Genomic DNA, 52,274 nt, shown 5'->3' with positions numbered 1-52,274 from the left:
TTTGTGTATTGTTTCTTATGTTACATACACGCAGTTTAATAAACATATCTATTTACACACTACAGTGCTCAGTTAAAAAGCCATAGTAATATTTCCGATTTTATAAAACTGTTTAGATTAAATGGCGTTGTCTCTTCTCAACGTTCATAGATGAAATCAACAAGGAGATAAAAAAACTATCGAAAGCAGTTTGATACTCTTTGTCGCAGGAAAGAGGTCAACGCATTGAACGAAGCATGGCATCACGTAAAATGGCGTTAATCCGCATTTGATATCCTTTCCCTTGACTTTTAAAGTCACGCTAGCACGTCTGAATCCACACGCACTGTTGTAACAGTTTTGGGTGATTTATAGAATGGATTGAAAACGGCGTTTTTCCAGAACACATCATTGAGTGACGGAATATCTCTATGATCAATTGCACTATCCGACATTACAGCCAATTTATCAATTTCAACTCTCTGTTCATCTGTCAAGGCTGATAAGTTACCTACCTCAATTTCATAACGAACTTTCTTCTTTATAACGTTTCCTTTCTTTCAAATTGGCTCGCCGTGCTGAAATAATACGGATTACCTCTATGCCATCTTTATCGTCATGGACAGTATGCGCTACGAATAGTAATAAAAAACCTCCACAAGCACTAAAGCTTGCTAACCATACTCTCCATTTTCAATACGGTCTTGTTTAGCCATGGAGAATAGATCAGAAAAAACATATGCAGCTATTTCAAAACTTTACACGGTGCTTTCTAAGATTACCTTTTGTTTTAGCTTCATCCCGTTCAAATCTTATTTTTATACCTTATATTAATACATTTATAAGGGTATTATATACATCAAGAGTTTTAGATGAACACTTAATTATCCATGTTTTTGTACAATTAATATAATTTAATACTTTAAAAATTAGTGATTAATTAACTAAAAATATTAAAAAATAATAAATTATTCTAAGGCTTTATGCATATAATATGCAAATCGAATAAAACTTACAAGCCTGTTAAATAAAATAATATTAATTGGCTATTTAGGGGCTGCTCCTGAAAGCAAAAATGAATTTTGGTGCCGAAACATTCAATTTTCGTATGGCTACCTCTGAAAGCTATGCAGAAAAATACCAATAAAAAAGTAGACAAAACAAAATGGTATTCCGTGATGCTTTTTAATCTACATACATTTGGAAAACTTGTTCTTCAGTACAGAACTGCCCCTTTTTCCGAATGAATGAGAGGAACGGTTTTTTTAATAGTCAACGCAACAAAGGATGCAATCAGCACTTTCAAGAAACCACTAACCAAAAAACCTAATGAACTTATTAAAACTGTCAGCAAAGGAACCTGTGTCATATACGCTACCCATGGTATTCCAAAAGAATAGACTATCCCAATGCCACCCACAGTATTTATCACAAATAATATTATAAAATTTAACCGCTGCCAAAATAATTCTACCATAAAGCCAATAAAAAATGCAGCAAATGGAAAACTAATCAGATAACCACTCGTAACTCCTGAAAAAACACTAATTCCACCACGACCACTAGGCAATAGAGGTAACCCAATCGCAATAAGAGCAAGGAAAAGAAGTGATGCTAAAGCTCCCCTTTTCGCTCCAAGTATAGAGCCTGCTAACATCGGAGCCATAGACTGAGCTGTAATAGGGACACCCAGCAAAAAAGGAAGATAAATAGGAGGAAAAAGACTCAAAACAGCGTAAATAGCGGCGAATAAAGCAATATAAACTAAATCTTTTGTATTCACTGAATTATTCCTTCACTAGGGAAAAGCTTTCGTTATTGTTGTACAATTAATAAAAAGTAGCAGATTTATAAAAGTACACTTTAAATGCCTTAGATATAGAGAAAAATACTATAATAATTTATTTTAATAATATCACTTATATGAATCATATTAGATTATGTTTAAATACATCATAAATTACTATAGTTAAATTCAATAATAGTGATATACGAATATTATATAACAACAGCATAACAAAATAATGCATTTATTTTAGTTATTATGCTTTGAATGAATGAGAGGAACAGATCTTTTAATCGCGAGTGCAATAAAGGATGCAATCAACGCTTTTAAACAATCGCCTATCAAAAAAACTGATGAAGCCATTAAAACATTCAGTAAAGAAACTTTGGTCATATAAGCTGTCCATGGAACACCAAAAGAATAAACTATCCCAATGCCACCGACAGTATTTATCACAAATAATATTATAAAATTTAACCGCTGCCAAAACAATTCTACCATTAAACCAATAAAAAATGCGGCAAATGGAAAACCTATTAAATAACCACTTGCAATCCCTGAAAAGACACTGATCCCACCGCGACCACCAGGCAACAGAGGTAATCCAATCGCAACAAGAACAAGAAAAAGGAGTGACGCTAAAGCACCCCTTTTTGCCCCAAGAATAGACCCTGCTAGCATCGGTCCCATCGATTGAGCTGTAATAGGTATCCCTAGAAGAAAAGGAAGATAAATAGAAGGGAAAAGGCCCAAAATAGCATAAACAGCGGCAAATAAGGCAATATAAACTAAATCTTTTGTATTCATTTGATTCTTCTTTCACTATAAAAAACTTTGATTATTATGAGATGCTGTATCAATGGTATCAGCATCATAAGAACGCGCTTCCAATGCTTCAGCCACTTCTGAAGCCATTCTTATGGTTCGTATAATTAAAGGTATCGCAAGAGCGACAATGTTAGTGTTAAGTCCCCGTGCTTGCTGTGCTTCATGTACCTCATTAAACTTTTCACTCAAAAGAGGAATAAACCTGATCGCCATAGAGATAACCATACTCACTTTTGATGGATTTATACCAAAACAACGAAAGGGCTGGAGGCCTGCTTCAATTGCATCCACCATATCTGAAACTTTTGTTGTGAATGAAATAAGTGATGATAAAGAAAAGAGGATAACAAGACGTAATATGACCTCAACCCCCGTAAACCAACCGCTAAAAATAGTTTGAAATACAAATAGAAGAACTAAAAGCAATCCCATCGATTTAAATTGCTTTATCGCAGTTTTGAAAGGGACCTTGGCGACTCTATAGAATAAGATGACCAACAACAAAAATAACCCAAGAAGCGCTATGGAAGAAACCATTATTATAAAAGTTCCACACGCCGTAAGAAATAATAACTTAACTCCAGGACTTAACCTATGAATAAACGTATCCCTTGGAATATATAAACCGATCATGACATTCTTCTTATATACTCCTTGATAGCAACAAAAGGTACATCATCAATTGCTATCTCCCCCTTATCAAAAACCAGCACTCTATCAAACTTTTTCAAAAACTCCAAATCATGCGATACAACTATTGCCGTTTGTGGTAATTCTTCTATCACTTGCGTAACGCGATGCTTATTTCGCAAATCAAGTAATGTTGTCGGCTCATCAAAAATAATGTAGTCTGGTTTCATTGCAACTACACCGGAAATAGCAACGAGTTGTTTTTGCCCACCACTTAATAAATGGACAGCGTGATTTCTGAAATCTTGAAGTTCATAGCGTTGTAAAATTTCATCTACACGCTCCTTAATTTCATCTTTATTAAGCTTTAAATTTTTGAGACCAAAGGATAAATCCTCTTCAACTAATGGTAAAACAATCTGATTATCGGGATTCTGAAATACAAATCCAACTTTACGCTTTACTGCTTTTGCATCGCGCTTGGTATCAAGCCCATCAACGCTTACAAAACCGTGAGATGGTAATTGGAGTCCATTAATAAGACGAACAAATGTACTTTTTCCAGAACCATTCGCACCTATAACAGCAATTCGTTTTTCGGTAAGCTGTACAGTAATATTTCTTAAAACACACAAATCACCAAAAACTTGTGTTACCTCATCAAATTTTATAGTCCCCAAGATTTATTCCAATCAATCCCTTTTATTAGCTCTTCTTTCTCTATCGTTTCAGTTTATAACCTAAAAGTAATAATAAGCACCATAGAGGAATAATAATGACTGCCAAACTCATATCAGGCATCTGTACAGGAATATATGTTTCAAGAAAAGGCACGCTTATTCCTATCATATCAAAAAGTCGAGTCATCAATCCATTTTGCCCAAAACCACTGATAAACATAATGCAAAATAATAAAGCAAGAAAGAAGAGACAAAGATAGTTAGCGTAAGGATATAAACCAAACGCATAAGTAAAGTTGCCTTTTCTGTTCTTATGGGCATTGCGAAATTTCAAATGAACAATAACAATAATAGCCCAAGTAATCACTGCTGCTGCAGTTGCAAGAGCCATGATCCGCATGAAACTATTATCAGGAACAAGAGCATTAACAACGACAATCAACACCGTACAGAATGATGAAAAAAGGATAGCAATATAAGGAACACGAGCAGCACTCAGTTTACTAAAAATATGTGGTGCATTTTTTTGTACAGCTAAACTATAAAGCATACGGCCATTAGAATAAATGCCACTATTGTAAACAGAAATAGCAGCCATAATCACCACAAAATTCAAAATATGACCAGCAGCAGGAATTCCTATAGTCTCGAAAATTGTGACAAAAGGACTACCATTTTTTCCAATCATATTCCAAGGGCTGATTATCATAATAATGCTGATAGAACCAATATAAAAAATTATAATCCTCCACATAACTTGACGAATAGCCGCTGGAATTGTTTTTTGTGGATTAGATGCCTCTCCAGCAGCAATACCAATAAGCTCTGTTCCTCCAAAAGAAAACATTACTACAGAAGTTGCTAAAACAACCCCTGCTGCTCCATAAGGAAAAAAACCGCCATGGTCCCAAAGATAATTAATATTCGCATGATTTTCCCCTAGTCCAGTGACAATGAGAAAAATTCCAAAAATAATCATACCAATAACAGCGGCCACTTTGATCAAAGCACAAGAAAATTCAAATTCTCCATAAAAACGAACATTAAACAAGTTAATGAATGTAACAAATAAAAGAACAATGAAAGATGCCTTCCAATGATCAATCAAAACCCAATGATCAAGGTAAAACCCTATCACTGTAAGTTCAGCCATGCTCACAAGAATATAAAGAAACCAATAATTCCAACCTGTTATGAAACCAGCTAATCTCCCCCAATATTTATAAGCAAAAAAACTAAATGCTCCTGAAGATGGTTCTTCTACTGACATTTCACCAAGCATTCGCATAATGAAATACATAATAAGCCCGCCGATAAGATAAGACAAAATGACTGAGGGACCAGCTAATTGAATTGCCTCGGTTGACCCATAAAAAAGCCCTGTCCCAATAACGCCACCCAAAGCAATCATTTGAATATGGCGATTTTGAAGGCTACGCTTCAATTCATCGTGCTTTTTTTCAAGCATCATGCCTCACTACTTTTGTTGAACCTAACCTCAACTTTTATTGAAAAATTAGGCACCTCTTTCAAAAAACACAAAACAAACGTAAACTTATTTTCTTATCATAATGCAACTCCTTATTTTTTTGTGCATTATACGTATGTCCCGTTGAAGTTTTAAGAAAAAATATGCTCCACCCTTTATTTAAATTAATGTCCTTCATTTTCGTTACACTAACCATTATAGCATTGGTCATTGATAACACACACTCTGTAATCACATCACATTGGACAACAACCCCCTTTAATAAAATTTTAACAAGCCTTCTGCAAACAGATATCTATCACCTTAATCAATCTCTATGCAAGGTAATGCCTGATTTTCTGTCCTCAATTTGCATTACTCTCACTTATTTACCCGCATGGTCTATCTTTGGTGCTTTAGCAATAGTATTTTGTATCTTAAATTACGAAAAACAAAAGCCTTTTCACAAAATATCATATACATATAACGAAGAGTACATTTGATCTTGAAAAAAACTTCTAGAGCTCTCTGTACTATACACAACAGGTATCGCTTAGAGCACCTCACCCTATTAAAACAACTGAAAATCATTTGATCATCAGAATGGATTAAAACGCTTTATTATAAATATATGCGCTCAGTTATAAATTATACGGGCTCACTTATGATTTCTATAGATAATGATAACATTACTTCATTTGTATCAATTTAATAAAAACTAGCGAATAAACCTAACTCCCATCTATAGAAAACTCTGTACAGAAAAAACTTAACATATTGAAGTTCATATATTTTTATGGATGTTCCTTTATACTCTACAAAAACTTTTCTTAATTTTAGTACTAGAAATCACATATAAAAAAACGTCTTCTAATATCAGCACTCCTTATAAAATTGGAACTTCTTGAAATTAATGAAGAAGCTTATAAAAATTATTCTACAAGTCTAACAAAATGCGTTAAACAAAAACCAATCTGTAAATAATTGCAATTGTAATAAAGAATATTTCGCATCTTACTCCCATTGTGACATCCACCCTATTACATCTAAAAAAATCCAAGAGACTATTAGCAGAAAAATTTTAAGCATCTTCTCTCTATTGAGAAAATGGTAAAATAACAGCTTCAGTCACACTCTGTTCTTTTAAATCTGAAAATCGTTTCGCTAAAACATCAACTTTTTTAGATATCTCATCCAAACTTTTCCATTGATCAGTTACCACTCGAGAAAGTTCCTCAATGAATTTTTCTTGGTAAACTAGCTTCATTTCTAGTTCTATCAGCCGATCTTCATCCGACATGATTTTTACTCCCTCTTAAATAAAAAAACGTGATTAATTTTATTAATCCTCCTCCCTTTTTCTTCCCATAAAAATGAGAAGTAACTTTTCAAATAATTCTACTCATCTTATTTGCACATTATAAAAGGTTTATGATGATCTTTATTTTCCCAATCACTTATACAACAAATTTCTTTCTTAAGAATCAGAAAATGTTTTTATCTTTACTAAGTTATCTTGACACCATTTTTCATCCTAAAGATCTACATTCCCAGCTTCTTAATTTAAGTGCTATCGTAAATTGGAAAGCATTTTATAGCATTAAGGTCAAAGAATACTTTCCTCTGACTTTTACATACTTCTCCTTCAAATTATTATCATATGTATAAATTATTGAAAAAATGCATTCTTGCTTTTATACGTACTTTTAGCTATTACCCTCAAATTAGTTTTGTTTCATTGACTTACAAACCTATGCCGCATTAGCTCAGTTGGTAGAGCACATCATTCGTAATGATGGGGTCGCTGGTTCGAATCCGGCATGCGGCACCACTTTTTGTGTTTAGCATATTGAAATATATAGATTTTTTATTTGATTATCTGTTTGAAGATTACCTTCTAGGGTTTATACGATTTTATCTAATCTGTTGTTATTTGCTCCGTATTTTTCTCTGGAATAAATGCTAAAGTCTCTTTCTTTCTCCACCTCACTGCTCTCCCTAGCTTATATGGCTCCGGCCCCCCCCCTTGAAGCATCTAATAGCGAATCGTTGTTGTGGATATACTAAAAAGCTGTGCACACTCACGTATTATTACATATCTATTGCCATCATCAAATATCATCTCATTGCCTTTTTATTTTTTATGTTATGTAAATGGGCTGGGATGCTAGGAGGAGAGAGATTCCTATATTTTCAAGCAGCCTTTTGTCAAAATCTTTTGTGTCTCTTGTGCTATTGCCTCTAAAAAGATTTCAATAGCTTGATTGATTTGTTTAAGAGGCTGCTGGAAACGTAGCCAATACAACGCCAGACAAAGATGATACCATTGGACCCGAACGCCCCACCAAATGCTTCATATGAAACTGAACTACTTGTTCAAATTTATTACAGTACAATATTCTTAAAAAAACTATCAAATATCATTGGTCTATATATTGAATATGCTCCACTAATATATTGTTTCAGTTGAAAACAGACTGCAAGAGAGGGGAAATATCCATTATGTTTTTTATGTAACAGTTTATTTGAAATCCTTCATAAAGGTATTTTTTAATGAAATTAAGCAATTAGGAGAAAAAACAAAGAATAATTAAATTAACTATAGATTTTTTTATTAAATATGTATAACACGTTATGTATATGCTTTATTGATTCTAAGATAAATTTTAGATGTATAATGTTAAATTATAATGTTTTTTTGTTTTTATAAAAAAATTCTGTGGTGCAATTTATGAATTTTGAAATTACTTAAAAATCAACACCTAATTATTTCATTAGTTATTATGTCTCTTATTTTTTGTTAAAAGTGCTTTTTGTCATCGGAATTATTGAAGTTTTTTGAAGTAAAGTTCTTCTAAATCATTCTAGATCAACTGTAAGAGTTTATGAGTGAAATCTATCTGATTATAAATGGAATTATTATAAAGTTATTGTCTTTAGATGGAGATCAATTGCTGCAAAATGAATAGTATTTAGCATAATCTTTATTCAAAAAAATGATATGGATCTTAAAATAATCCACTATGGATGTTTTGAATTTATTATGCCCTTTCGCTGTTCTGTTCTTAAAAATGAGTAGATGTAAGTTTTTAATTCATATCCTGCTTTGTGTAGTTTTTTATAGGTAAAAATAATGCGAAAAATATCAAAAGAAGGGCTTGTATTGATTAAGCAATTGGAAGGCTTACGTTTATCAGCTTATGAAGATTCTGGTGGTGTCTGGACAATTGGTTATGGACATACAAGTGCTGCTGGTGCCCCAAGCGTCCACAAAGACATGCAAATTACGGAAAAAGAAGCTGAAAAAATCCTTTGTCAGGACTTGAGGGAGTATGAAGCTGTTGTTGAAAAAGCCGTTACCGTTCCTTTAAACGATGAACAATTCGCGGCATTAGTATCATTTTGCTATAATGTAGGAATCACAGCATTTCGCAATTCTACACTTTTAAAAAAGCTTAATAAAGGTGAATATGAAGCGATACCAACCGAATTGCAAAAATGGACAAGAGTAGGAGGAAAACGTATCCAAGGTCTTGTCAATCGCCGAGCAACCGAAGCAGGATTGTGGGCAAAAGGAGCTCATGTTGCCCCCAATTATCATGTAGTAGAACCAGAAGGCGTAACAGGTATTTGCAAAGTAGAAGCTCTTGCACCAATCATAGGTTCTTTTTCAGGGCTTGGAGGTCTTTTTGCAGGAAATGGTCCTGTTCAATGGGTTCTAGCAGGCATTATGGTTTTAGCTGCTTGTACGGCTATGATATACATTGCTAAACGTTTTCAGGAACACCGCCTATGATTTTATGGATAAAAAAATATCTGACAATGACGTCAGCGCTCATAGCAGCTTTTCTTATAGCTTTAGTCAAAGCCTTTTTTCTTGGGAAAAAAGTTGAGAAGCAAAAGCAAACAAAAGAAGATTTCAAGATAGCGACAACACGGCTTGAGGTAGAAAATGAAATTAATAAGAAAAGTGATGCTGATGTGCGCACTAAGCTTTCTAGCTGGTTGCGTGACGAATGAACGAACTTCTTGTATTGGATGGCTGCCAATTTATTTGAATCGACAAGATATCAATGTCATTAGTCCAAATTTGGCGAGAGATATTTTAAAACATAACGAACAAGGTGAACGTTTATGTGGTTGGAGAGATAAACGGAAAATAAAGTGATAAAAATATAATTCCTCTGAAACATCAATCAATGAAAAGATTTGAAAGAGGTGGATACATTCAGATTAAAAGTAAAAGCACTTAAAGGATTAAAACACTCTGGTGGTCGATTAGATTTAATTAGAATGACTGAGATGTCTGAATTGAAACTAAAGGATTCAACAGATTATGTTTGTGTAAAATGATTGAGTCTATTGATGTATTCTAAGGACATCTTTGTTATCCTATCAAAAGAAGATGAGAAAAGATTTTATGGATTGCACTACTATCGTCGTTCAAAGAACTGATCATACACAAAGGTTCTGTTTTCAACAAAAATAACATCTAGGGGCTGGCATGCTTGAAGAAAAGCAATCTACGGAGCTATATAATGAATAATGGTAAGGCTTTTATGTGATTTGTAAATGATGTTGTTTCAGCTTCCTAATTATAATAATGATGTTGACGATAAGGCAAATACTTTCGCACTGTATCTGCTTTTTCATGCTAAAGTGGCGGGAAAACATTGTGAATGATCTTGGCTGTTAATTTTTCTATAGGTAAATTCCCTATGTGGAAAATGACATGCAACTCCAGTTGAGAAAACCAACAACCATTTTTGCTTTTATTTTTTAACTTAGCTTTTTTACTTTCAAAAGTCGCCTAGCAATTTCTTGAAGAATATTGCTTTACTATTTTAAGATAATTTTTTCCTGAAATAAAATCCTTCTTTTAAAATATTACTGTAATATCTTGCAAACTCATGTACTGCTTTAGAGAAAGTTTGTAATAAGACCGTGCTTTTCACGGCTTTTATTCTGATGTGTATAACGGAAAAGTTAAGAGTGCGTATTATCTTTTCGAACATTCAACTACAATCTATTTCATCACAATATTTATCTTGAGAAGATACTTTTACAAAGATACTGATAATCTATAAATCGCTCTCCCCTAATTCACCTTCTCGCTCATCCTTCCATGCATTGCCCGTCCACCTTTTAAACCACCTTAAATTTTTGATATAAAATTTTTTCTTTAATTTTTATTTTTTATTGAATCATAAAAATGATATGTCTCAATCTCACTTCTATGCAACTTTATACGCTTTGATTCTTGTTTCTAAAGCCGAGATTGCCTACATATCGTACTGTTTTTATATTTAATATATATTTTTAGATTTATTCCTAACTTGTTAGAAAAGTTGCTATATTTTGATAGAAATATCTTCTATCAGTTCACTTTTTTCAAAAGATTCTGAAAGGATTCTCAAAAATCTACAAAGTTAAAGACTATTTAATACGTATTGTTTCTTTTTTAGAAATCAAAATTGGTGATGCCCCATTCCTTACCAGCAATTGTGTTATTTGCAGAGCAGTCTGTATAAGATGGTGTAACCTCTTTTATAAAGCTAACTAAAGTTTTTTGAATTTCTAGCATATTGTTTAAAGACAAAAAACTCCCTCTTATTATGCAAGCAGCTTAGACATCGGCTGATAATCCTCCCGCTTATAAAAATCCTTTCTTTAATAACCTTCAAAACCACAATTAAAGTGGTGAAAGATAAAACAAGATTTTTAGGCGATCATAACGCACAATAAAATCAGACCAGTCTAAATGTTCAATGCTAACACCTGCTAAACAGTGGAAAATAAGTTTTAGCACGCATTCAAATTGGAAAGGCTTAAGCCCCCCGCGCGCTACGATGGTTTTCTACTCTCATCGTACGATTTACATTCCCTCTAAAACTTAATCGCTGTAAATATAAAAATCTTGAAGCCCGTTCTAAATCCGTGAGAGTTTCTGGATCTTGCTGTATTAAACGTTGAAATTCCTCACAACTGCTCATCTGAAATGCTAAATTTTTCATAAAAGGACGATAGTGGCGTTGTAACATCCCTAAAAAGTTTACGACATAACCTGAGAGATTATTGCTGATTTCAGGAGATAGAATCAATTTCTGCTCAAAGAAAATCTCACCCATACCAACAAAAAGGTTTAATCTACATGCCATGAGGAATGTTCTCAAATAATTTTGATATTTTTTGATCAAATTTCTTTTGCCACCAATATCGGCAGCAACTGGTGTAGAATTAACAAAATTATAATTTTTTATCTTAAAATGTATCCATCATTTTTTACATTCTTTCATCTATCTTAGCCTTCTTTTCACAGCTTCAAATGATACAAAGTAACTGCAATATTAAGTCGTTTTGCATCGAACAAATTTCTCGCAAACTATCCCTATTGGCTAGATGACAATCCATCCTCTATTTAAAGAGAGAAAAACTTTTCTTTTTTATTCAGCGATAAAGTAAATATTATCCAATTACTTACGAGTAGAAATTCGATCAAATGGAAACTGTAATTCTTTCTACTCTGAGTAATCTTGTACCTATTTATATAGGTTTAGGAAAGCGTGCTGTTATGAATATTCATAAAAATACTTCAAAAATTGATATCAGCAAAACTTCTGTTTAAAAAAGGAAAAGATGTTCTCTTACTTGCTACTGAAGAAACTGTTCAGATTTGTCTTGATGTTGCTAAAGAGCTTCAAAAAACATGAAGTTATCCCAACGCTTACAAGTGTGCCAACCATTCAACTTTGAGATAATAGATCAGTGCTAGAGTTATGCCAATCTCACCAATCTGTTGTTGTCTATGAAGAGCATAGTATCAAAGGAGAAGCTTGGAGATGCAATTGTTAAATCGCTTATAGAACAAAACATTCTATGCCAATTTGTATCATTAGGCCCCCCCACCATCCCCATCTGCAATAAAAACGAACTGGATATTTTAACAAGTTATAAAATCAATCGAGAACGCATAAATAGTGTTAGAAACGACATACTATACAAAAAATATTCAACTGCTTCCTAATATGCTCGCCAGTTCAAAAACATCATAAATCATTGATGATGCAAGAAAATAAGAAAGAAAAGCACATTAATTCACGCAGTTTTGCTCTCAGTAAACGAGCTTTTTTAAAGATAGTATGGGTATTTTTTTCATTGCTTAAAAATGTACTCCATAAAAAAATATCATATCCATATAATATATTACCAAATAAAATTAATATAAATAATATATAGATTATAGGAATATTATTTATTAGATCCATTTTTTATTATAATTATAGCTTTCAATAAATACATATTGACATTTTTAATAATTTTATTTATATATAATAATTAATATTATTCTATATTAAAATAAAACTAAATGAAGCTTATAAATTTACGTTTTATGCTAATGTGGGAAAGAAGTAATTAACATATTATATTTTTATATATAGGAGGGAAAAATGCTCACAGCATTATTTATAGCTATTTTTTCTATATCAACAGTTGTTTTACCTTTAATATCAGCGCTTGTTCCTTTTTATCCGTAGAATGAGATTTTAATAAAATAAGTAAAAGATGTATGCAATGTTATTAGTGTTTTTTTTGTGTTTATTATTATTAAGATTTTTGCGTTAAGTATTATTGTATTTACGGAGTATTATTTTAGTTACTGAGTATTTTCTGTGTTTTTATAGAGGAGCTTTTTGATCTTTTCTATTTAAATTTAACTGTCAACATATTTGTAAAATATATAATTATGCTCCTCTATAAAAAGACTTTCTTTTTCTGAAAGCAGTATAACATATTGCTTTCATTGCTTAAAAACATCTATATTTACTAAACTCTTGCGTGTAATATCTTTGATTGTCTGAGTACCGGTCAGTGTCATAGCTACCCGCATTTCATTGGCAAAAAGATCAAGGAGATGCATAACACCTTTCTTACCTGCTGCTGCAAGCGCATAAACAAAAGCACGGCCAATCATAACAGCATCCGCACCTTGTGCTATCATGCGTACAACATCAAGACCAGAACGAACACCTGAGTCCGCTAAAATAGTCAAATGATCCTTTACAGCATCCGCAATTGCAGGCAATGCTCGTGTTGTTGATAATACACCATCAAGCTGACGTCCGCCGTGATTAGAAACAACAATACCATCCGCACCAAATTTTACTGCTTCTCGTGCATCTTCTGGATCAAGAATACCTTTCAAAATCATTTTTCCTTTCCAAAAATCGCGAATCCATTGTAAATCATGCCAACCAATTGATGGATCGAAATTTGCACCAAGCCAACCAACGTAATCATCCAATGCAATTTTCTTTTTGAGATAAGTGGAGACATTTCCAAGATCATGGGGGCGCCCCATAACACCAACGTTCCAAGCCCAATATGGATGAGTAAACGCTTGTAAAAAACGACGTAATCCAGCATAAGGACCAGACATCCCCGAATGCGCATCACGATAACGTGCACCAGGAACTGGCATATCAACTGTAAAAACCAACGTGCGTACACCAGCTAACCAAGCCCGTTCTAGTGCATCACGCATGAAACCGCGATCTTTGAGAACATAAAGTTGAAACCAAAATGCACCTCCAACCGCTTCTTGCACTTCCGCAATGGGACAAACTGAAACAGAGGATAGAGTAAAAGGAATCCCTTTTGCCGCTGCGGCACGCGCTGCTTTTACCTCTCCACGACGTGTATACATGCCCGTTAGACCAACAGGTGCAAGTACAATCGGTAAATCAAGTGTCTGATCAAAAAGTTTGATTGAAAGATCAACTTCACCAACTTGCCTTAGAATCCTTTGACGCAGTGCAAGAGCTTGAAGATCTTTACAGTTGCGTCGCATCGTTTCTTCAGCATAAGCCCCACCATCAATATAGTGAAAAAGAAAGGGAGGAAGACGACGCTTTGCTGCCTTACGATAATCAAGTGTTGAAGAAATAATCATTGATGGCACCATTGTTCCTAAATGAAAAGAGAAGACATCCTAAAAACGCATAAAAGCGAATCCATGTACCTACCTATTCGCTATTCTCCCAAAACACTCTATTGAATAGATAGAAGCAACAGAGACTGCAACTTTCTAAAAAAACTAATTGATAAAAACAACGTCTTTATTGCTCTTATCCAAATTTAAAATCTCACAGTATGAAGTATCATTAATAACGTATCTACTCATATATTCTTCATGTGCAATTAAAATGTTATACTCTCTTTAAAGTAATCCCTCTTCGAAAGCGATTGCTCCGTAGCTTAATTAGTTATAATTTAAAGTTGCTTCTCCCTCCAAAGGTCCTTACATTATCAGTTTTAAGAATATAGAGTGTCATTAAGTATAAACCATAATCTCCCCCAAAAGATGAAAAAATCCTTTATTAATACTGGAAATAAAGCTGTCGCATACATGCAGAAATCTTCTTATATCAATATTCAAAACTGAGATCTGTTACTTATTCATGCATAGTGCCTAATTCACATAAAGCATAAAAACTTTTAATGTTCATACCAATAGAAACTCTTCATATTTAATTGAATAATTTTCTAGCAATATTATATCTTGAGGCTATAAATGAGTTACTAAAATTAGAACAATGTTTATTGAAAATAATTGTTACTAAACTGGAGTGAAAACTTATTTATTAACTCTTAAGGATAATTTTTATACGGAATAAAATATACTGGTTATTACACTCTAGAAAAATTGAGTCAATTGCAGCATCCAATCTCGCATATTTACTTTGAAAAGTGAGTAGCTACTGTTATATTGAATTTTATTAACCTATTGATTTATTATAATAATAAATATGAATAACATATTGAATATAGTAAATTTTGTCATGATGAAATAATCAAAACTATTCTTTTGCACATCATAAAGGGAGTTCGTATAGATAGAACCTCTTGAAAAAAGAAGTAAAAATGCCTCTCATACCCTCTCAAATGCAAGAGATGAAATAACCTTGGAAATTAAAAATAGAATGCATGACGCCGGTTTTGCGAAGCACAAAATTTTTTTTATCTAAAATACGCTTTCTGCATACATGTTATCAAAATTCGTGGTTCCCAACTCATTTAAAATGCTTGGACAACTTTAAACCCTGTGCTTGATAATGTGATCCAACATCATGTCCATAAAGGGTTGATGGTCGATTAAGCATATGCTCATAGACCAAACGGCCAATAATTTGACCATGCTCTAAGATAAAAGGAACTTCATGGCTCCGCACTTCTAAAACCGCTCTTGCTCCTTTTCCACCCGCCTCCTTATGCCCAAATCCTGGATCAAAAAAGCCTGCATAATGCACCCTAAACTCGCCAACTAAAGGATCAAAAGGTGTCATTTCTGCGGCATAAAGCGGAGGCACATGAACAGACTCTCGTGAAACTAAAATGTAAAATTCATCAGGATCAAGAACCAACTCCCTTTGACCACGATCAAAAAGAGGTTCCCAAAAATCTAAAACGTGGGCAACGGCACGTTTATCAATATCAATAACACTTGTATGATGTTTACCACGATAACCTATAAGCCCGTTTTCGTCTCCCTTTAAATTAATGGAAAGACCAATACCACCAACACTAATATTAGGAAAATCATCCGATATCAGTGTTTCTTGCCTTTGCAAAGTGTGCAACTCTATTTCATTTAAATAACTTTGCCCTTTTCTAAACCGAAGCTGTGATAAATGTGAGCCTGTATGCACCAAAATTGGAAATGTGCGTGGACTAATTTCCAAATAAAGTGGACCATGATAACCAGCACAAATTTTATCAAATTCCTGAGCATTATCCGTAATGACACGTGTAAAAATATCTAATCGTCCTGTAGAACTTTTGGGATTGGCAACAGCAGATAAGAATTCTGGTAAAGCTAAACTTTCCAAAAGAGGAACAATATAAACACACCCCGTTTCCAAAACGGCTCCGTCTCGTAAATCAAACTCATGCAACTTTAACCGTTCAAGCTTATCCAAAACTTTTGTATCAGGTCCCGGCATAAAAGAAGCACGTATACGATAAGCTTTCTCCCCTAAACGAAGATCAAGACTTGCTGGTTGTATTTGAGATCTATCAAATGGATACTGAGCCTTGAGAAAGTTATTCTCAATCAAAGCTTGTATATCACTATCTGCTAAAATACCGCTTATACGCGCCATATATATTGCCTTCCCTTTTTACATTGTTTCTTTTTTTGACCTAGATGATAAATTGGTGCAAGCTATTTTAAAGTGATAAAAACTATTTTTATGTTTTTTCCAACCGACTTGTTAACATAAAATAAAATAGGAGGTATTGTAAAAATAATACCTCTCATGCTCTCTTATTCTTGAATGTCGCGCAAATGATGTTATCATAATTTTCTATAGAACCCTTAAGTTTCCTGTTAGAATTTATTATGATTATACGCCATCTTAGCGAAAATATTATTAATCAAATCGCCGCCGGTGAAGTTATTGAACGACCAGCAAATGTTGTCAAAGAACTTGTTGAAAACGCTATTGATGCTGGTGCAACACGCATTGAAATTATTACAGTAAATGGTGGAAAAAATTTTATAAAGGTGAGTGATAATGGTTATGGAATTCCTGCAGATCAATTAACTTTAGCAGTTTCTCGCCATTGTACCTCAAAGATTACCGATGACGTACACAATATCTGCTTCCTTGGATTTAGAGGAGAAGCCCTCCCCTCTATTGGTTCTGTTGCTAAACTTAAACTCATTTCACGAACAAAAGATGCTGAGAGCGCTGCTGAAATTTCCGTTACTGCAGGAAAAATTGTAGGACCCAAACCAGCTGCTGCGAATCTTGGAACAATTGTTGAAGTTCGTGATCTTTTCTTTGTCACGCCGGCACGATTAAAATTTATGAAAACTGATCGGGCTGAAACAAATGCTATTAGCGATATGATTAAGCGAATTGCTATCGCATTTCCACATATCCGCTTTTCTCTTTCAGGACTAGACAGAACATCTATGGAATTGTCTGCTACAGAAAATAATATTCAAGGACAATTACAACGTATTACGCAGATTATGGGAAAAGAATTCGCCCCTAATAGCATTGCGCTGAATGCTGAACGCGAAGCGGTGCGCTTAACAGGTTTTGCCTGTTTGCCATCTTTCAACCGAAATAACAGCCTTCATCAATTTGCTTATGTTAATGGACGTCCCGTGCGTGATAAATTTCTATGGGGCGCTATCCGAGGCGCTTATGCTGATGTCATGACACGAGATCGTTATCCTGTCGCTATTCTTTTTATTGACCTCCCACCTGCTGAGGTAGATGTTAATGTTCACCCAGCCAAAGCTGATGTACGATTCCGTGATCCAGGATTAATTCGTGGTTTGATTGTTGGAGCTATTCGTGAAGCATTGCAACAATCTGGTATTCGTCCTACTTCAACCCGTTCTGAAGCAATGCTTGCTGCATTTCAAACACAACAATCATTGGCACAACAACCATTAGGCAGTTTTAAGAACACGCACCAGTTCTCTTCTTACAGTTCACAACCTCATCATTTTACCAGCGCTTCAATGGTCCAAAAACCATTGGATAGTACTCACTCTTTTGATTTAAAAGAAGATGCCGCTCCTATTATGGAGGGCTTAAATACACCAAGTGGGGATGCATACATTCCAAGCACGACATCTTCATCAGAAGAGTTATCTTATCCATTAGGAGCGGCCAGAGCACAAATCCATAAAAACTATATTATCGCCCAAACACAAGATAGTTTGATCATTGTCGATCAGCATGCAGCTCACGAACGATTGGTTTATGAAGCACTCAAAAATGCACTTTATTCCAAACCACTTCCTTCACAGTTATTACTTATTCCTGAAATTGTAGAACTCTCTGAAGAGGATGCAACATGCCTTTTAACGCATAAAGATGCTTTGCAAAAATTTGGATTAGGAATAGAACCATTTGGACCAGGAGCAATTGTTGTGCGTGAAACACCTTCCATGTTAGGAGAAATCAACGTCCAAGCCCTTATTAAAGATCTCGCAGATGAGGCCGCTGAGTATGATACAACAAATAATTTAAAAGCAATGCTTGATTATGTTGCAGCAACGATGGCCTGTCACGGCTCAATACGGTCAGGGCGCCTTTTACGCCCCGAAGAAATGAACACACTATTACGACAAATGGAGGCAATACCTAATACAAGTACATGTAATCATGGACGCCCTACTTATATTGAACTCAAATTGGCAGATATAGAACGGCTTTTTGGCAGAAAATAAGCCATGCATCATTTTTACAAGAAAAATATTTTAAAATTAACTCTCGACTTTATAATACATTTTATGGCACTTTTCTTGAATCTCTTGTATCAAGTAAGAAGGAGTTATAATGTTTCCCAATGGTGAACGCGAAGCAAAAATTCATTATTCTAATAACGGATATGACATTATAGAATATGGTACCTATACCATTTGTGCTGTTAGCGGGCAAAAAATCCCTATAGATGATTTAAAATATTGGAATCATCACCGCCAAGAAGCATATGCTAGTTGTGAAATCTCCTATCAGCGCGAACTTGAGTGCAACCCATATCTCAAGCAATTGTTAAAAACAAAAGAAAAATAACCCCTCGAAAGCTATAAATTTAGCTTTTGCCTTTTAGACAAGAAAATTCAAGGGAACGTTTTCTAAAGCGGGTCATGACCTCTTCAAGGACCATACGACAGAAGTCTTTTTGAACAAAATCGACATTCACATCAAAGATAATAAGATTTTTCAAATCTTTTTGCATGTGAATTGTCTGTATACGGGTATAATCTTTAGCTGTTGTTGTTAGCCATAAATTGTGCATTTTAGCCTTTTGTATAAGGCTTTTTAAATTTTTATCTGTGAAAAAATAGTGGTCTGGATATATGTAAGTTTGCACCACATGACCAGACAATTCTTTAATAGATTTAAAAAATTTATCTGGATTGCCAATACCAGCAAATGCCAAAAATGATTTTCCTGAAACCTCATCAGATGCACTGGCTTTAAGATGAGCACGATATAAAGGCTTTCCAGTACGCGAAACAAGAAAAGCGACATTATCAGGCGCATCGGAGTGACCAATCAATAAAACACTATCCATAAAAGAAAACTGCGTTTTTAATGGTACGCGCAAAGGTCCTGCTGGAAAGACAGCTCCATTACCAAAACCGCGCATCGCATCAACAACGAGTAACGCATAATCCATATAAAGACAGCGACTTTGAAATCCGTCATCCATTAAAATAAGATTACATCCCTCTTGTTTAAGCCGTTGTGCCGCTGCATAACGATTAGGTGATACAGCTACAAAAGCATGCGGTGCAAGTAAAAGTGCCTCATCTCCAACACTATATGGAGTATCATATTTTTCATTTACAAGATGTACCCCTTTAACTGATCCACCATAACCACGAGATACGATACCAGGTACGAAACCAAGTTCTTTAGCCACTTTTGTAAAAGCAATAACAACCGGCGTTTTACCCGCACCGCCACATGTAAAATTTCCAATACACAAAACTGGCAGATCAATCACGGGAGGCTGTCTTGTCATAAAACGACTTGAAAAATAACCATACCCCCATGAAACTGGAGCTAACACAAAACGCAAAAAGCTTTTATTTTTCCACCAAAAACGAGGGGCGCTAATATGCATATCTACCCTGACGCTGACGTAAACCTGTTTGTATTACAAGGGGTTGTAAAAATGGATCTAAAATCTTTAATGTGCGCTCAAATGCACCTGCCATACCTGTCGCCACTTCATGAGCCTTATCAACCATTTCTTGCCGCAATGTTTCATTTGTTAAAAGCTTATACACCTGAATAGCAAGCTGTTTTGTATCTTGAACCATATATGCTGCATCATGCGTTAGAAATTGTTTGAACATCTCTTGAAAATTTGAAACATGAGGCCCTGTCAAAATAGCGGAACCAAGCAAAGCCAATTCCAATGGATTGTGTCCACCATTTCCACATAACGATTTACCAACGAAAGAAACTTTCGATAAGCGAAGAAAAAGTCCCATTTCTCCAATGGTATCTCCCCATAAAATATCGGTATTCATGTTTGGAACAGCGTCTCTACTCCTACGAATAAAACTTAATCCCTTATTATCGCATTTTCTGATAAGATCTTCTGAACGTTCAGGATGACGAGGTACAATAATTGTTAATAAATCTGGCAAATAATTTTTAACAATTTTATGGACCTCAAAAGCAATCTCCTCTTCCCCTTCATGCGTTGAAACAGCTGCCCAAACTGGGCGATTGCCGATAGCATTACGATAACGTGCAAGCAATTCTTGATTTTCAACCAGAAAAACATCAGCCTTGAGATTACCAGAAAACGTAACAGATTTTACGCCAAGTGTATGGTAATAAGCTACATCTCTTTCATTTTGACCAATCGCCAAATCAATATCCTTAAAAATATGTTTGGCAAGAATACGTCGTTTTTGCCAAGCTTTAAAAGAACGTTCAGACATATGGGCATTAACCAAAATCTGCGGAATACGCATTTTTGCAAGTTCTTTAATACGAAGAGGCCAAATTTCTGATTCACAAATTAAGACGAGATCAGGCTTCCAATGACGAATAAAACGGCGCACTGCAAAATCTAAATCCAAAGGAGCATATTGATGAATCAACTTATTACCAAAATATTTTTTCACAAGAGTAGAAGATGTCACCGTCCCAGTTGTCATTAATACATTGATTTCCAATGATAAAATATAATTTATAAGTGGAACAAGTGCAAGTGTTTCTCCAACACTTGCTGCATGCAACCAAACTAACGAACCTTGGGGGCGTATATGAGAACTTTTACCTAAACGCTCTTTTTTGCGACACCACTCTTCTTTTCCACGAATAGCACGAAAGAACAAATAAAAAGGAATAACAGGACATAAGCAAAAACCAATCATCCGATAGCTTAAAAGAGCCGTATGTGCCTTTAATTCTACCATTTAAAATCACCTCATCCAGCTATTTTAAGATATCTATATACTTATTTTGTTAAAAAATTCATCAACTCTATTGGTTGCATCCATATTTTTTAATATCATCCATATCTTAAATAAAAAAAGCTTAATCCATGAGAAAATTCAATACATATACACATTATTTAAATATTTAAATCTCTTTTAATTAAATTTTGTAACTTATATCGATTTTATCACTTCATTCTGCACCCTATAAAAAATCTTACTCAAAAATAACAAAACTACATTTCAGTCGATTATAATTTTTAAAATATAAATGATAAACCTATGACATAGATTGTATCAATTTTTTCAACTCACTGAATAAATACTTCTTATGATTTTAATGAGACTTTGAATTTTGCACGTTGGTATTTTAGAGAAAAAGCTTATTTTTACATATGTTAGGTATTGTCAATTTTTCAAAAAATAACCCATATAGACATTACAACCTAATATAAATACAATAAATAAAATGTGTTTAAAAGAAAGATCAATCTCTATTATTTCATTTCAATAAAATGAATATGTCAAACTAATCTTAAAAAACTTTTGAATAGTATAGAGTTCTCATTTTAAATTGTGATATAATCTCTTAAAGGTAATCCAGAAAAATCTAATCTTGTTTAATAGAGAATTTCTTAAAAGTCTTAAAGCAATTTAAATAAGAGTTTTCAAAATTTTAAATCCTCTCTTTTCAGGAGGTCGCAATGATATATTATTCCTTTTAAGATTGTATATAATCAACACAAAATGATTAACTTATAGATTGTAGTTTTAAATGAGTACTCAAGAACCCCTTATGAGGTAAGTTAACTTCATAAATCTATTTAGTTTCTCTAAGTTTCTAATTTTGGTAAAGTTTCTAACGACTTTCATGGTTTCTAAGCTTATAGTAATAACTCGTTGAAAAAATTCCAATAGATAAGTAACGAGTGCTAATAATCTCAACAGAGTAATAATTGCTATCATTAATAATGCTACTCTTTTTATTAATCTTAACGCATTAGTGTCTCATACCCCATTCAAAAGCAGAGTGACTATTCACAATATAAGCATAAACTTCGAGTGATAGCTGTCATGATAATATTGCTGTTGTAAATAGGTTGATAGAAACTGTCTTGCATTTTTATTAAGCGTAAAGATGGTGGTGCAATAATGGATTTTATACCTTGCACGGACACTATTATGAAATGAGCTTGGGTGCTTTGGGAGATGTTTCTTAAAAAAACATATGAATTTTAAACAACAAGCATATTCTTTTTTACGGCATTCTATTTTACCCGAAGAACGTACCTATGAAAAGGACGACTAAACAAAAGCATGAAGCAATCTACAGGTTATAATAACCAAATATTCAAGCTTTATTCTGCATCGCCTAACTCAGCATCAAGAAACTGATGCAAATCTACAATGTAATAACGTTGTAATGCATTATCTACACTGCTTTGTGCTTTTGCCTGCCATGCTTCTTGAGCGGATTGATAATCTGAGAAAATACCAACCACATCTAAATCATCAGGATTCTTAAATTGATTACTGTTAAGATTTTTTAATTCCCCACCAAATACAAGATGTAAATATTGTTTTTTTCCTTTGGTTTCAGTCATATGTGCCTCCATATCATTTAGATTATTTTAGCGCGCTTTTATGTGATTAAACTAACTTTGTTTGACGAACAACATCTATCATATCTTGACAGCAATTATTTTTACCAGCAATTAAAAGTCCATACTGGTAAGGTTCAATTCCATAAGATAGTAAAGGGGCATCAAGCGATAAAAAACACCCTCCACACTCCTGCAAAATAAGATCAGCAGCGGCAATATCCCATTCATGACAATTTGGACGAACTAATACGATATCAATTTCATCTTGAGCAACAAGAACAATACGATAAGCAAGAGAAGGAAGATAATGATAAAGACTGACTTGATTGAGAAAATCATCTGGTAATTTTTGTGCGAGCGATTTATCAAGTGAAATTTTATATTTTCGATGAACCTCAAAGGCTAAACGAGGAAGTTTTATCCCATTTAATGTTGCCCCTCCACCCGTTACAGCTGTATAAACATCTCCTTGAGCCGGACATTGTAGAACGCCCACAATAGGACGCCCATTCTCAATAATGGCAACCGAAATACACCAATAAGGATTGCCAGAAAGAAAACCACGCGTTCCATCAATAGGATCAACAACAAAAGAGCGCTCATAATAATCTTGTTTTTCTCGATTATCTTTTGTTTCTTCTGAAATCCATCCATAATTTGGACGAGCTCCAAGAAGCCTCTCTTTCAAGAAATGATCAATAGCAAAATCTGCTTCACTAACCGGGGAATTACCTTCTTTAATCCAGACATCCAACGTGCATCCAAAATACCGCATTGCTAAATCTCCTGCCTCTCGACAAACGTCACGCAAAAGATTTAAATCAGAAGAATGATGCGTGTTATTTTCCTGCAAGTGTCATCCCTTCAATTAACAATGTTGGAGCAGCTGTACTATAACGCCGATCAATATCATTGGCAGGTGTTAAATGTGCTAACATATGAAGCAAATCAGAACCTAGCGTTACTTCACTTACCGGATAAGCAATTTCACCATTTTCAATCCAAAAACCGGAAGCTCCACGACTATACTGACCAGTAATAAAATCAATGCCATGACCGAATAATTCGGTCACATAAAATCCATTTCGCAAATCTTTTATCATATCGCAAGGCGATACTAAACCCGGTTCAATAGCAAAATTTGTACTGGTCGGCTGCACTAATGATGCCGAACGCATACCGTGTCCATTTGTTTTAAGTCCCAATTCACGTGCTGTAGATGATGAAAGAAGCCAATTTTTTAAAATACCATTTTCAATAATATTGAGTGTTTGCCCCTCTACCCCTTCTCCATCAAAAGGATGAGAAGCATTTCCACGTAATCGCAAAGGTTGATCGGTTACATTAACATTAGGCTTCATCACTTCCTTGCCTAGGAAATTCTGTAAAAGACTCGTTTTTCGAGCCACAGAGGCTCCATTGACCATAGATGCGATATGCCCTGCAATTCCACGAGCCGTACGCGGATTAAAAATAACATCAACGCTCCCAGTCGCCGCACGAACTGCCCCCAAACGTCGAACAGCACCAAGCCCTGCATTCTTTCCCACAGTTTCTGCTGCCTCTAAATCAGAAAAATGTAAGGCTGTTGTATAATCATAATCCCGCTCCATCTGTGTTCCTTCACCTGCAAGAGCACTACAAGAACGTGAAAAACAACTTGAGCGATAGGCTCCACAAAAACCATCGCTGGTCACAAGAATAAACCCACTACGGCCATAAGCTGTTGCAGCGCCACCAGAATTGCTTACACCTTTAACATCAAGAGCTGCTGCCTCCGTTTTTAAAGCATCTTCTGTTAAAAAATGACTGCTGGGTACAAAATCATCAAAAAGATCAAGATCTTTAGGATACTTAACCAAACACTCTTTATCTGCCAAACCTTCAAATAAACTATCGGGAGAAGCTTTAGCCATCGCAACAGCACGTTCCGCAAGTTCTTGCGGATAAGATCCTAAATTAGCAGAAACACTTGCTACTTTTTTTCCAACAAAAACCCTTAGAGTAAAATCATTGCTCTCTGCTGCTTCTGTCGATTCGACTTTCCCAAAACGAACTGATACACTGGTAGAATGAGCATGAACAATAACAGCATCAGCAGCATCTGCCCCAGAACGCTTTGCTGCTTCAACCAGCGAAACAGCTTTCTCAATCTGGTTTTTATCAGTCATTATAGACTCCCTAAAATATTTTATTATTTACATTGATAAGCATTCTGACAAATTTATACAAATCAGAATATAACTCTTGTGTATTGATTCATAAGATTATGCACATTCATGCATTCTTTTTCTTTTAATGCATTAAATCATTTTCCTTTTAGCTTCTTTATGAAAAGACGTAATATGCCGTATATGCCGTAAAATCTCTTTAGTTTCAAGATTTCTCATGGGCCCTTATCATTTTAGGAGCCAAATCTCCACTGACAATCAAATCAACAGAACAATTGGCAATTAACAAAAGTCTTAGCAATAACACTTGAATTTAAGCCAAAGTCCTCAAAAATTCGAAAAGCATAAAATGATCTAAATCACAGGTCTTCCTTCCTCTGGGTAGTAAAAAACTTACCTCATATCTTTCCTATAGCATTCTTTAATTTCCAAGAAAGAATCAAGAAAATGCCTTATATTTGTATACACTTCTTTGCTTCTATAAACTCTCTCATAATGAGACGGCACTCTTGTAAATGAAACAAAACTTAAACAGAGTAAAAAATATTTCCTTCCATTATGGTTTCAACAAAATGAGCAGTCATAAACTTCTTTACCCTAATGGACGTAATATCATAAAGAACTCATTTTTTATATTTAAAAGTAATCAAGAAATTATCTTGTAATCTTTCAATAAAATTAACAGTTTGATTTATACTTATAATTTATTGTTTTGTAATTTGTATAAAAAAGCCTAATAGCATAAAATTCTCTTTGTTTCGAACCTATTCATGTTGAGTCAATCACAACTATTTGCGAGCATATCATGAATAAGGGGCATATGAATGAAACCTATTTAAGAAGAAATCAAAATGCCTCTTATGAAGGTTTTAAATGCAAAAAATATTGCAACATTAGAAACAGGAAAATATTATGACGATATGGACCTACATCATAGAGAAGTAATGAACTTCTGAAACTTTCTCATTTTCAATGAAGAGAGCATCTTATAAGCTTTTATATATAAAAAAAATTCAATGAATTTCATAAGATTTTTAGCGCAAAATTAATCCCGTAAGATGCTTTGACACGATTTCAACAGCTAACTAAAACCAAATCATAGCTCATCAATTTGCTATATACTCATAACTAATTTCATTCTAACAAGGCTAAGATTTCTGCACCTTTTTTAAGGTATTAACTTCTTTATAAATGCACCCCCTTACAAGATGCTTTTGTTTTCAGTAAGAGCACGTCTACTCATTTCAATCATTGCATCGCGAAGATATAACTTAATTTTTGATCCAATAATCACTCCAAAGAAAGGAGCAAGTAAGCCATACATAATTACAGTATGACGAATTTTGTTATTGGAAGAACCAGATTTTGTTGAACAAATATATTCATGATTAAAACTCATACGTGTAAAAGGAAGTTTAACATAATCAGAAAAACAAACATTTTTTATAACTTTATCAAGTGTAAAAGTTACTGTAGGTCCTTTTTTAGGTTTCATTTGGCCTACAGCTCCTACTTTAAAAGCACCAAAAAGTTCTACCCACTCAAGTTCGTGATCCCAAGAAGGCCATTTTGCTACGTCCTCCCATATAGCCCAAATTTGCTCAGCACTTGCTTCTGTGCTAATCTCTTCACTATATATCCATTTAAACATGATAATCTCCCCTTTTTTACAAATTCCTTATCTTTAGTGATAAAGAATAATATAAAAAAGTATCCTTAAAGCTGCACAACGATAAGATACTTAATACTCTCAGATTTACTTAATATGTAATGATTAAATCAACAAGGGATACTACTAAACTAAACACACAAATATTCAGGATAAATGAACAATATTTTCAATACTAAACAAAATATCTTTTTTAAATTTATACAATAACAAAAATAGACGTTACGCATCATATAAGATATAAATGCAGACTGCATAGCTTAAAGCTTTCAACTGCTGATGAAATGTGATGATTAAGGTATAGCAGAAAAAATTAGACAAAAAAGATCATAACTATTATCGAGGAATATATATCCTATTGGAGAAAAAACATCCTTCTATAGTAAAGCTAATAAAAATTCATCAATTCCTTTAACATTAGAATCTTTTATTGATTTTCTGCTTAACCTTTTAAAAACCATATAAAATGAAGAAAACTGTGTAAAAGCATTTTTTCATCCTATCGGATAAACACAAGAACTTTCTCAAGATGTAAGCGATCGTAATTTATAGAGACGTATTGCTGTTTCACCATAAAAACGCTCATCATCTAGATAAAAGACGTCAGGTAAATGAATCATTGTATCTTTCTTTTCTTCAAGTATGAAGAGTGTATCAGCTTTTGCCCACCCTCCTCGCAAAGCTTCTACAAAAGCACGTTCACCTAAACAATGGCTATAGGGAGGATCAGCGCAGATAACATCAAATGGCAGCATTGTTCCAATATTACCAAGTTTGGTTGCATCTCGACGCAAAATCCGCCCTATTGACTGTAATTCAAAGGCTTCGATATTTTTTTGAATTACCCCACGCCCCTCAACCGAGTTTTCAACAAAAACAGCAGCCTTTGCTCCACGTGAAAGTGCTTCGATGCCTAAAGCACCAGTCCCAGCAAAAAGATCAAGAATGCGTTTATTGGTCCAAAATTGTTCTTCACGGCTAGAAAGAATATTAAAAAGGCTTTCACGTGTACGATCACTCGTTGGGCGAATCGACTGATTAACAGGCGAAAACAAAACACGCCCAGCAAATTTACCGCCTATGATCCGCACGTGGACCTCCAAATCGCTTCGAAGTTTTTGCACCGTCCCTATGTGGTTTAGATTTTTTCATAGCACCACCAAACGATTTTACCTTTTTCTTTCTCTCAAAAGAATGCTCATCATGACCACCTTTTATCATTTTCTCTTTATCCTTTAAAAAGCGATCTTTCTTACCAAAGGGATGCGTCTCGTCATAAGATATTTTGCCATGTTTTTGAACAAAACTTTCCCTCTTCTCTTTGTATGACGGATTTTCTTTTAGTTTTTCCTTGCCTCGATGAAATGATTTTCTACCATCCAAATCGCTCTTATGATCATGCGATTTCTCCTCACTATAGGAAGGCTTTCTACGTGCACTTTGCGGACGTGCACCAGGAGCCATCCAAACATTAGCACGGCGAGAACGCGGTAGAAAACGCTCTGATTTTCCTTCTTCACTTTTCTCCTTCTTTACATTCTCATGAGACTTTGTACTTAATCGTGCGCGACTATGTTCAACAGAACCATCTCTTGGTCGGCGTCGTATCGCCCTTTCACTTGAGAAAACCCAACCATCATTTGCAACAGAAAGATCTTTCTGGCTTTGCTTTTCTGCAACAACTGCAGAATTTGAAAATGGCTTAAGAATAGGAGCATCAAAATCTGCATTGGCTTGCATAATTAAACGCTCACCCAACTGATCTCGTAACATCCGCCCTTTTAACTCTTGCACGGCTCCTTCTTCTAAATCAGAGAGATGAAATGGACCATAAGATACACGTATTAATCGATTAACTGATAATCCCAATGCCCCTAAAACATTCTTTATTTCACGATTTTTTCCTTCTCGCAAAGCGACAGAAAGCCATACATTCGACCCTTGTTCGCGTTCAATTGATGCTTCAATCGAACCATAAAAAATACCATTAATTGCAATACCATTTTTAAGGTTATCCAGCGCACTCTGTTTTACTCTTCCATGAGCACGGACGCGATATTTGCGGACCCACCCCGTTACAGGAAGCTCTAATACACGCGCTAAGCCACCATCATTGGTTAAAAGCAAAAGCCCTTCCGTATTAATGTCAAGCCTTCCAACAGAAAGAACACGCGGCATTCCTTTTGGTAAATTACTAAATACTGTAGGTCTGCCTTCAGGATCACGGTTCGTGGTGACAAGACCTGCTGGCTTATGGTAAAGCCATAAACGCGTTCGTTCTATAGGAGGTAAAGGTTTGCCATCAACTATAATAACATCAGAGCGGCTAACATTAAAAGCAGGCGTTGTCACGACTTTACCATTCACAGAAATACGACCTGCAACAATCATCATTTCTGCATCTCGACGCGAAGCAATACCAGCACGCGCTAACCTTTTAGCAATTCGTTCACTCTCATTATTTTCATTCATTTGCGTTTCAAACCAATCTTTGCAAGTATGTTCAGAAAATTATTCACATGCACCATACCGCTTATCCTGAAAAATGAAGTAGCATAATCATTTATCATTTTCTATCCTTTAACGACAATAATGTATCTGCCAACTTGCAAGTTTGTTTTAAACTCTTAAAAAAAATAGAGGTATTCTTTTCATTATAAAAGCGTAATAAATTATTCATTCCATAGCATTCCTTATCGAGATAACCTTTAGATTTTCTATACCTTCAGTAGAAAGAATATTATGACCTTGACGCCCATGGAAATAGCCCTTTTAGAAGCGCAAGAGGCTGCAAAAAAAGATGAAGTTCCCGTAGGTGCTATCATTACACGTGGAAAAGCTATCATTGCACGCGCTGGTAACTTTATAAAATCTGCATATGACCCTACAGGACACGCAGAAATACGCGCAATCCGTATGGCTTGCGAAACATTGCAAAGCGAAAGGCTTCCTGATTGCGATCTTTATGTAACACTTGAACCTTGTGCTATGTGTGCCGCTGCCATTTCATTTGCACGCATACGACGTCTCTATTATGCAACAAATGATCCCAAAGGAGGTGCTATAGAAAATGGCCCACGTTTTTATCAGCAAACAACCTGCCATCACAAACCTGAAATTTATTCTGGTTTCAAGGAAAAAGAAGCAGCTCAATTACTTAAAGACTTTTTTGTACAAAAGCGATACTAAAAATAATTCTTCTTCCATAACTTTCACTCTTTAAAAACTATCCTACTTCTCAAAAAAGACTGTTAATTCTTCTGATATATATATAGCAAAAGCTATTTCGAAGCATTTTTTCTCTCTTTTAATTCTGCATATTGTTTCTATTAGATGATACATTCATTCAAAAGAATAATTCATTATTTTGTATATAAAATATAAAGTCCAAAATATCGTAGATATACTCTCATTTCAAATTACATTGAAACAGTAAAAATCTCTTTCTTGCACATCATAAGCGGAATTATCGTCTGGATAAAGAACGTTTTAGAAAAGACTAAAAATGTCTCTTATGAAAGCTCTCAAATGCAAGAATTATCGTAACATTGGAGTCTGTAAAATGAAATGATGGTATCCACTTTCTCCTTCCTAAGCATAAAGTATTGGAGCACAATAGATTTTACGTTATACTATCCACATGAGCAATGTTGTAAAATGAGCTTGAGAAATGTTTCGTGTTAAGGAAACGCATAAGGACTCTCTCGATGCTGTTGTCATATTGCTATTTCATGAGAATACCCCCTCCTACAGCAGCATTATAACTGCGCGCGAATGAGAGCTTGGTATCATAAGTAATTGGAAAAATACTTTACTTTAAATGTTTTGTCTTTTCCCTATCGACCAATAGGTGCGGTTTTTGCCGGTTGGCGATAACTTAAAGGTGGTTCAGTGAGATAGCGACGGTATTTTGAACTTCCAACTTGTGCTCTCTGACGACGTAAATATTCCTGTCGTTGCTTCGCATTCAACTGTGAAGGATTTTCTGAACCAACGCCATTAACTGACGATCCTTTGTGAGGAAAAGGTGTATTTCCTTGATGCTTCTTCGATGCTGCCATTTCATTGACAGATCTATCTTGTTGTGGTACCGGCAAAAATCTGCGTGAACTAAGGCTTGGTATTACAAGTTTTGGATGAGGTTTCATAACAATCTGGCTGCTGTTATTTGTTGGTGTTAATGAAGTGATATTAGCAACATCTTCAAAAAACTGTATTGAAACTGGTTTATTGGTACCATAGGTAGGAGCGGATAAATTGCATCCCGTTAAAACAAAGCACATCCCTAAAATTCCTATTGGAAATATTTTTATTTCACGTTTTCTCACTGCCTATTCCATTTCCTAGGTGTATGGCTGATTAATATTCCCGTTATTTATGAGAGAATGGTCCATACACAAATTTCCCCCCCTGCAGATAAAACAACGGAATTTTTTTCGTACCACAAAAAACTATATTCATCAATATGAGAAATTTACTTGCATTTCTTTCCTTTGATCTAAAACTTTAAATCTTGCCAAGAATCTGCAATTCCCGCAAAGCAGCTGCATCACGAGCAGATACATCCGGATAAGCTGGATCACTTCCAACATCTTGTGTATAACGCCATGATCGAGCACATTTTTTTCCTAATGCCTTCTCTGGATATACACCAACACCTTCAACATCATTCAAAGTAAAAGCATCAGAAGGTATTGTGTCCTGCCTAATTGTGAGTGCACTGGTAATACAGATCTCCGCCATATCCACATTTTCTAATGCCTCTCGTAAAACCAGATTGGAAATAAAAACAATAGGCGCAGCCTCCAAAGAGGATCCAATACGCTTATTAGCACGTTCAAGCTCTAAAGCACCTGTCACAACTTTACGGACCTGCCGAATTTTTTTCCAACGCTCAGCCAAAGATTGGTTTTGCCATTCTTCTGGTACAGAGCGAAATTGTTCCAAATGCACCGATTGGCTTTCTGGATAACGCTCTAACCAAGCTTCCTCCATAGTAAAAGGCAACATTGGAGCAAGCCATGTGACCATATGCTCAAAAATCTCACGGACAACCTGCAAGGAGGCCTTGCGTTTTTTTGATGAAGGCGCATCACAATAAAGAGAATCCTTGCGGATATCAAAATAAAATGCCGATAACTCAATGATTGAAAAATCCAACAATGCACGCATAATCTTTTTAAAATCAAATTCATCGTAAGCGCGATTAATCAACTGATCAAGTTCAAAAAGCCTATGCAATATAAATTTTTCAAGATCCGGCAGTGCACCATAAGATACTTCTTCTCCATCATCATGTGCTAAAGTTCCTAGCATCCAACGAATTGCATTGCGTAGTTTACGATATGAATCCACATTTGTTTGAAGTATTTTTTTGCCTAAACGCTGATCTTCCCAATAATCGGTTGTCATAACCCAGAGACGAAAAATATCAGCTCCAGATGTTTTAATGATCTCTTGCGGAACAACCGTATTGCCTAAAGATTTAGACATTTTTTTACCATTCTCATCCAAAGTAAAACCGTGTGTGATCACGGCCTTATAGGGAGAACAAGCACGCGTACCACAGCTTTCCAAAAGAGAAGATTGGAACCATCCGCGATGTTGATCTGAACCTTCAAAATAAACATCAGCAGGCCATTTCAAATCAGCCCGATCTTCTAACACAAAGCTATGGCTGGCTCCAGAATCAAACCAAACATCCAAAATATCATAAACCTGTACCCAAGGCTCATGTGCACGCTCACCTAAAAAACGTTCACGTGCTCCTTCAGCAAACCATGCATCTGCCCCTTCTGCTTCAAAAGCCCGTAAAATACGCTCGTTCACACCTTCATCTTTTAGAATAACACCATCCTCATTCGCAAAAATACAAATAGGAACACCCCAAGAACGCTGACGAGAAAGAACCCAATCAGGACGATCTTCTATCATAGAAGCTAGGCGGTTTTGTCCAGAAGACGGCACAAAACGCGTTTTTGAAACAGCTTCCAAAGCCCGACTACGTAAAGTTGAACCATCCCCAAAATCTTTATCCATTGAAATAAACCATTGTGGTGTATTGCGAAAAATAACGGGTTTTTTTGAACGCCAACTATGGGGATAGGAATGCTTTAAACGCCCCCGTGCAAACAATCGATCTGCTTTAATTAAAGCGTTAATGACCTCTTTATTGGCATCACCCATTTTTCCATTATCATCAATAACACGTGCAGGTCCTCCTTCACGATCTGGTCCTAAACCTGGAACATCTTTCGTATAGAACCCTGCATCATCAACAGGAAACGGTATAGATGAATCAATCCCCGCTTGCTCCAGTAAGGACTTATAATCATTCCAAATTTCAAAGTCCTCACGCCCATGGCTTGGTGCTGTATGGACAAAACCTGTACCAGCACTCTCTGTTACGTGCGAACCATCAAGCAATGGAATTTTAAAGTTATACCACCCAGCCAAACCTTTGAGTGGATGAGAAAGAACAAGAGCTTTCAACTCTTCAGAAGAAATAACACGCAAACGCTTCAAAACAAGTTTGGCTTTTTCTCCACAACTCATCGCTAAAGCGTCTGCAAAGAGAAGCTTTTCTCCCACTTGAGGACCAAAATCATTTTCAGCACTTTCAACTTCGTAAATACTATAAGAAATTTGCGAAGAATAACTCACTGCACGATTGCTTGGAATTGTCCACGGTGTTGTTGTCCAAATGACGACATAAGCACCATATAAATCATCAGAATTTGCTTCAAAGACAGGAAACTTAACCCAAAGCACCTCTGATTCATGATCATGATATTCAATCTCAGCCTCTGCCAAAGCCGTACGCTCTACAACAGACCACATCACCGGCTTGGAACCACGATAAATCTGATCTAACATAGCAAATTTTATCAATTCACTGGCAATGTGTGCTTCTGCATGAAAAGCCATTGTAGTATAAGGCGTGTTAAAATCTCCCACGACACCAAGGCGTTTAAATTCTTCACTTTGGACGGTTACCCAATGCTGTGCAAATTCACGGCATTCTTTACGAAACTCGTTAAGAGGTACCTCATCCTTATTTTTTCCTTGTGCTCGATATTTTTCTTCAATTTTCCATTCAATTGGAAGCCCATGGCAATCCCAACCAGGTACATAATTTGCATTAAAACCGCGCATTTGGAATGAACGGACAACCACATCCTTTAGAACTTTGTTTAAAGCATGCCCAATATGAATATGACCATTTGCATAAGGTGGACCATCATGAAGAATATAAAATGGACGATGTTTTGCTTGTTGGCGCAATTGCGCATAAAGCCCCATATTTTCCCAACGCGTCATCAATTCAAGCTCTTTTTGCGGAAGCCCTGCACGCATAGGAAAATTTGTCTGTGGGAGATAAAGGGTTTTTGAATAATCTATTGTTTCATTTTTCACAGTCATTGTGAAATATTCCTGTCCACTTTTACGATTTCATTTTTGCATAACTTCCCTGAACCCTGCAACTCTGGTTTTTATCTATAGGGAAAGCCGAGCTTATCATTCGTATTAAGCAGCGATCAGGAAAATATATCATCACACTCTATGGGCTTTATCATGAAATTCACAAGAAAAGAAACCAAAAATTGATCTTTTAAAAAATAAAGGCTCCACTAATAGTGGAGCCTTTTAGAAATTTACTCTTTTAAAAATTAGAATTTATAAGCTACACCAACACGGAAATCATTGGTTTTGTAGTTAACTTCAAGTTTTTCCTTTGCAAATTTCTTTTTACCAAAATCAGAGTAACGATATTCTGCACGTACAATCACATTATCCAAAACCGAGAAATCAACGCCACCACCAAGTGTGTAACCAATCATGGTTTTTGTTTCATCAGATAAGTTCTTAGAAGAAACGACTCTTCCATCCTCATCCTTAACGGATATTGATACAGTGTCTTGGAACTGCCCATAAGCAATACCGCCAGCAAGATAAGGCATAAAGCGATCAGCAGCAAAACCAATACGTACCCGTGTAGCACCACCCCAATTTTGTTTGAAAGTATGATTTAAAGTTTCAACTTCATCCTCTTGATCAAGACCAAGTTCAGAAGCCAGCTTTTTTATTTGTTCTATACCATATACACTGGAATCGTTCTTATCCACCGCTTGTGTACTTTGTGCAGCGTGTCCAGACATATTCTGTCCACCATGAGAACGAGAAGCATGTGGATTAGTACCATTCGGATGAGCACCAGAGCTACGCCCACCTGCATGAGGTGCACCATGCGAATTAGCATTTCCGCTACCATGGGAAGAACTATGATGACCTCCGTTTTGGACTCCGCTTGTTCCATTGGAATATTTTGCTGACTCAGAGGTTGACCCTGATCTCGCGAGTACAAGTGATCCGCTCGGTACTGTTTTTTCTACTGCTGATGGTTGTGATGCAGGTTGTACCGATGTGGATGCTTTTGCTGCTGGCTGACTTGCGCCTAATACTGTTGATGAGGCAGAGGATACTGGTGCTTTTTCAGCCGTTTTTGCAGATCCTGCTTCTGCAGATTTTGCAGGTGCACTTGTTCCACTTGACCCTACTCCTGCTGTTTGATTTCCTGCTGTTGATTTTACCAATGAGGACGATGATGACTTCCCTGCTACTCCTGCCCCTGTGCCAATAGCTGTTGGTTTAGATGTAACTGGATTTGATCCATTTCCTCCTACTGCTACCGATGGCTGTCTTGTATCTGATCTTGCCAATGATCCCGATGATGCTTGCACTGATCTTCCCTCTGTCTGTGGGGAGATTTTTTTAGATGGAACAGTTTGTGTGTTGCCCTCTGCTGGCGTTGGCGTTCCTCTTACTTCTGATCTCGTCACTTGTTTGGAGGTTTCTGTTTCTGCAGCAGGTTTTGTTGATGTAGTTCCTACATCTGCTACTTTTGGTGCAGGTTGTTCTGAAGCAGCTGTTTGTGTTGTCTTTCCTGTTGGTGTTCCTGTTGTGGTTACAACTTCTGCGGATCTGCGGGATCTTACGACTGCATTTTCTACTGTAGTGTTATCAGCCGCACCTATGGTAATGGTCTTTGTGTGTTTTTTTCCAGATATCATTAAATCCGTATCGATGCCAAAAATAAAGTTATCACCGAGATCAATATTAGAACCTGCATAAAAACCACCTACAAAACCTGAAAGTTTAGGAGAGAACTCTTTATCCAGTGGTAAACTCTTTTCTTGACCAACAAGAGCCACATCAGCCTTGCTTGAAAAACCACCAGCTTGGACACCTAAATAAAGACCTGTCCATGAAAAAGTAGGTGCAACAATGGTAGAAGTAGTCGATGATGCTAGCTGATGAGGAATCATAACATCAGCAGCTAGTGCTGTAGACGCTGAAATTAAAGAAAAAATAGACGCTGTTATTAAACGTTTTGTATTCATAAAATCTCTCCAAATATCCAAAATGAAATTCATATAGAGCATCTTTTCTGAAATATCTGTAGCAAAAATGACACACTCACAAAAAAATAAAGATTTTTTGAAAATAAGGCTTCTTAAACTTTTAATTTTGCATTCAATGAGAATCTGTAAACTAAATCACACTAGAATTATGTGTCTTAAAGTTGGATTCATTTTCATTAAATTTTCGTATAACTGTTAATGATAATATTCTTTTATAAATTTCTTTTTAACGAAATCTGAATAACAGTATTCTGCACGCAATAAACTATCATCTGTTATTGCAAAATTAATGCCCGCGCAAACAGTGAAATCAAATATTGTCTTTTTTTAAACCAAGCACCATCAAAGTTTCATCTATTTATCAGCATGATCTACTTTTAGTACTTTAGCAATAGTATTTTGTATCTAAAATTCAGAAAACAAAGAACTTATTCAAACACTCGCAAAAAAACTTTTAGATTCTTTGCATAAGCATCTTCATCACGCCACATCACTTTGATTTATAATGATAACTTATTGTTTTCATATTGAATGAAAAAACTAATACTGTAGGATTCTCTCATTTAAAATCTGTTCCATGTTGTATTAATCAAAATCACTTACTTGCACGTCATAAGCGGGGCTGGCGTGTGGGTAAAAACTGTATAAGAAAGGAGTAAAAATGGCTCTTATGAACCGTCTTAATGCAAGGTCTGTCGCAACATTGGGAGCTGGCAAATATAATGATGGTGCCGGCTTGCTTCTTCATAAGCGTAAAGATGGAGGTGCTCAATGGATTTACCGTTATACCATTCATGGTCGTCGTCGCGAAATGGGCTTGGGTGCTTTAAGAGATGTTTCTTTAAAACAAGCCCGTGAATGTGCAATGCAATGGCGTGCTGTTTTACGTGAGGGGCGTGACCCTATTAAAGAACGCAACAAACAAAAGCGTGAGGCAATGCGCAATCTCCATTACTTAAAAGATATTGCTTTAGATGCTTTTGAAAGCCGTAAAGCTGAATTAAAAGATGATGGCAAGGCTGGAGATTGGTTTTTACCTTTACGGCTTTATATGCTGCCAAAATTAGGTTGTCTGCCCGTTTCAGAGATTGCACAAACAGAGATACGCAATACACTTGCTCCTATTTGGCATACAAAAGCTAGAACTGCTCGAACAGCATTGATGCGTCTTAATCTTTGTCTCAAACATGCGGCTGCCTTGGGTTTGGACGTTGATTTACAGGCAACATAAAAAGCACGCGCTCTCTTAGGAAAGCAACTCCATAAAGCACAAAATATACCAGCCATGGATTGGAGAGAAGTGCCGGCTTTTTATCAGACGCTTTGTAAAACAACAACCATACCATATCTGGCATTACGTTTGCTTATCCTTACAGGGGTTCGTAGCAATCCTTTGCGACATATTCGTGAAGATCAAATTGATGGCGATATATGGACAATTCCTGCTGAAAATATGAAAGGAAAGCGTGATACAACAAAAGAGTTTCGCGTCCCCCTATCATCTGAAGCAATAAAAGTAATTGAACAAGCCCGCTGTATCTCTAAAAGTGATTTCATCTTTTCACTTACCGGTCGTGGTCCTCTTTCACATACGATGATGGCGGCGTATATGAGAAAAAATAAAATTGAAGCTTGCCCGCATGGATTTCGTTCTAGTTTACGCGATTGGCTAGCAGAAACAACCGATGCCCCCTATGAGGTCGCTGAAACCATTCTAAGTCATACCGGTCGGAGGGCAAGTAGAGCGCTCCTATCGTCGTACTGACTATCTAGAACAGCGCCGTGTCTATATGAATAAATGGGCGGCTTATGTCACTGGTCAATCTTAAGATATGGGGTGAATAACCCCATTATCTGTGGATAACTTTAGCTCTCTTTTCTCTCATTCTTTCTCAATAAGATTCATAAATTACCACATCAGAAAAACTATGATAAAATATTGTTTTCTATAAATACAATACCTTCAAAAATGAACCAAAATGTGGTTAATAAATGGTTATGATTTGTTTTTGTTTTTATAGTGAAAGGATTTTAGAATGACAGAAAATGATATTCTTTTAACTGACCGTGAAAGTGCAAAATTGCTTCATATGAGTGTCTCAACATTCCGCCGTCATGTTGCCAATGGATCTTTACCAAAACCCTTAAAATTTGGTTTTTTATCGCGTTGGTTACAATCAGATCTTTTGAATGTCATCGAGCAAGCAAAACAGCAACGTTATAACGACGCGGCATAAAAAAACCTTGTCACGTAAGGACGGACAAGGCTTTCTCAAACTCATCAACCTGGTGCTTTATTTGGTGTAAATTCAAGGTTTTCTCTGCTGAAGCAAGACTTAAGGTTTGCATTCAAGTTGTTCTGAATGCTTTTTACAATAAGGGCTATTTAAGCGCCTCTTGACACTTCTCTGTGGGATGACAGCACCTAGACGACAATTTGGAAGGTTGTCTTCTTTAAAAGTATAACACCATCCCCCTTCATGTTCATCTTTATAGTGGAATCCTGATTGAATCATGCAAGCATGGACTGTTGCCTGTGCATTAATACTCTGCTCTCTGCTTTCTGAATCCTCATCATAAGGCGTTGGCATTCCACATTCTAATAAAGCTTTTCCTATCTCAGTAAAATCTGCTCCTGGCTTCTCCCACATAATACATATACCCTGGAGCAGGCTTAAAAAAATTACACCCAGCTATACTTAACAGGATTATCCCGCTTAATAATCTTAAAATGTGTTTCATTTTTTGCTCCATGAATTAATTGAATCAATTTGTATCCGGTGAGATGAACCATAATCATGTCTACATGCTCGATCCGCATTTGCATAACAAACATGAGGACTTGGATAATCAAATAGTACTTTCTTTGCCTCTTTCACTACGTTACTACCAAGGGGCCTCTTGTCAAAAGTAGCGGGATTTTTGCCAAACACAACACCAACAAAATCATCTGCATGGTTTTCCAAGCCGACAGTGGTTTTCTTTCCATCCCTTAAGATATATAACGTATCTGCCATGTCTTGAGTATTATAAGCTGGACCAAAAAAATTAACCGTTGTTTCCTTTGCTATACCGTGAACACCATGCTTTACTAAATCATGTGATCCATTTCCTGCTGTTATGGTACCACGACTATGGGCATCATCATGCAATCCTGTATTGCCATAAAGATACATTGTATCCTGGAATTTCTTGGTTGAATTGGTCAATCCAAAAAAAAATCTACCTTCCAGAAACTTCTGAAAAATCGCTATCCCTACTTCCACTTCCCAGTCTTCAGCTTCTGGGAAGTATGTAAAATAAAGGGGACCATGATCATTGTCAGCAAACTGGACAGTATAACGCGCAGCATCATCTGGTGAGGTAAAAATACCATTGTAAAACATATGAACCTTGCCATCAGAACCTTTTTGTAAATGTTTTTCTTCTTCAGGCGTTAAATAACGATACAGAGGGACTTGTCTTCCATAACTGTCTTTGATAGGTTTTCCATTTTTATCTGTTGCATAGAGGACATTGCCATTTTCATCATGCAAAACCTCACCCTCAGGATGCTCTTTGAGATATGCGAATTCGCGTATTTTGTCCCAGTATCCCAATCCTTCATCCGATAAATCATTGATCATACCTACGCGATTATGTACTACCCCCTCAAGCGATGCGACATCTAGCTGTCCTACAGCCTGGTGGGCTGTAGCGGTGTTGCGGTTGAGTGCATCAATGATTTGTCCAGCATCTTGCCCCATCGCCCTCTGTCCAGTTGTATCAGTAAGGATGATAGTCCCATCGCTGATAGCAGATTTGGTTTCCCCTTCTGCTCCATCCTTGGCTTTGCCGTGATTTAAAACATTCTTGGCAATGTTTTTTATCGTGTCATTCCCAGAAATGCTAAACCCATGGCTGCTGGCTTTAGCATGGGCACCGTTGTTGATGTCACTGGTGCTAATGCTTCCTGTGGTCAGGCTGTTTTTGTCCGCTGAGGCTGTGCTAGCAATAATGCCTCCGGTTAGGGTCGTTTTGTCTTTAACAATGATATTAAAGCCGCCATCACCCGCTTTGATGCCTGATTGTTCCACAACACTATGATAATCGCTAGAGGATTTATCCTTTTGGAAAGAGGCACTCATGGAGCCCCCACCTATTTACTAAGGAAATTAAACGTGTGTAACATCAAACATATCATCATACAGTCTGCTAAAGATGAGAGCTTTGTTTTTTACCATTGGCTATGAAAGAAAATCCTTTGAGGACTATTTCAATCAACTTATCAAAAATAATATTAAACTTTTGTATGATATTCGTAAAAATCCAATAAGCAGAAAATACGGATTTTCAAAAAGACAATTAGAGAAAGTTGTAAACAACATTGATATTGAATATATGGCATATGCCTGAACTTGGAATTGCCTCTGAAAAACGAAGAAATTTGAAAACACAAAAGATTATGATCGCCTTTTTGAAGATTATCAAAATACAACTCTCAAAGATAATTCTTGTGCAATAAACAAATTATATCAAATTTTTTTTAACAAAAAGCGCGTTGCAATCACCTGTTTTGAAGCCAATGTATGCATGTGTCATAGAGGACAACTCGCATTAGCTCTCATTCCATTGCCTGATTGGAAATATGAAATTAAGCACATCTAAAAAATAAATTTGCATATTTTTTTAAAATGGGATTGCCCATATGCCTCCCAGCCCCCTACCCATTCCTAACAACTTTTAAGTGATGCATGATTCACGCTACGGGTGAATTCTGCGCAAATCAAGGAAAAGAAATATGAACTGACCGATGAAACAATTGAGGTTGGTGGATACATTACACTTTACCGCATCCGTGCTTTGAGAGACTTTGGAGATGTAAAGGCAGGTGATCTTGGCGCTTTTACACAAAAAGAAGACAATCTAAGTCATGATGGCAATTGCTGGATAAGTGATGATGCAAAAGTCTATGGTTATGCCAAGGTTTTTGGGGATGCACATGTTTACGGTGGCACATTTATTAGTGGAAAAGCTAAAATTTATGGAAATACTAAAATTTATGACAGTCCATTGATTTCCATCAGAGCAAATATACGCTGGCTATTAAACAAGCGCAAAATGGCATCTCCAAGAAAATAAACAGACTTACAAAAGGCTCTTTCGATTGGTTATTGCATCAGTATTTACAAAGCATGCAATGGCATAATCAATCAGAATCTACTAAAAAAGTTAAATATCGAATTCTGAATAATGTTTCTAAACATATCGGTGATCGTGCATATAAAAGCATAAACAAACAACACATTCTTGAAGCCGTAGACAGAAGGCGAGAGACCCCCGCGGCGGCAAAACATTTTTTGACCTCTTTAAACGGTCTCTTTAATTGGGCGGTTGATAATGCCCTTTTAAATAGAAATCCTGCCTTTAATATAAAAGCACCAAAATCTTTAAACAGTGAGGGATTACTGCCATGGCTAGAAGAGGACATAGACAAATATTATCACCATTGGTCACATGGTACACATGAACGCGTCTGGATTGATGTTCTTCTTTATACAGGCTTGCGTCGTGGTGATGCCGTTCGTATCGGCTGGCAAGATATCACAACAGATAATATTATTCATTTAAAAACAGAAAAGAGCCAATTTAAAACAGATGTTTTTCTCCCGATTTTGCCAGAACTCGCAGAAACACTTAAAATTGGACCTATTGGAGATGAAACATTTATTTGCAGTAAAGAAGGTAAAAAACTGACCAAAGAAAGTTTTGGTAATCTGTTTCGTAAAGCATGTAATGCGGCGGATATTAAAAAATCAGCGCATGGATTGCGAAAATTAGCAGCAAAACGTGCTGCCAATGCTGGTGCTACGGTTTCACAAATGAAAGCGCTTTTTGGCTGGACAGAAGATAAAATGGCATCCCTTTGTACCAAAACAGCCGATAGAAAACGACTTGCAATAGAAGCAATCAAAAATCTTCAAAAAGGTTAGGGATAGACACCCAAAAAAACATAACAGAATCAATGATTATAAAATCCCTTACTCTTGTAATAAATTATTGATTTTAATTGCCTTTTTTACACTCTTTTAGTGGTGCAAAACTATAACGATGTAATCCTATAACTGGTCCATATTTATCAAGAGCTGTACGATGCGCTAGCGTTGCATAACCTACATGCTTCTCTAAACCATACCCTTTATAAACTTGTCCTGCACATTCCATCATCCGGTCACGCGTTACTTTCGCAATAATAGATGCGGCTGCAATGGAAACCGAACGCTGATCACCCTTAATCAACGCCATTGCAGGACAGGACAACTCAGAAGGAATATCACGCCCATCAACAAGGACATAGTGGACTGGAATGGCTAATCCTATAATACAGCGACGCATTGCTTCTAAAGTTGCTTTTCTAATATTGGATTGATCAATTGTACGAGCACAAAGACTGGCAACTGAAACCGCTAATGCACTTTGCAAAATTTCATGATAAAGTCTATTTCGTTGGAGAAAAGAAAGTTTTTTTGAATCATTTAACCCATTAGGAATACGATCTTTATCCAAGATAACTGCTGCTGTTACCACAGGTCCAGCGAGAGGCCCCCGTCCTACTTCATCAACACCTGCTATATGAAAAAAACCCTGTTTTTGCAAATCCAATTCGCACGAAAAATTTGGTTGTAGCGGAAAATTAAACATCTTTGATAAATCACAAATACAACAAACATACATCTATTTCTGTAGACTGATCATTTTTTGCAAGCATTACAGTTTTAAATGGCTCTTCAAACATTCCGCGAATTCTTGCACAAAAAATAAAAAAACACATTTCTTTGGTTACCCTCTTTTATTATGTATAATAAAATCATGATGAAATAAAAGCTTTTATATTTATTTATCAAATATTTCCTAAAGTCATGATAGGTTTTACAAACCAATTTGGGTGCATTGATTTGATAAAAAGAGCTGCTTGTTGCGCCGTTTGTTTATTTTTAAAAATGCCAAAGCAAGTTGCTCCCGTTCCAGACATACGGGAAAAAAGAGCCCCACATTCATCTAATATAGATAACACTTCAGCTAACTGAGGTGCTATTTTTAATGCAGGAGAAAAAAGATCATTACGCGTTTCTTGTAAAACTTCAACTAATGAATCAACACTCTTTAAAGCGTCTGTATTAATTTTTAAAGAAGGATTATGACGCTTCTCTAACGCTTTAAAAACAGCTTGTGTTGAAATCTCTTGTCCATGATTAACCAATACCATTGCTAATGAACAAGCTTCTTTTAGTCGTATCATCTCTTGACCAATTCCTTTAACCAAAAGCGGCTGCTGATACTTTAATGCACAAAGGCACATGGGAACATCAGCACCAAGAACTAAGCTCATTTTTGCTAATTCTTCGTAAGAGCAATCAAGATTCCACTGCCGACGCAACATGCTGATAACCCCAGCTGCATCACCTGAGCCACCACCAATGCCTGAAGCAACAGGTAATGTTTTTACAAGCCGAAAAAAAGCAGGTTGAGCACATTCCGGAAAAGTCTTATGCATAAAGTCCCGTGCGTGAATAACCAAATTGTCTAAATGAGAAACAAGTCCTTTTGCAAACGGCCCCGTCAAAACAAACTGATTATTTTCACAAGGTGCATAGTGTAGACAATCACCGCTAAGACTAAAATAAACCAAACTTTCTATTAAATGATACCCATCAGCACGTTGCCCCACAACATGTAGAGCTAAATTCAATTTAATAGGTGTAAATAAATAGGAATGTCTTTGGAACGAAGTTTGTACATTTGATATCATATGACGTAATATTCACTTACATAGGGTTCTTTTAAAAATTCCCCCCTTTTACATAGTTTTAGCACGAGCCCTATAAACAGCTTGGAATATTCTTAATCGTTTTCTAAAAAACAATAAATATAAAGAGTTCTCATACAAAATAAACGATATGTTCTCATTCATATCATTTCAAGCCTTTTTTCTTCTAGCATCTGTTTTTAGATAAAAATCTCTCTGGCTTGAATGATCCTTTCCATCACAAACCATAACGCTGCCAAAGCGCTCGCTCTTCTGCTGCCATCAATGCACTATCAACGACTGTATAAACCGTATGTGCCGTCACTCCTGAAGGCGTTTTAGGTCCTAAAAAACTTTTTGGAGGCATAATAAGTCGAAGTTTTGCATCATTACCAAAGCGCTCCTTAATAACAGAACGTACATCATTCAATCCATCAACCAGACCAAGCTCAACGCTTTGTTTTCCACTCCAAAACATTCCTGTAAAGAGATTCGAATCATCTGATAATTTTTCAGCACGCCGTTCTTTAACCAAATCGATAAAAGTTTGATGCACTTCAAGTTGGAGAGATTTCAAATGCTCAATATCCGCCTTTTTTTCTGGCTGAAATGGATCTAATGTAACTTTGTTCTTTCCTGCTGTGTATACACGCCGTTCGATACCAATTTTCTTCAAAAGTTCCGGAAAACCAAAGGAAGCTGAAACCACTCCAATGGAACCAACAATTGAAGAAGGATCTGCAAAAATTTCATCCCCTGCACAAGCAATCATATAACCACCAGATGCTGCAATATCTTCAATAAACACAAGAACCTTTTTATTTTTTTCTTCTGCCAAGTCACGAATGCGCTTGAAGATAAAACGCGATTGTACAGGTGAACCACCAGGAGAATTAATAATAAGTGCAACAGCCGGTGACTTTTTGTGTGCGAAAGCCTTCTCTAAAAGATTTGCACACCTACTGAGGGAAAGGGTACGAGATATAGATGCTGATGAATCCATAATTGCTCCTTGAAGGCGCACCACAGGAATTTCAAGTTTATCGGAAGAAAAACGGCGTGGAATAAAACTTTTAATAAAATCCATCAAAACAAAATCTCCTTATAAATTAAGAACAATTAAATAGGCAAGGACAACAAAAAGGAACAACGCTATAACATCCAAAAGCGCCAATCAATCCCCACATTACAAGCAGAAATATAATTTCACCCAAAGTCAAACCTCCCTAACAACAAAGTTTGGACTTTAAATAATAAACTAAAAAACACAAGATACTATTAGAAAAGTTCCCACAAGCTTATATATCCATTATTAATTGCATCAACTCGGGGCGAAAAAGTATGGTCATTACCTTCATGTATAACCAATGCCGGTAAAATAGATAAAGCTGCTCGGCTTCCTCGTTTTGCGTAAAATAAAAGACGAATTGCTGCTGTTTTCGCACGAGCATGCACAGGAATTATACAAACACCACCAAAACGCCCTTCTAAAGCACGCAAGATATCTGTCAGCGATTGTGGACGTGCAATGAGCCCTAAGTATCCACCTGGCTTAACAATGGCTGCTGCACTCCGCAACCAATTATCAAACATCGCTTCAGACATAACATGTGCTTCAGATTTTTGTTTATCAGGTGTCTTGCGATCAGTAGGATTATTAAAAGGTGGATTCATAATCGCAAAATCAAAGCTATTATCTATCAAACCTGCTTTTATACGGGCATTCCCTTTGAAGGTAACATCTGCTTCTAGCAAACAAATTCGGCTAGCAAATTGTTTATTTTGTTCTAGCATAAGCGTTTTTTGAGCGTAAGATACCATAAAAGCTGAACGTTCAACTAAAGTAACATGAACTTTCAGACAACGCGAAGCAACAGCCAACCCTGCAGCTCCAGCACCTGCGCCTAAATCAACAACCTTGCCCTTTAAATTACTTGGAACCAAACTAGCCAATAACATCGCATCCATTCCAGAACGATGACCATATTTATGGGGTTGAACCAAATAAAATTTTCCGCGGTGAAAACTGTCAATTGTTTCACCACTCTGATTCGTTGTTTTATCCATTTAAAAGCCTAATGTTCACCTTTATAAACTGCATTTTTGCCATTCAGCTGCTATTTTAAATTTTTTTATTATTTCATAACAACAAGATTACACTCGCTAAAGAACATTTCTTGCCAATAACATTCCAAGCTTACACTTCAAAGCGCCATCAAAAGCTTGAGTCAAAACCAAACCCCCTTTATGCTAGTAAATAAAGTAAATTTTATATATGTCCATTGCAATACTCTAGGAGTAAACACATTGAGCGCAGCTATCAAACCAGAACAAATAAGAAATAATCAAATTTCTCTTCAATCTCTTGTCAATCTTACTCAAAAAGATATGGAGCGCGTAAATCAATTTATTCTCTCTATGGCAAAATCAGAGGTTGAGATGATCCCTGAAATTTCTAACCATCTTATTTCATCAGGTGGAAAGCGATTACGCCCAATGATTACGCTCGCTTCTGCTCATATGTTCGGTTATCAAAGTGACGGACATATAAAACTCGCAACAGCTGTTGAATTTATGCATACAGCAACATTACTACACGATGATGTGATTGATGAAAGTAATTTGCGACGTGGAAAATCCACGGCACGGATGATTTGGGGGAATCAAGCAAGCGTACTTGTTGGTGATTTCCTGTTGGGTCAGGCTTTTAAAATGATGGTCGATGTCGGTTCCATAGAAGCGCTCTCTGTCCTAGCGAGCGCTGCTGCAATTATAGCTGAAGGAGAAGTTATGCAACTTTCTGCTGCAAAAAATATCAAAACCAGCCCTTCAGACTATCTCAAAATCATCAATGCCAAAACAGCAGCACTTTTTTCAGCAGCCGCTGAAGTAGGACCGATTGTTGCTGGCTATGGACATAAAGAGCGTTCTTCATTACGTGAATATGGAACATCTTTAGGTTTAGCTTTCCAATTGATTGATGATGCACTTGACTATAGCGGTAGTGCTCAAAGCTTAGGAAAAAATATAGGGGATGATTTTAGAGAAGGAAAAATAACAATGCCTGTTATTATCGCATATGAACGTGGAAATATAGTAGAAAAAAATTTCTGGAAACAAGCACTTGAAGATGGCAATAACAATAATGAAGCCTTCGCATACGCGCAACACTTAATAGAAAAGTATGATAGTATCACAGATACAATAGAACAAGCACGCATCTATGGAAAATATGCAATTGATGCTCTTGTTCCCATGAACGAAAATCTTGCTTACAATGCTCTCGTTGAGACTGTTGAATTTTGTATTGCGCGCGTAAACTGAATTCTTTGCAAGAAGCGCAGTATTTCTCAATAAAGTAATGAGATATGATCTATAAACAACACCATCGATTGATTATCTTGAAAAGGATTAGCTCCATGTGCTCTGCAACGGTATCTCGACTTTTTGCCCTCTTTATCGTGGGTATCATGCTGATGCCATCCCTCACCTACAGTAAAATAAGTGCAGCAACTCATACAAGCTCATTTACAGGTGCTTATTTAGCTGGAAGGGTTGCAAATCATGAAAATAAAACAGAACTTGCTATCAATTATTTTAAACAAGCACTGGTTTATCAACCTGATAACATTGAAACACAAAAAGAGCTCCTTGAAGCTATGCTCTCAGTCGGAAACTTTAAAGAAGCTGTCCAACAAGCCCAAAAACTCAAAGAGAACGATGTTATAACTCCCTTTGTTTCCTTAACTTTGTCAGTAGAAAGTCTCATCAAAAAAGACTATAAGAATGCCAATTTTCTTCTACAATCAAAAGAACCTCCGAAATCCAATAATCCAATACCTGAACTCATCAGCGCTTGGATTACATTTGGATCTGGACAAAAATCTCAGGCAATCGATGATCTTAAGAAACTCAAAGGTCCTGTCTGGTATGACCTTTTTATATCTTATCATCTAGCACTTATGAGCGACCTTGCAGAACGGCCAAAGGATGCAAAAAAATATTTCATTAAAGCACTGAATAACAAACAGGGAACTCTTATCGCGCCTAATACTTATGAGCGTATTATCATAGCCTATGCCTCATTCCAATTGCGCCATAATATGCGCAACCAAGCTCTTCAAACAATCCAGCATGGCGAACAAATGTTGTCAGATCGAGAAGTCCTTAAAAACTTTCGAGAAAAAATTGAAAAAAATTCTTTCTTAGAGAGAGTTATTAAAACACCTCAACAAGGAGCAGCCGAGGTATTATATAATTTTGGAACAGCCCTCAACTACAAAAACTCAGGGCGAATTGCACGTATTTTTAAGCAATTATCTTTCGCCTTATACCCTCAAAATGACGCAACACTGTTTCAGCTCGCACACATTTCTGCTAAATTGAACGATCCACATCAAGCAATTAAACTTTATCGCGCTTTATCCCCTAAATCTCCTTATTATAAAGATGGACAACTTCATCTTGCATTCCTTCTTGCCAATAACAACAATTACAAAGAAGCAATAAAATTACTCACATTGTTAAATAAAAAATTTCCCAATGATCGTAATATTTTGATAACGCTCGTTGCTTTTTATATGCAGGACAATAAATTTCTTGAGGCCATTAAAACTCTAGACTACGCTATTACAAAGATAAAAAACTTTCAGCAGGACGATTGGAAACTCTTTTATCAGCGTGGTATTGCTTTTGAACGTTTAAAGCAATGGCCAAAAGCAGAACTTGACTTGCGAAAATCACTTGAATTTTTCCCAAATCAACCGCAGGTTCTTAATTATTTAGCCTATTCCCTTGTGGAACGTGGTGAGAAGCTTGAAGAATCGCTCCGTATGCTACAAAAAGCCTCTGCTTTACAAGCTCACAACAGCCATATTCTCGATTCTTTAGGGTGGGCTTATTATAAACTAAAAGAATATAATAAAGCAGTGCAAATATTAGAAAATGCTGTCAGATTACAACCTGAGGACCCAACACTAAATGATCATTTAGGGGATGCCTATTGGAAAGTTGGGCGTAAACGTGAAGCAATCTTTCAATGGAACCATGCAATTGACGGAAAACCAGAAAATTCTGAACAAATTCAAGAAAAGTTGAAATTTGGTTTGCAATAAACGATGCTTAACCATAAATCACATGAATAACAAATAGAGAAACTAAAATTACTTTGGTTTTTTGTTTAGTCCAATATAAAGAGTATAAAGCGTGAAACTGCCTGAACATCTTAACCCCAAACGTTCTTTTCAGGGACTAATCTTAACTTTGCAAAATTATTGGGCACACTATGGATGTGCAATTTTGCAACCTTACGATATGGAAGTCGGAGCTGGGACTTTTCATCCAGCAACAACATTACGCTCTCTAGGACCACGCCCTTGGAAAGTTGCTTATGTCCAACCCTCTCGACGTCCAACAGATGGCCGATATGGTAAGAATCCAAATCGTTTACAACACTATTATCAATTCCAAGTGCTTCTCAAACCCTCTCCGCTCAATCTACAAGAACTTTATATAAAGTCGCTACAAGCTATCGGGCTTGATACAAAACTGCATGATATTCGCTTTGTTGAAGATGATTGGGAAAGTCCCACTCTTGGTGCTTGGGGGCTTGGATGGGAATGTTGGTGCGATGGAATGGAAGTCTCTCAATTTACTTATTTTCAACAAGTGTGCGGCATTGAATGCGCTCCTGTTTCAGGGGAACTCACATACGGTCTTGAGCGTCTAGCGATGTATATCCAAGGGGTTGATAACGTCTATGACCTTAACTTTAATGGTTTGGAGGGAGAAAACAAAATAAGTTATAGAGATATTTTTTTACAAGCAGAACAGGAATACTCATATTATAACTTCGAATTTGCTGATACAAAACTGCTCCATCAGCACTTTATCGATGCAGAACGCGAATGCAGCGCACTTCTTGATGCTGGAAAACCAAATAAAGAAAATGTATTCCATCGCTGTGTTTTTCCTGCCTATGATCAATGTATTAAAGCGAGCCATATCTTTAATCTTTTGCAAGCACGTGGCGTTATTTCTGTAACCGAACGACAAAATTACATTCTTCGCGTTCGTAATCTCGCCCGCCGTTGTGGGGAAGCCTTCTTACTCACAGAAGCTGGACAAATATATACTGGAGAAGCCTAATGTCTGATCTTCTTCTTGAACTTTTCAGTGAAGAAATCCCTGCACGTATGCAACGAAAAGCTGCTGCTGATCTTAAAAAATCTGTTACAGATCAACTTGTGAATGCTGGATTGATCTATGAAGCTGCTCGTGAATATTGGACACCTCGTCGGCTCACATTGGACATACGCGGACTTTCCATACGCTCCAAAGATATCCATGAAGAACGCAAAGGTCCCAGTATAAAATCACCACAGCATGTAATTGATGGTTTTCTACGTGCAACAGGATTAAACGATATTTCTGAAGCGCATATTGGACATGATGATAAAAAAGGTCATTTTTATATTGCTAAAATTGTTAAAAAAGGTCGAGCTGCAGAAGAAATTATTGCCGATATTTTACCGGATATTATCCGCAACTTTCCGTGGCCGAAATCTATGCGTTGGGGAAAAGATTCAGCACAAAGTGGTACTCTGAAGTGGATTAGACCTTTACAAAACATTCTTTGCATCTTCGGACCAGAAATTGGTGAAACACATGTTATTCCGTTTACAATTGGTTCTCTTAAAAGCAATAATTTAACTTATGGTCATCGTTTCTTAAGTGATGGAAAGCCATTTCAAGTGCGCCGCTTTGATGACTATGTTACTCAACTTGAAACCCATAAAGTCATTCTGGATGCCGAAAGACGAAAGAATATTATTTTAGCTGATGCCCAAAATCTCTGCTTTGCAAACGGTTTAGAACTGGTTCAAGACAATCCCCTCCTAGAAGAAGTTGCTGGTCTTGTTGAATGGCCTGTTATCTTGATGGGTGATTTTGACCAATCATTTCTTGATATTCCTCCAGAAATTATTCGCTTGACCATTCGAGCCAATCAAAAATGTTTTGTCACCCGCAAACAAGGAGAAAAAGTAAAACTTTCTCATCATTTTATTCTCGTTTCTAATATTCTTGCAAATGATGAAGGCAAAGAAATTTCGAAAGGAAATAGTAAGGTTGTCCGTGCCCGTCTTTCTGATGCACTTCATTTTTGGCAAACCGATCAGCGTGATTTGCCTGATCTTCAACAATTGGAATCTTCTATAAAAAAATTTCAACTTGATATAAAAAAGCCTCTCGATCAAAGAATGGCACGACTTGATCATTTGAATGTAACTTTTCATGCTAAATTAGGTACACAAGGAGCAAGGGTAGAACGCATTGCTACACTCGCACAAGAAATTGCCCCTTTGATACAAACAGATCCTCTTTTAGCAAAACGTGCAGCCATCCTTGCAAAAGCTGATTTGCAAACAGAAATTGTCGGAGAATTTCCTGAACTACAAGGTGTTATGGGGCAAAAATACGCCCTTCTTCAAGGGGAAGATCCTCGCATAGCTGTAGCAATCGAAGACCATTATAAACCTCAAGGACCAACAGATCGTCTTCCACAAGAACCACTTGCTATAACCGTTATGCTCTCCGACAAAATTGACATGCTCGTTGGCTTTTGGCTCATTAATGAAAAACCAACGGGCTCAAAAGATCCCTATGCGTTAAGACGAGCAGCATTGGGAATTATTAGGCTTGTACTTTCGCGAGATTGGAAAATCAATCTTATGCCACTGTTTCAGTTAGCAATGAATCTTTTCTTACAACAAAAAAATAAATATGAAATCTCTCAAAGAGAAAATTCACAATTGATGAATCTGCTTCCAGAAAAAAATGAATATATTTTATCAGACCTGTTATTCTTTTTTCATGACCGTTTGAAAATCTATCTAAAAGAGGAAGGTGCTCGTTACGATGCCCTTGAAGCCGTTTTAAATAAAGATTCTGATGATTTTTTATTGGTTGCACGTCGTGTCGAATCGCTTATCGCTTTTATCAATACCCATGATGGAATGAACTTTGTAGCCTCTGTAAAACGTACTGCCAATATTCTTGAAAATGAATTTCAAAAAAGCACAACAATAGCGAATGAAATTAATCCTGAGCTCTTTGTCGAGAAAGAAGAAAAGCAGCTCTATCATGCAATCTGTGAAGTAGAAAGAAAGGTTCTTGCCCCCATCAATGCAACAAATTTATCATTTGCCCTCAGTGTGCTAGCGCCACTTGGAAAATTGATTGATATATTTTTTGAAAAAGT

Annotated in this window: 39 protein-coding genes, 1 tRNA gene and 6 pseudogenes (1 of these 46 only partly in view); 17 read left to right on the top strand and 29 right to left on the bottom strand. The window is 36.2% G+C overall.

Annotated elements, in window-relative coordinates; genetic code table 11:
- Positions 1 to 217: 217 nt before the first annotated feature.
- Together ACFIK1_RS09305 and ACFIK1_RS09300 are read right to left on the bottom strand one after the other, a co-directional pair.
- A complete protein-coding gene (locus ACFIK1_RS09305) occupies positions 218 to 268 on the bottom strand; it encodes a hypothetical protein (RefSeq protein WP_375618717.1) in 51 nt (16 codons plus the stop codon).
- Positions 269 to 296: 28 nt separating this feature from the next.
- Positions 297 to 476: a hypothetical protein gene (locus ACFIK1_RS09300; protein ID WP_375618712.1), complete on the bottom strand. Its 180-nt coding sequence runs from the start codon at positions 474 to 476 to the stop codon at positions 297 to 299.
- 523 nt (positions 477 to 999) lie between these two features.
- Here ACFIK1_RS09300 and ACFIK1_RS09295 point away from each other — a divergent pair.
- A pseudogene (locus tag ACFIK1_RS09295) lies at positions 1,000 to 1,202 on the top strand (single-stranded DNA-binding protein); the annotation flags it as partial.
- Here the strand turns inward: ACFIK1_RS09295 and ACFIK1_RS09290 are convergent.
- The 6 genes from ACFIK1_RS09290 to ACFIK1_RS09265 all read right to left on the bottom strand — a co-directional run bounded on the left by ACFIK1_RS09290 (position 1,196) and on the right by ACFIK1_RS09265 (position 6,671).
- Positions 1,196 to 1,762: a biotin transporter BioY gene (locus tag ACFIK1_RS09290; RefSeq protein WP_375633212.1), complete on the bottom strand. Its 567-nt coding sequence runs from the start codon at positions 1,760 to 1,762 to the stop codon at positions 1,196 to 1,198. The pseudogene ACFIK1_RS09295 and the gene ACFIK1_RS09290 overlap by 7 nt on opposite strands.
- A 252-nt stretch (positions 1,763 to 2,014) precedes the next feature.
- A complete protein-coding gene (locus ACFIK1_RS09285) occupies positions 2,015 to 2,572 on the bottom strand; it encodes a biotin transporter BioY (RefSeq protein ID WP_375662645.1) in 558 nt (185 codons plus the stop codon).
- A 15-nt stretch (positions 2,573 to 2,587) separates the two neighbouring features.
- Positions 2,588 to 3,226 carry an energy-coupling factor transporter transmembrane component T family protein gene (locus ACFIK1_RS09280; protein ID WP_375633214.1) on the bottom strand — a complete coding sequence of 213 codons (639 nt, stop codon included), beginning with the start codon at positions 3,224 to 3,226 and terminating at the stop codon, positions 2,588 to 2,590.
- A complete protein-coding gene (locus tag ACFIK1_RS09275; protein WP_375618715.1) occupies positions 3,223 to 3,903 on the bottom strand; it encodes an energy-coupling factor ABC transporter ATP-binding protein in 681 nt (226 codons plus the stop codon). The genes ACFIK1_RS09280 and ACFIK1_RS09275 overlap by 4 nt, the downstream gene beginning before the upstream one ends.
- Positions 3,904 to 3,943: 40 nt before the next feature.
- Positions 3,944 to 5,371, bottom strand: a complete 1,428-nt coding sequence (locus ACFIK1_RS09270) for an amino acid permease (RefSeq protein WP_375662647.1) — start codon at positions 5,369 to 5,371, stop codon at positions 3,944 to 3,946.
- Between the two features lie 1,096 nt (positions 5,372 to 6,467).
- On the bottom strand, positions 6,468 to 6,671 hold the full coding sequence (locus tag ACFIK1_RS09265) for a SlyX family protein (protein WP_375634991.1): 204 nt from the start codon (positions 6,669 to 6,671) through the stop codon (positions 6,468 to 6,470).
- Between the two features lie 455 nt (positions 6,672 to 7,126).
- Here ACFIK1_RS09265 and ACFIK1_RS09260 point away from each other — a divergent pair.
- A tRNA-Thr gene (locus tag ACFIK1_RS09260) sits at positions 7,127 to 7,202 on the top strand.
- Positions 7,203 to 7,289: 87 nt separating this feature from the next.
- On the opposite strand, the pseudogene ACFIK1_RS09255 reads toward ACFIK1_RS09260, so the two are convergent.
- Positions 7,290 to 7,493 (bottom strand): annotated as a pseudogene (locus tag ACFIK1_RS09255) (helix-turn-helix transcriptional regulator).
- Between the two features lie 1,011 nt (positions 7,494 to 8,504).
- Here ACFIK1_RS09255 and ACFIK1_RS09250 point away from each other — a divergent pair.
- The gene (locus tag ACFIK1_RS09250; RefSeq protein WP_375640705.1) at positions 8,505 to 9,167 is read left to right on the top strand and encodes a lysozyme; all 663 of its coding nucleotides are present in this window, start codon (positions 8,505 to 8,507) and stop codon (positions 9,165 to 9,167) included.
- Complete coding sequence (locus ACFIK1_RS09245) at positions 9,164 to 9,391, top strand: hypothetical protein (protein ID WP_375618608.1); 228 nt, start codon at positions 9,164 to 9,166, stop codon at positions 9,389 to 9,391. The genes ACFIK1_RS09250 and ACFIK1_RS09245 overlap by 4 nt, the downstream gene beginning before the upstream one ends.
- Before the next feature lie 1,808 nt (positions 9,392 to 11,199).
- Here the strand turns inward: ACFIK1_RS09245 and ACFIK1_RS09240 are convergent.
- A complete protein-coding gene (locus ACFIK1_RS09240; protein ID WP_375642961.1) occupies positions 11,200 to 11,529 on the bottom strand; it encodes a hypothetical protein in 330 nt (109 codons plus the stop codon).
- Between the two features lie 341 nt (positions 11,530 to 11,870).
- On the opposite strand from ACFIK1_RS09240, the gene ACFIK1_RS09235 reads away from it, so the two are divergent.
- Complete coding sequence (locus ACFIK1_RS09235) at positions 11,871 to 11,996, top strand: hypothetical protein (RefSeq protein WP_375632867.1); 126 nt, start codon at positions 11,871 to 11,873, stop codon at positions 11,994 to 11,996.
- A 1,173-nt stretch (positions 11,997 to 13,169) separates the two neighbouring features.
- On the opposite strand, the gene lldD is transcribed toward ACFIK1_RS09235, so the two are convergent.
- On the bottom strand, positions 13,170 to 14,321 hold the full coding sequence (gene lldD, locus ACFIK1_RS09230) for an FMN-dependent L-lactate dehydrogenase LldD (RefSeq protein WP_375626848.1): 1,152 nt from the start codon (positions 14,319 to 14,321) through the stop codon (positions 13,170 to 13,172).
- A gap of 1,120 nt (positions 14,322 to 15,441) precedes the next feature.
- The gene (locus ACFIK1_RS09225; protein WP_375612382.1) at positions 15,442 to 16,530 is read right to left on the bottom strand and encodes a 2'-deoxycytidine 5'-triphosphate deaminase; all 1,089 of its coding nucleotides are present in this window, start codon (positions 16,528 to 16,530) and stop codon (positions 15,442 to 15,444) included.
- Positions 16,531 to 16,769: 239 nt separating this feature from the next.
- Here ACFIK1_RS09225 and mutL point away from each other — a divergent pair, with 239 nt between their 5' ends.
- Both mutL and ACFIK1_RS09215 read left to right on the top strand, forming a co-directional pair.
- The gene (mutL, locus tag ACFIK1_RS09220; protein ID WP_375632863.1) at positions 16,770 to 18,623 is read left to right on the top strand and encodes a DNA mismatch repair endonuclease MutL; all 1,854 of its coding nucleotides are present in this window, start codon (positions 16,770 to 16,772) and stop codon (positions 18,621 to 18,623) included.
- Between the two features lie 109 nt (positions 18,624 to 18,732).
- Entirely contained in the window at positions 18,733 to 18,969 is a 237-nt protein-coding gene (locus ACFIK1_RS09215) for a DUF2093 domain-containing protein (protein WP_375608064.1), read from the top strand.
- A 19-nt stretch (positions 18,970 to 18,988) separates the two neighbouring features.
- Here the strand turns inward: ACFIK1_RS09215 and lpxK are convergent, their stop codons facing one another.
- The 8 genes from lpxK to ACFIK1_RS09175 form a co-directional block, all read right to left on the bottom strand.
- Positions 18,989 to 20,029, bottom strand: coding sequence for a tetraacyldisaccharide 4'-kinase (gene lpxK, locus ACFIK1_RS09210; protein ID WP_375662644.1), 1,041 nt, complete (start codon positions 20,027 to 20,029; stop codon positions 18,989 to 18,991).
- On the bottom strand, positions 20,019 to 21,341 hold the full coding sequence (waaA, locus tag ACFIK1_RS09205; RefSeq protein WP_375662643.1) for a lipid IV(A) 3-deoxy-D-manno-octulosonic acid transferase: 1,323 nt from the start codon (positions 21,339 to 21,341) through the stop codon (positions 20,019 to 20,021). Before waaA ends, lpxK begins: the two co-directional genes overlap by 11 nt.
- Positions 21,342 to 22,720: 1,379 nt before the next feature.
- On the bottom strand, positions 22,721 to 22,966 hold the full coding sequence (locus ACFIK1_RS09200; RefSeq protein ID WP_375618600.1) for a DUF4170 domain-containing protein: 246 nt from the start codon (positions 22,964 to 22,966) through the stop codon (positions 22,721 to 22,723).
- A 46-nt stretch (positions 22,967 to 23,012) separates the two neighbouring features.
- Positions 23,013 to 23,819, bottom strand: coding sequence for a 3'(2'),5'-bisphosphate nucleotidase CysQ (locus ACFIK1_RS09195; protein WP_375618599.1), 807 nt, complete (start codon positions 23,817 to 23,819; stop codon positions 23,013 to 23,015).
- Positions 23,806 to 25,137 (bottom strand): TldD/PmbA family protein, encoded by a 1,332-nt coding sequence (locus tag ACFIK1_RS09190; protein ID WP_375612375.1) that lies wholly within the window; start codon positions 25,135 to 25,137, stop codon positions 23,806 to 23,808. Before ACFIK1_RS09190 ends, ACFIK1_RS09195 begins: the two co-directional genes overlap by 14 nt.
- 1,201 nt (positions 25,138 to 26,338) lie before the next feature.
- Complete coding sequence (locus ACFIK1_RS09185) at positions 26,339 to 26,788, bottom strand: hypothetical protein (RefSeq protein ID WP_375662642.1); 450 nt, start codon at positions 26,786 to 26,788, stop codon at positions 26,339 to 26,341.
- Between the two features lie 542 nt (positions 26,789 to 27,330).
- The gene (gene rsmD, locus ACFIK1_RS09180) at positions 27,331 to 27,897 is read right to left on the bottom strand and encodes a 16S rRNA (guanine(966)-N(2))-methyltransferase RsmD (protein WP_375618629.1); all 567 of its coding nucleotides are present in this window, start codon (positions 27,895 to 27,897) and stop codon (positions 27,331 to 27,333) included.
- Positions 27,878 to 29,278, bottom strand: coding sequence for a pseudouridine synthase (locus ACFIK1_RS09175; protein ID WP_375662641.1), 1,401 nt, complete (start codon positions 29,276 to 29,278; stop codon positions 27,878 to 27,880). The genes rsmD and ACFIK1_RS09175 overlap by 20 nt, the downstream gene beginning before the upstream one ends.
- A gap of 270 nt (positions 29,279 to 29,548) precedes the next feature.
- On the opposite strand from ACFIK1_RS09175, the gene ACFIK1_RS09170 reads away from it, so the two are divergent.
- Positions 29,549 to 29,995 carry a nucleoside deaminase gene (locus tag ACFIK1_RS09170; RefSeq protein ID WP_375632851.1) on the top strand — a complete coding sequence of 149 codons (447 nt, stop codon included), beginning with the start codon at positions 29,549 to 29,551 and terminating at the stop codon, positions 29,993 to 29,995.
- 647 nt (positions 29,996 to 30,642) lie between these two features.
- Here the strand turns inward: ACFIK1_RS09170 and ACFIK1_RS09165 are convergent.
- The 3 genes from ACFIK1_RS09165 to ACFIK1_RS09155 form a co-directional block, all read right to left on the bottom strand.
- Entirely contained in the window at positions 30,643 to 31,134 is a 492-nt protein-coding gene (locus ACFIK1_RS09165; RefSeq protein ID WP_375662640.1) for a hypothetical protein, read from the bottom strand.
- 178 nt (positions 31,135 to 31,312) lie between these two features.
- Complete coding sequence (gene ileS, locus ACFIK1_RS09160) at positions 31,313 to 34,228, bottom strand: isoleucine--tRNA ligase (RefSeq protein WP_375662639.1); 2,916 nt, start codon at positions 34,226 to 34,228, stop codon at positions 31,313 to 31,315.
- A gap of 248 nt (positions 34,229 to 34,476) precedes the next feature.
- Positions 34,477 to 36,207 carry an outer membrane beta-barrel protein gene (locus ACFIK1_RS09155; RefSeq protein ID WP_375662638.1) on the bottom strand — a complete coding sequence of 577 codons (1,731 nt, stop codon included), beginning with the start codon at positions 36,205 to 36,207 and terminating at the stop codon, positions 34,477 to 34,479.
- A gap of 682 nt (positions 36,208 to 36,889) precedes the next feature.
- Here ACFIK1_RS09155 and ACFIK1_RS09150 point away from each other — a divergent pair.
- Together ACFIK1_RS09150 and ACFIK1_RS09145 are read left to right on the top strand one after the other, a co-directional pair.
- Positions 36,890 to 38,057, top strand: a pseudogene (locus tag ACFIK1_RS09150) (tyrosine-type recombinase/integrase).
- Between the two features lie 207 nt (positions 38,058 to 38,264).
- On the top strand, positions 38,265 to 38,465 hold the full coding sequence (locus tag ACFIK1_RS09145) for a helix-turn-helix transcriptional regulator (protein ID WP_375662637.1): 201 nt from the start codon (positions 38,265 to 38,267) through the stop codon (positions 38,463 to 38,465).
- Positions 38,466 to 38,564: 99 nt separating this feature from the next.
- Here the strand turns inward: ACFIK1_RS09145 and ACFIK1_RS09140 are convergent.
- A pseudogene (locus tag ACFIK1_RS09140) lies at positions 38,565 to 38,970 on the bottom strand (hypothetical protein).
- A complete protein-coding gene (locus tag ACFIK1_RS09135) occupies positions 38,967 to 40,355 on the bottom strand; it encodes a filamentous hemagglutinin (RefSeq protein WP_375662636.1) in 1,389 nt (462 codons plus the stop codon). Before ACFIK1_RS09135 ends, ACFIK1_RS09140 begins: the two are co-directional and overlap by 4 nt.
- A gap of 73 nt (positions 40,356 to 40,428) precedes the next feature.
- Here ACFIK1_RS09135 and ACFIK1_RS09130 point away from each other — a divergent pair.
- The 3 genes and pseudogenes from ACFIK1_RS09130 to ACFIK1_RS09120 all read left to right on the top strand — a co-directional run.
- Positions 40,429 to 40,875, top strand: a pseudogene (locus ACFIK1_RS09130) (DUF488 family protein).
- A gap of 102 nt (positions 40,876 to 40,977) precedes the next feature.
- Complete coding sequence (locus ACFIK1_RS09125; protein WP_375633559.1) at positions 40,978 to 41,349, top strand: hypothetical protein; 372 nt, start codon at positions 40,978 to 40,980, stop codon at positions 41,347 to 41,349.
- Positions 41,301 to 42,200 (top strand): annotated as a pseudogene (locus ACFIK1_RS09120) (tyrosine-type recombinase/integrase); the annotation flags it as partial. The gene ACFIK1_RS09125 and the pseudogene ACFIK1_RS09120, both read left to right, overlap by 49 nt.
- 73 nt (positions 42,201 to 42,273) lie before the next feature.
- Here the strand turns inward: ACFIK1_RS09120 and ACFIK1_RS09115 are convergent.
- The 4 genes from ACFIK1_RS09115 to ACFIK1_RS09100 all read right to left on the bottom strand — a co-directional run bounded on the left by ACFIK1_RS09115 (position 42,274) and on the right by ACFIK1_RS09100 (position 46,081).
- The gene (locus ACFIK1_RS09115; RefSeq protein ID WP_375662635.1) at positions 42,274 to 42,942 is read right to left on the bottom strand and encodes a ribonuclease HII; all 669 of its coding nucleotides are present in this window, start codon (positions 42,940 to 42,942) and stop codon (positions 42,274 to 42,276) included.
- A 166-nt stretch (positions 42,943 to 43,108) separates the two neighbouring features.
- Positions 43,109 to 44,017, bottom strand: coding sequence for a 4-(cytidine 5'-diphospho)-2-C-methyl-D-erythritol kinase (locus ACFIK1_RS09110; RefSeq protein WP_375662634.1), 909 nt, complete (start codon positions 44,015 to 44,017; stop codon positions 43,109 to 43,111).
- Positions 44,018 to 44,252: 235 nt separating this feature from the next.
- On the bottom strand, positions 44,253 to 45,101 hold the full coding sequence (locus ACFIK1_RS09105) for a S49 family peptidase (RefSeq protein WP_012754808.1): 849 nt from the start codon (positions 45,099 to 45,101) through the stop codon (positions 44,253 to 44,255).
- 191 nt (positions 45,102 to 45,292) lie between these two features.
- A complete protein-coding gene (locus ACFIK1_RS09100) occupies positions 45,293 to 46,081 on the bottom strand; it encodes a tRNA1(Val) (adenine(37)-N6)-methyltransferase (RefSeq protein ID WP_375662633.1) in 789 nt (262 codons plus the stop codon).
- A gap of 180 nt (positions 46,082 to 46,261) precedes the next feature.
- Here ACFIK1_RS09100 and ACFIK1_RS09095 point away from each other — a divergent pair, with 180 nt between their 5' ends.
- The 4 genes from ACFIK1_RS09095 to glyS form a co-directional block, all read left to right on the top strand.
- Positions 46,262 to 47,338: a polyprenyl synthetase family protein gene (locus ACFIK1_RS09095; RefSeq protein ID WP_375662632.1), complete on the top strand. Its 1,077-nt coding sequence runs from the start codon at positions 46,262 to 46,264 to the stop codon at positions 47,336 to 47,338.
- Between the two features lie 95 nt (positions 47,339 to 47,433).
- The gene (locus ACFIK1_RS09090; RefSeq protein WP_375662631.1) at positions 47,434 to 49,128 is read left to right on the top strand and encodes a tetratricopeptide repeat protein; all 1,695 of its coding nucleotides are present in this window, start codon (positions 47,434 to 47,436) and stop codon (positions 49,126 to 49,128) included.
- A 91-nt stretch (positions 49,129 to 49,219) separates the two neighbouring features.
- Positions 49,220 to 50,161, top strand: coding sequence for a glycine--tRNA ligase subunit alpha (locus tag ACFIK1_RS09085; RefSeq protein ID WP_375606430.1), 942 nt, complete (start codon positions 49,220 to 49,222; stop codon positions 50,159 to 50,161).
- Positions 50,161 to 52,274, top strand: partial view of a glycine--tRNA ligase subunit beta gene (glyS, locus tag ACFIK1_RS09080; RefSeq protein WP_375662630.1) — the 5' portion only. It continues 109 nt past the right edge of the window; only the first 2,114 of its 2,223 coding nucleotides appear in the window; it begins with the start codon at positions 50,161 to 50,163; its stop codon lies beyond the right edge, outside the window. The genes ACFIK1_RS09085 and glyS overlap by 1 nt, the downstream gene beginning before the upstream one ends.

Source organism: Bartonella sp. OC16QHHD (assembly GCF_042194035.1).
In the GTDB taxonomy this organism is placed as follows: domain Bacteria; phylum Pseudomonadota; class Alphaproteobacteria; order Rhizobiales; family Rhizobiaceae; genus Bartonella.
Note: the sequence above shows the minus strand (reverse complement) of the source record. Positions and strands in the feature narration are given on the sequence as shown.

What these genes read in the sequence shown, in the direction of transcription:
- ACFIK1_RS09270 (WP_375662647.1), bottom strand. Translation starts at nt 5,371, where the DNA reads ATGCTTGAAAAAAAGCACGATGAATTGAAGCGTAGCCTTCAAAATCGC.
- ACFIK1_RS09090 (WP_375662631.1), top strand. Translation starts at nt 47,434, where the DNA reads ATGTGCTCTGCAACGGTATCTCGACTTTTTGCCCTCTTTATCGTGGGT.
- ACFIK1_RS09265 (WP_375634991.1), bottom strand. Translation starts at nt 6,671, where the DNA reads ATGTCGGATGAAGATCGGCTGATAGAACTAGAAATGAAGCTAGTTTAC.
- ACFIK1_RS09185 (WP_375662642.1), bottom strand. Translation starts at nt 26,788, where the DNA reads ATGTTTAAATGGATATATAGTGAAGAGATTAGCACAGAAGCAAGTGCT.
- ACFIK1_RS09105 (WP_012754808.1), bottom strand. Translation starts at nt 45,101, where the DNA reads ATGGATTTTATTAAAAGTTTTATTCCACGCCGTTTTTCTTCCGATAAA.
- ACFIK1_RS09175 (WP_375662641.1), bottom strand. Translation starts at nt 29,278, where the DNA reads ATGAATGAAAATAATGAGAGTGAACGAATTGCTAAAAGGTTAGCGCGT.
- ACFIK1_RS09170 (WP_375632851.1), top strand. Translation starts at nt 29,549, where the DNA reads ATGACCTTGACGCCCATGGAAATAGCCCTTTTAGAAGCGCAAGAGGCT.
- ACFIK1_RS09155 (WP_375662638.1), bottom strand. Translation starts at nt 36,207, where the DNA reads ATGAATACAAAACGTTTAATAACAGCGTCTATTTTTTCTTTAATTTCA.
- ACFIK1_RS09190 (WP_375612375.1), bottom strand. Translation starts at nt 25,137, where the DNA reads ATGACTGATAAAAACCAGATTGAGAAAGCTGTTTCGCTGGTTGAAGCA.
- ACFIK1_RS09250 (WP_375640705.1), top strand. Translation starts at nt 8,505, where the DNA reads ATGCGAAAAATATCAAAAGAAGGGCTTGTATTGATTAAGCAATTGGAA.
- lpxK (WP_375662644.1), bottom strand. Translation starts at nt 20,029, where the DNA reads ATGCATATTAGCGCCCCTCGTTTTTGGTGGAAAAATAAAAGCTTTTTG.
- ACFIK1_RS09245 (WP_375618608.1), top strand. Translation starts at nt 9,164, where the DNA reads ATGATTTTATGGATAAAAAAATATCTGACAATGACGTCAGCGCTCATA.
- ACFIK1_RS09135 (WP_375662636.1), bottom strand. Translation starts at nt 40,355, where the DNA reads ATGAGTGCCTCTTTCCAAAAGGATAAATCCTCTAGCGATTATCATAGT.
- ACFIK1_RS09240 (WP_375642961.1), bottom strand. Translation starts at nt 11,529, where the DNA reads ATGGCATGTAGATTAAACCTTTTTGTTGGTATGGGTGAGATTTTCTTT.
- ACFIK1_RS09115 (WP_375662635.1), bottom strand. Translation starts at nt 42,942, where the DNA reads ATGTATGTTTGTTGTATTTGTGATTTATCAAAGATGTTTAATTTTCCG.
- ileS (WP_375662639.1), bottom strand. Translation starts at nt 34,228, where the DNA reads ATGACTGTGAAAAATGAAACAATAGATTATTCAAAAACCCTTTATCTC.
- lldD (WP_375626848.1), bottom strand. Translation starts at nt 14,321, where the DNA reads ATGATTATTTCTTCAACACTTGATTATCGTAAGGCAGCAAAGCGTCGT.
- ACFIK1_RS09095 (WP_375662632.1), top strand. Translation starts at nt 46,262, where the DNA reads ATGCTAGTAAATAAAGTAAATTTTATATATGTCCATTGCAATACTCTA.
- ACFIK1_RS09100 (WP_375662633.1), bottom strand. Translation starts at nt 46,081, where the DNA reads ATGGATAAAACAACGAATCAGAGTGGTGAAACAATTGACAGTTTTCAC.
- ACFIK1_RS09200 (WP_375618600.1), bottom strand. Translation starts at nt 22,966, where the DNA reads ATGACTGAAACCAAAGGAAAAAAACAATATTTACATCTTGTATTTGGT.
- ACFIK1_RS09215 (WP_375608064.1), top strand. Translation starts at nt 18,733, where the DNA reads ATGTTTCCCAATGGTGAACGCGAAGCAAAAATTCATTATTCTAATAAC.
- ACFIK1_RS09145 (WP_375662637.1), top strand. Translation starts at nt 38,265, where the DNA reads ATGACAGAAAATGATATTCTTTTAACTGACCGTGAAAGTGCAAAATTG.
- mutL (WP_375632863.1), top strand. Translation starts at nt 16,770, where the DNA reads ATGATTATACGCCATCTTAGCGAAAATATTATTAATCAAATCGCCGCC.
- waaA (WP_375662643.1), bottom strand. Translation starts at nt 21,341, where the DNA reads ATGGTAGAATTAAAGGCACATACGGCTCTTTTAAGCTATCGGATGATT.
- ACFIK1_RS09285 (WP_375662645.1), bottom strand. Translation starts at nt 2,572, where the DNA reads ATGAATACAAAAGATTTAGTTTATATTGCCTTATTTGCCGCTGTTTAT.
- ACFIK1_RS09235 (WP_375632867.1), top strand. Translation starts at nt 11,871, where the DNA reads ATGGAAACTGTAATTCTTTCTACTCTGAGTAATCTTGTACCTATTTAT.
- ACFIK1_RS09110 (WP_375662634.1), bottom strand. Translation starts at nt 44,017, where the DNA reads ATGATATCAAATGTACAAACTTCGTTCCAAAGACATTCCTATTTATTT.
- ACFIK1_RS09225 (WP_375612382.1), bottom strand. Translation starts at nt 16,530, where the DNA reads ATGGCGCGTATAAGCGGTATTTTAGCAGATAGTGATATACAAGCTTTG.
- ACFIK1_RS09280 (WP_375633214.1), bottom strand. Translation starts at nt 3,226, where the DNA reads ATGATCGGTTTATATATTCCAAGGGATACGTTTATTCATAGGTTAAGT.